General features: G+C 71.5%; 53 protein-coding genes and 1 pseudogene (2 of these 54 cut by a window edge). 21 read left to right on the top strand and 33 right to left on the bottom strand.

All coding sequences use genetic code 11. From position 1 onward, the window contains the following. Nucleotides 1-188 carry the end of a phosphatase PAP2 family protein gene (locus ACFWRV_RS08755; protein WP_384330296.1) on the top strand. It extends 544 nt beyond the left edge of the window, so the window shows 188 of its 732 coding nt (coding positions 545-732); the start codon falls outside the window, past its left edge; the stop codon is at nt 186-188. Nucleotides 189-353: 165 nt separating this feature from the next. On the opposite strand, the gene ACFWRV_RS08750 is transcribed toward ACFWRV_RS08755, so the two are convergent. Beyond that, entirely contained in the window at nt 354-578 is a 225-nt protein-coding gene (locus ACFWRV_RS08750; RefSeq protein WP_384330361.1) for a hypothetical protein, read from the bottom strand. Nucleotides 579-1,007: 429 nt separating this feature from the next. Here ACFWRV_RS08750 and ACFWRV_RS08745 point away from each other — a divergent pair, with 429 nt between their 5' ends. Both ACFWRV_RS08745 and ACFWRV_RS08740 read left to right on the top strand, forming a co-directional pair. Continuing rightward, a complete protein-coding gene (locus tag ACFWRV_RS08745) occupies nt 1,008-1,889 on the top strand; it encodes a hypothetical protein (protein WP_384330293.1) in 882 nt (293 codons plus the stop codon). A gap of 560 nt (nt 1,890-2,449) precedes the next feature. Beyond that, nucleotides 2,450-2,653 carry a hypothetical protein gene (locus ACFWRV_RS08740; protein ID WP_384330290.1) on the top strand — a complete coding sequence of 68 codons (204 nt, stop codon included), beginning with the start codon at nt 2,450-2,452 and terminating at the stop codon, nt 2,651-2,653. Nucleotides 2,654-2,701: 48 nt separating this feature from the next. On the opposite strand, the gene ACFWRV_RS08735 is transcribed toward ACFWRV_RS08740, so the two are convergent. Next, nucleotides 2,702-3,091: a metal-sensitive transcriptional regulator gene (locus ACFWRV_RS08735; RefSeq protein ID WP_384330288.1), complete on the bottom strand. Its 390-nt coding sequence runs from the start codon at nt 3,089-3,091 to the stop codon at nt 2,702-2,704. 224 nt (nt 3,092-3,315) lie between these two features. Here ACFWRV_RS08735 and ACFWRV_RS08730 point away from each other — a divergent pair, with 224 nt between their 5' ends. Together ACFWRV_RS08730 and ACFWRV_RS08725 are read left to right on the top strand one after the other, a co-directional pair. Continuing rightward, on the top strand, nt 3,316-3,936 hold the full coding sequence (locus tag ACFWRV_RS08730) for a DUF47 domain-containing protein (RefSeq protein WP_007449359.1): 621 nt from the start codon (nt 3,316-3,318) through the stop codon (nt 3,934-3,936). Nucleotides 3,937-3,941: 5 nt separating this feature from the next. Continuing rightward, nucleotides 3,942-4,940 carry an anion permease gene (locus tag ACFWRV_RS08725; protein WP_384330284.1) on the top strand — a complete coding sequence of 333 codons (999 nt, stop codon included), beginning with the start codon at nt 3,942-3,944 and terminating at the stop codon, nt 4,938-4,940. 141 nt (nt 4,941-5,081) lie between these two features. Here ACFWRV_RS08725 and pstB read toward each other — a convergent pair whose 3' ends face one another. The 4 genes from pstB to ACFWRV_RS08705 all read right to left on the bottom strand — a co-directional run bounded on the left by pstB (nt 5,082) and on the right by ACFWRV_RS08705 (nt 9,068). Then, the gene (gene pstB, locus ACFWRV_RS08720) at nt 5,082-5,858 is read right to left on the bottom strand and encodes a phosphate ABC transporter ATP-binding protein PstB (protein ID WP_384330281.1); all 777 of its coding nucleotides are present in this window, start codon (nt 5,856-5,858) and stop codon (nt 5,082-5,084) included. A gap of 40 nt (nt 5,859-5,898) precedes the next feature. Next, nucleotides 5,899-6,981 carry a phosphate ABC transporter permease PstA gene (pstA, locus tag ACFWRV_RS08715; RefSeq protein ID WP_384330277.1) on the bottom strand — a complete coding sequence of 361 codons (1,083 nt, stop codon included), beginning with the start codon at nt 6,979-6,981 and terminating at the stop codon, nt 5,899-5,901. Next, nucleotides 6,978-7,970 (bottom strand): phosphate ABC transporter permease subunit PstC, encoded by a 993-nt coding sequence (pstC, locus tag ACFWRV_RS08710; protein ID WP_097967555.1) that lies wholly within the window; start codon nt 7,968-7,970, stop codon nt 6,978-6,980. The genes pstA and pstC overlap by 4 nt, the downstream gene beginning before the upstream one ends. Nucleotides 7,971-8,114: 144 nt before the next feature. After that, entirely contained in the window at nt 8,115-9,068 is a 954-nt protein-coding gene (locus tag ACFWRV_RS08705) for a heme o synthase (protein WP_384330274.1), read from the bottom strand. Nucleotides 9,069-9,354: 286 nt separating this feature from the next. Here ACFWRV_RS08705 and tkt point away from each other — a divergent pair, with 286 nt between their 5' ends. The 6 genes from tkt to ACFWRV_RS08675 all read left to right on the top strand — a co-directional run bounded on the left by tkt (nt 9,355) and on the right by ACFWRV_RS08675 (nt 16,397). After that, a complete protein-coding gene (gene tkt, locus ACFWRV_RS08700; RefSeq protein WP_384330271.1) occupies nt 9,355-11,457 on the top strand; it encodes a transketolase in 2,103 nt (700 codons plus the stop codon). 34 nt (nt 11,458-11,491) lie between these two features. Further along, a complete protein-coding gene (tal, locus tag ACFWRV_RS08695; RefSeq protein WP_384330268.1) occupies nt 11,492-12,610 on the top strand; it encodes a transaldolase in 1,119 nt (372 codons plus the stop codon). Between the two features lie 5 nt (nt 12,611-12,615). After that, nucleotides 12,616-14,148 carry a glucose-6-phosphate dehydrogenase gene (gene zwf / locus ACFWRV_RS08690; RefSeq protein ID WP_384330265.1) on the top strand — a complete coding sequence of 511 codons (1,533 nt, stop codon included), beginning with the start codon at nt 12,616-12,618 and terminating at the stop codon, nt 14,146-14,148. Next, a complete protein-coding gene (gene opcA / locus ACFWRV_RS08685) occupies nt 14,145-15,185 on the top strand; it encodes a glucose-6-phosphate dehydrogenase assembly protein OpcA (RefSeq protein WP_384330263.1) in 1,041 nt (346 codons plus the stop codon). Before zwf ends, opcA begins: the two co-directional genes overlap by 4 nt. Further along, a complete protein-coding gene (gene pgl, locus ACFWRV_RS08680; RefSeq protein WP_384330259.1) occupies nt 15,182-15,964 on the top strand; it encodes a 6-phosphogluconolactonase in 783 nt (260 codons plus the stop codon). The genes opcA and pgl overlap by 4 nt, the downstream gene beginning before the upstream one ends. A 70-nt stretch (nt 15,965-16,034) precedes the next feature. After that, nucleotides 16,035-16,397: a VOC family protein gene (locus ACFWRV_RS08675; RefSeq protein ID WP_384330257.1), complete on the top strand. Its 363-nt coding sequence runs from the start codon at nt 16,035-16,037 to the stop codon at nt 16,395-16,397. Nucleotides 16,398-16,403: 6 nt separating this feature from the next. Here ACFWRV_RS08675 and ACFWRV_RS08670 read toward each other — a convergent pair whose 3' ends face one another. The 14 genes from ACFWRV_RS08670 to ACFWRV_RS08605 form a co-directional block, all read right to left on the bottom strand. After that, on the bottom strand, nt 16,404-17,918 hold the full coding sequence (locus ACFWRV_RS08670) for a PH domain-containing protein (RefSeq protein WP_384330254.1): 1,515 nt from the start codon (nt 17,916-17,918) through the stop codon (nt 16,404-16,406). Further along, complete coding sequence (locus ACFWRV_RS08665) at nt 17,915-18,421, bottom strand: PH domain-containing protein (protein WP_384330251.1); 507 nt, start codon at nt 18,419-18,421, stop codon at nt 17,915-17,917. Before ACFWRV_RS08665 ends, ACFWRV_RS08670 begins: the two co-directional genes overlap by 4 nt. Before the next feature lie 4 nt (nt 18,422-18,425). Further along, on the bottom strand, nt 18,426-20,084 hold the full coding sequence (pgi, locus tag ACFWRV_RS08660) for a glucose-6-phosphate isomerase (RefSeq protein WP_384330248.1): 1,659 nt from the start codon (nt 20,082-20,084) through the stop codon (nt 18,426-18,428). Nucleotides 20,085-20,265: 181 nt separating this feature from the next. Further along, nucleotides 20,266-20,601, bottom strand: coding sequence for an RNA polymerase-binding protein RbpA (locus ACFWRV_RS08655; RefSeq protein WP_006123681.1), 336 nt, complete (start codon nt 20,599-20,601; stop codon nt 20,266-20,268). Between the two features lie 110 nt (nt 20,602-20,711). After that, a complete protein-coding gene (secG, locus tag ACFWRV_RS08650; protein WP_384330243.1) occupies nt 20,712-20,948 on the bottom strand; it encodes a preprotein translocase subunit SecG in 237 nt (78 codons plus the stop codon). A gap of 115 nt (nt 20,949-21,063) precedes the next feature. After that, nucleotides 21,064-21,840: a triose-phosphate isomerase gene (tpiA, locus tag ACFWRV_RS08645; RefSeq protein WP_384330240.1), complete on the bottom strand. Its 777-nt coding sequence runs from the start codon at nt 21,838-21,840 to the stop codon at nt 21,064-21,066. Between the two features lie 6 nt (nt 21,841-21,846). After that, entirely contained in the window at nt 21,847-23,058 is a 1,212-nt protein-coding gene (locus ACFWRV_RS08640; protein WP_384330237.1) for a phosphoglycerate kinase, read from the bottom strand. Nucleotides 23,059-23,171: 113 nt separating this feature from the next. Then, a complete protein-coding gene (gene gap, locus ACFWRV_RS08635) occupies nt 23,172-24,182 on the bottom strand; it encodes a type I glyceraldehyde-3-phosphate dehydrogenase (RefSeq protein ID WP_010061271.1) in 1,011 nt (336 codons plus the stop codon). Nucleotides 24,183-24,465: 283 nt separating this feature from the next. Beyond that, nucleotides 24,466-25,455 carry a DNA-binding protein WhiA gene (whiA, locus tag ACFWRV_RS08630; protein ID WP_384330234.1) on the bottom strand — a complete coding sequence of 330 codons (990 nt, stop codon included), beginning with the start codon at nt 25,453-25,455 and terminating at the stop codon, nt 24,466-24,468. Beyond that, a complete protein-coding gene (gene yvcK / locus ACFWRV_RS08625; RefSeq protein ID WP_384330231.1) occupies nt 25,446-26,480 on the bottom strand; it encodes a uridine diphosphate-N-acetylglucosamine-binding protein YvcK in 1,035 nt (344 codons plus the stop codon). Before yvcK ends, whiA begins: the two co-directional genes overlap by 10 nt. Continuing rightward, on the bottom strand, nt 26,477-27,436 hold the full coding sequence (gene rapZ, locus ACFWRV_RS08620) for an RNase adapter RapZ (protein WP_384330228.1): 960 nt from the start codon (nt 27,434-27,436) through the stop codon (nt 26,477-26,479). The genes yvcK and rapZ overlap by 4 nt, the downstream gene beginning before the upstream one ends. Then, the gene (gene uvrC, locus ACFWRV_RS08615; protein WP_384330225.1) at nt 27,433-29,529 is read right to left on the bottom strand and encodes an excinuclease ABC subunit UvrC; all 2,097 of its coding nucleotides are present in this window, start codon (nt 29,527-29,529) and stop codon (nt 27,433-27,435) included. The genes rapZ and uvrC overlap by 4 nt, the downstream gene beginning before the upstream one ends. Before the next feature lie 133 nt (nt 29,530-29,662). After that, nucleotides 29,663-30,583 (bottom strand): hypothetical protein, encoded by a 921-nt coding sequence (locus ACFWRV_RS08610; protein ID WP_384330222.1) that lies wholly within the window; start codon nt 30,581-30,583, stop codon nt 29,663-29,665. A gap of 4 nt (nt 30,584-30,587) precedes the next feature. Next, on the bottom strand, nt 30,588-31,214 hold the full coding sequence (locus ACFWRV_RS08605; RefSeq protein WP_384330219.1) for a papain-like cysteine protease family protein: 627 nt from the start codon (nt 31,212-31,214) through the stop codon (nt 30,588-30,590). A gap of 228 nt (nt 31,215-31,442) precedes the next feature. On the opposite strand from ACFWRV_RS08605, the gene ACFWRV_RS08600 reads away from it, so the two are divergent. Then, nucleotides 31,443-32,369, top strand: coding sequence for a hypothetical protein (locus ACFWRV_RS08600; protein ID WP_384330216.1), 927 nt, complete (start codon nt 31,443-31,445; stop codon nt 32,367-32,369). 49 nt (nt 32,370-32,418) lie between these two features. On the opposite strand, the gene ACFWRV_RS08595 is transcribed toward ACFWRV_RS08600, so the two are convergent. Continuing rightward, nucleotides 32,419-32,847 carry a Rieske (2Fe-2S) protein gene (locus tag ACFWRV_RS08595; RefSeq protein ID WP_384330213.1) on the bottom strand — a complete coding sequence of 143 codons (429 nt, stop codon included), beginning with the start codon at nt 32,845-32,847 and terminating at the stop codon, nt 32,419-32,421. A 357-nt stretch (nt 32,848-33,204) separates the two neighbouring features. Then, nucleotides 33,205-36,222 carry an excinuclease ABC subunit UvrA gene (gene uvrA / locus ACFWRV_RS08590; RefSeq protein ID WP_384330210.1) on the bottom strand — a complete coding sequence of 1,006 codons (3,018 nt, stop codon included), beginning with the start codon at nt 36,220-36,222 and terminating at the stop codon, nt 33,205-33,207. Between the two features lie 176 nt (nt 36,223-36,398). Between uvrA and ACFWRV_RS08585 the strand changes: the two genes are divergently transcribed. Then, nucleotides 36,399-37,088 carry a maleylpyruvate isomerase family mycothiol-dependent enzyme gene (locus ACFWRV_RS08585; RefSeq protein WP_384330206.1) on the top strand — a complete coding sequence of 230 codons (690 nt, stop codon included), beginning with the start codon at nt 36,399-36,401 and terminating at the stop codon, nt 37,086-37,088. Between the two features lie 10 nt (nt 37,089-37,098). Then, nucleotides 37,099-37,755, top strand: a complete 657-nt coding sequence (locus tag ACFWRV_RS08580; protein ID WP_384330203.1) for an MBL fold metallo-hydrolase — start codon at nt 37,099-37,101, stop codon at nt 37,753-37,755. Nucleotides 37,756-37,870: 115 nt separating this feature from the next. Here the strand turns inward: ACFWRV_RS08580 and ACFWRV_RS08575 are convergent, their stop codons facing one another. From ACFWRV_RS08575 to ACFWRV_RS08555, 5 genes are all read right to left on the bottom strand, one after another. Next, a complete protein-coding gene (locus tag ACFWRV_RS08575; protein ID WP_384330200.1) occupies nt 37,871-38,887 on the bottom strand; it encodes a TerC family protein in 1,017 nt (338 codons plus the stop codon). 242 nt (nt 38,888-39,129) lie between these two features. Beyond that, nucleotides 39,130-41,094, bottom strand: a complete 1,965-nt coding sequence (locus tag ACFWRV_RS08570) for a TerD family protein (protein ID WP_384330197.1) — start codon at nt 41,092-41,094, stop codon at nt 39,130-39,132. A gap of 194 nt (nt 41,095-41,288) precedes the next feature. After that, nucleotides 41,289-41,867 (bottom strand): TerD family protein, encoded by a 579-nt coding sequence (locus ACFWRV_RS08565; protein ID WP_026290465.1) that lies wholly within the window; start codon nt 41,865-41,867, stop codon nt 41,289-41,291. A 202-nt stretch (nt 41,868-42,069) separates the two neighbouring features. Then, complete coding sequence (gene uvrB / locus ACFWRV_RS08560; RefSeq protein ID WP_384330194.1) at nt 42,070-44,199, bottom strand: excinuclease ABC subunit UvrB; 2,130 nt, start codon at nt 44,197-44,199, stop codon at nt 42,070-42,072. Between the two features lie 39 nt (nt 44,200-44,238). Then, the gene (locus ACFWRV_RS08555; RefSeq protein WP_384330192.1) at nt 44,239-45,141 is read right to left on the bottom strand and encodes an MHYT domain-containing protein; all 903 of its coding nucleotides are present in this window, start codon (nt 45,139-45,141) and stop codon (nt 44,239-44,241) included. A gap of 231 nt (nt 45,142-45,372) precedes the next feature. Here ACFWRV_RS08555 and ACFWRV_RS08550 point away from each other — a divergent pair, with 231 nt between their 5' ends. The 3 genes from ACFWRV_RS08550 to ACFWRV_RS08540 all read left to right on the top strand — a co-directional run bounded on the left by ACFWRV_RS08550 (nt 45,373) and on the right by ACFWRV_RS08540 (nt 48,277). Beyond that, nucleotides 45,373-46,260, top strand: a complete 888-nt coding sequence (locus ACFWRV_RS08550) for a glycerophosphodiester phosphodiesterase family protein (RefSeq protein ID WP_384330190.1) — start codon at nt 45,373-45,375, stop codon at nt 46,258-46,260. Between the two features lie 115 nt (nt 46,261-46,375). Further along, nucleotides 46,376-46,933, top strand: coding sequence for a methylated-DNA--[protein]-cysteine S-methyltransferase (locus ACFWRV_RS08545; RefSeq protein ID WP_384330186.1), 558 nt, complete (start codon nt 46,376-46,378; stop codon nt 46,931-46,933). Between the two features lie 69 nt (nt 46,934-47,002). Further along, nucleotides 47,003-48,277, top strand: coding sequence for an MFS transporter (locus tag ACFWRV_RS08540; RefSeq protein ID WP_384330184.1), 1,275 nt, complete (start codon nt 47,003-47,005; stop codon nt 48,275-48,277). Between the two features lie 144 nt (nt 48,278-48,421). Here ACFWRV_RS08540 and ACFWRV_RS08535 read toward each other — a convergent pair whose 3' ends face one another. Then, nucleotides 48,422-48,784 carry a cupin domain-containing protein gene (locus tag ACFWRV_RS08535; protein ID WP_384330181.1) on the bottom strand — a complete coding sequence of 121 codons (363 nt, stop codon included), beginning with the start codon at nt 48,782-48,784 and terminating at the stop codon, nt 48,422-48,424. 105 nt (nt 48,785-48,889) lie between these two features. On the opposite strand from ACFWRV_RS08535, the gene ACFWRV_RS08530 reads away from it, so the two are divergent. Both ACFWRV_RS08530 and ACFWRV_RS08525 read left to right on the top strand, forming a co-directional pair. After that, on the top strand, nt 48,890-49,852 hold the full coding sequence (locus tag ACFWRV_RS08530; RefSeq protein WP_384330178.1) for a pseudouridine-5'-phosphate glycosidase: 963 nt from the start codon (nt 48,890-48,892) through the stop codon (nt 49,850-49,852). Next, entirely contained in the window at nt 49,849-50,763 is a 915-nt protein-coding gene (locus tag ACFWRV_RS08525; protein WP_384330175.1) for a carbohydrate kinase family protein, read from the top strand. Before ACFWRV_RS08530 ends, ACFWRV_RS08525 begins: the two co-directional genes overlap by 4 nt. A gap of 190 nt (nt 50,764-50,953) precedes the next feature. On the opposite strand, the gene ACFWRV_RS08520 is transcribed toward ACFWRV_RS08525, so the two are convergent. Beyond that, nucleotides 50,954-51,601: a uridine kinase gene (locus tag ACFWRV_RS08520; protein ID WP_384330172.1), complete on the bottom strand. Its 648-nt coding sequence runs from the start codon at nt 51,599-51,601 to the stop codon at nt 50,954-50,956. Nucleotides 51,602-51,649: 48 nt separating this feature from the next. Further along, a complete protein-coding gene (locus tag ACFWRV_RS08515; protein WP_384330169.1) occupies nt 51,650-52,342 on the bottom strand; it encodes a winged helix-turn-helix transcriptional regulator in 693 nt (230 codons plus the stop codon). Between the two features lie 85 nt (nt 52,343-52,427). On the opposite strand from ACFWRV_RS08515, the gene ACFWRV_RS08510 reads away from it, so the two are divergent. After that, entirely contained in the window at nt 52,428-53,639 is a 1,212-nt protein-coding gene (locus ACFWRV_RS08510) for a pyridoxal phosphate-dependent aminotransferase (RefSeq protein WP_384330166.1), read from the top strand. Then, the gene (locus ACFWRV_RS08505; protein WP_384330164.1) at nt 53,636-54,244 is read left to right on the top strand and encodes a peptidase; all 609 of its coding nucleotides are present in this window, start codon (nt 53,636-53,638) and stop codon (nt 54,242-54,244) included. The genes ACFWRV_RS08510 and ACFWRV_RS08505 overlap by 4 nt, the downstream gene beginning before the upstream one ends. 362 nt (nt 54,245-54,606) lie before the next feature. Here the strand turns inward: ACFWRV_RS08505 and ACFWRV_RS08500 are convergent. The 3 genes and pseudogenes from ACFWRV_RS08500 to ACFWRV_RS08490 form a co-directional block, all read right to left on the bottom strand. After that, nucleotides 54,607-54,692 (bottom strand): annotated as a pseudogene (locus ACFWRV_RS08500). A gap of 34 nt (nt 54,693-54,726) precedes the next feature. Next, a complete protein-coding gene (locus ACFWRV_RS08495) occupies nt 54,727-55,458 on the bottom strand; it encodes a hypothetical protein (protein ID WP_384330162.1) in 732 nt (243 codons plus the stop codon). Nucleotides 55,459-55,501: 43 nt separating this feature from the next. Next, nucleotides 55,502-56,730: the 3' portion of an SWIM zinc finger family protein gene (locus tag ACFWRV_RS08490; protein ID WP_384330159.1), read on the bottom strand. 127 nt of this gene lie beyond the right edge of the window; 1,229 of the gene's 1,356 nt are visible here — the last part of the coding sequence; its start codon lies off the right edge, out of view — the gene reads right to left on this strand; its stop codon occupies nt 55,502-55,504.

Raw genomic sequence — 56,730 nt, 5'->3', positions numbered from 1 at the left:
CGCTCGCCATGGCGCTGCTGACCCCGCTGATGGCGGCGGTCGCCCGATCGCCGCGCGTCGGCTGGTTCGTCCGGTCGAAGAGCGCGGCCGTCGCGTACGCGGACGAGCACGGTGAGGCGGTCGGTATCCCCGAGCCGCGGCCCGGGGCCGGACGGGGCGACCCGGGGGAGAAGGATCTGGCCGCCTGACGGCCCTCGACTCCTCTTCCCACCTTCCCCTTTCCTCTCCCGATCCCTCTTCTTCTTCCGTTCCCCTCCGGTCCCCCAGGTGCTCGTGGCGCCTGGGGGTTCGTGCTGTACGGGCTCGGGTGCGGTCGGCCGTGCGGTCGGCCGTGCGGTCGGCCGTGCAGCGGATCAGGGAGTGGCGAGGTGTTCCGCGGCGTCGGTACGGGCCCGGTCCCGGGACCTGCGCGCCGGTCCGGCCCAGCCGCAGGTGCAGCGGGCCAGGCAGAACGAGCCGCGTTCGATCGTCGTCGCGCTGTGCCCGGCTGCCGGTGGACCGGGAGGGTGCGCCTGCGACGCCGGTTCCGAGAGGGCGGGAGGGGGGCCCGGGGCGGTGCCGGACGGGGGCGGCGCCACGGCGGGTGCCGCCGAGGGGGCTGGGGAGGTCCGGACGGGGGTGCGCGGGGCGGCGGTGGTGCGGGCCGGGGCGGGGGGATCCTCTTGCACCCGACCACGGTACTGGCCGCAGCCGGCGAACGGAGTGCCGAGCCCGGGGCCCCGGCCCGCGGGAGGACGCCCGCTGCCCGCTGAGCAGGCCCGCGCCCGCGGAACGGGCCCGCTGTTCGCGGAACGGGCCCGCTGTCCGCGAAACGGGCCCCCGCCCGCGGAACGAGCCCGCTGTCCGCTGAGCAGGTCCCCGCCGGTGGAACGAGCCCGCTGTCCGCCGAACGGCCCGTGCTTCCGGGGGCCGGACGCGCCGGGGCGGCGTGACGGGGGGCGGCGGCGGTCGTTATGCGGGGCGGGTGAGGGCTCGGCCGGGCGGTAGTCGTTGGGGGTTGGCAGGCGATGGTGGTGCAGCAGTACAGAGACGGAGGCGGGGCCCTTGCTGCCCGCGCCCTCGCCGTGGCCGGAGTGATCGCTGTCACCGCCGGGTGCTTCGGCGGGGACGAGGGAAGCGGCGCGGGCGACGGCTCCGGGCAGCGCTCCGTGTCCGCCGACCGGCCACTCGATCTGCTCGGTCGGGCGGCCGACGTCCTCGTCCGGGCGGGCGGTGCGGAGACCCGTACGTCGATGGAGACGGCGGCCGGCGGGACCCGGGTGACGATCCGGGGGCAGGGCGCGTATGACTTCCGCAAGCAGTTGGGGCGGCTCAAGGTGGTGCTGCCCCAGGACGCCGCGGGCAAGGACGCGGCGGGTGCGGACGACCACCGGCCGATCACCGAGCTGCTGGCTCCCGGCGCGCTGTACATGAAGAACCGCGGTGCCGGGGTGCCCGACGACAAGTGGGTCAGGATCGACACGACCACGCTCAAGGACGGCAATCTCGTCACCGGTGGGGTCACCGACCCGATGGCGGCCGCCGAACTGCTGCGCGGCGCGGCCGATGTGACGTACGCGGGGAAGTCCGAGCTGGCCGGCGTGACGGTGCATCACTACCGGGGCATCGCGGACCTGGGCCGGGCCGCCCGGGCCGCCTCGCCGCAGTCGCGCGGGGCGCTGAGTGCGGCGGCGAAAGGGTTCAGCAAGGACGCCGTCCCGTTCGACGCGTACCTCGACGAGGACGGCCGGCTGCGGAAGGTCCGGCACCGTTTCACCTTCTCCTCCGACTCCCGGGGCCCGGAGGTTTCGGTGGTCTCGACGCTGCTGCTGTACGGGTTCGGGCTCCCGGTCACGGTGACGCTGCCGGACGAGGACGCCATTTACACCGGTGAGATCCGGCAGGGCTGAGGGTGACGGGCGGCGGGGGCGGACTCACCGGCCGGGCATGCCGGGGAGGCAGGGCCGAGCCGGGACCGGCGGGGTCGGGACAGGCAAAGCCGGGACCCGCAAAGCCGGGCCGACCCGGGATCGGCCGGGGTGGGCCGGGATGGCAGGGCCGGGACCGGCCGGGGAAGCAGGGCCGAGCCGGGACCGGCGGGGCCCGGACCGGCAGGCCGGTCCTGGCCGGCCAGGACCGGCGGGGCCAGGAAAGGCAGAGCCGCGCAGAGCCGGGCCGAGCCGGGATTGGCCGGGAAGGCCGGCCAGGACAGGCAGGACAGGACAGGCCAGGACCGGCAGGCCAGGACCGGCGGGCCCCGGACACGCAGGCCGGGACTGGCCGGATCGGGTCGGTGTCGGCAGGTCGGGTCGGGGCAGGCGGGACCGGCCGGGTCGGGCCGGGGGGTGGGGCCGGTTGGGAGGGGGCTGAAAATGGTCCGTCCGTGCCATGCGCGGTGCGTGTCGCGCTCCCTAGGCTGGGAAGCCGGTGTGCCAGTGGCCGGTGACGGCCCGGGAATCGGCAGAGAGAGGTGACGCAGGTGGTGACGATCAGCGCTCCGAACGCTCAGGACTGTGTGGCCCTCGCCGAGATCGAGCTGTGCGGCGAGCTGATGATCGCCGCGTCGGCGGCGGGCGAGGAACGCCTCAGTCCCGACCGTATCGACGAAGTGCTCGACGTCCGGGGCGCGGAATCCTGGGCGACGGTCCCCCGGCAGGCCGTTCGCCGGGGGTGATGTCCGCGACATCCGCGACCGGTGGGCGCGCCGGGCGGGGGCCGCGCCTCAGGTGCGGAGCAGGCGGGCGATGGCCTTCGTGGCCTCCTCGACCTTCGCGTCGATCTCCTCGCCGCCCTTGACGGCCGCGTCGGCGACGCAGTGGCGCAGGTGCTCCTCCAGCAGCTGGAGGGCGAAGGACTGGAGCGCCTTCGTGGACGCCGAGACCTGGGTGAGTATGTCGATGCAGTAGACGTCCTCGTCGACCATGCGCTGGAGGCCGCGGATCTGGCCCTCGATCCGGCGCAGCCGTTTGAGGTGCTCGTCCTTCTGGTGGTGGTAGCCGTGGATGCCGCGGTCGTGGTCGGTGACGATGTCCACAGGGGCGACCGCCCCCGCCTCCGCGTCCGGGTCCGTCACGCCCGCCGATTCCGCTCCTGTGGTCCCGGTCGTGGTCATCCGCGTCCTCCCGTTGCCCTCGTGTGTCCTGCGGTTTTCCCGCTGACCTCTGGCCGTCTTATACCCCTGCCGGGTATATCGTAACGAATCCTGCCGAAACGTGACCGGGGGTCCGTGTTGATCGCCTTGTTCGATGGGCGACACTGAAGAACGCCGGTTAGCCGTGGCCGGATGATGCGCCTAGCATCAGCCTGACCGAATCCAAAGCATCCCGAGGACCCCACGTGCGCTTTCGTCTGACCCCCAGGGAGACGAGCTTCTACGACATGTTCTCCGCATCCGCGGACAACATTGTCACGGGCTCGAAACTCCTGATGGAACTGCTCGGGGCGGATTCTGCCTCCCGAGTCGAGATCGCGGAGCGTATGCGGGCAGCGGAGCACGCGGGGGACGACGCCACCCACGCGATCTTCCACCAGCTGAACTCCTCCTTCATCACGCCGTTCGACCGCGAGGACATCTACAAGCTGGCGTCCTCGCTCGACGACATCATGGACTTCATGGAGGAGGCCGTCGACCTGGTCGTCCTCTACCAGGTCCAGGAGCTCCCGAAGGGCGTCGAGCAGCAGATCGAGGTGCTGGCCCGGGCGGCGGAACTGACCGCCGAGGCCATGCCGGGGCTGCGGACCATGGACAACCTCACCGAGTACTGGATCGAGGTCAACCGCCTGGAGAACCAGGCCGACCAGATCCACCGCAAGCTGCTGGCCCAGCTCTTCAACGGCAAGTACGACGCCATGGAGGTGCTGAAGCTCAAGCAGATCGTGGACGTGCTGGAAGAGGCGGCTGACGCGTTCGAGCACGTCGCCAACACCGTGGAGACCATCGCGGTCAAGGAGTCCTGAACCTCGTGGACACCTTTGCGCTGATCGTGACCATCGGTGTCGCGCTCGGCTTCACGTATACGAACGGCTTCCACGACTCCGCGAACGCCATCGCCACCTCGGTCTCCACCCGGGCGCTGACCCCGCGTGCGGCTCTGGCGATGGCGGCGGTGATGAACCTCGCCGGCGCCTTCCTGGGCCAGGGGGTCGCCAAGACCGTCAGCGAGGGCCTGATCGCCACGCCCGTCGGGCAGAAGGGGATGGGGATCCTGTTCGCGGCGCTGGTCGGCGCGATCATCTGGAACCTGATCACCTGGTACTTCGGCCTGCCCTCCTCGTCCTCGCACGCGCTGTTCGGCGGCATGGTCGGGGCGGCGCTGGCCGGCGGGACGGACGTCATCTGGTCCGGCGTGCTGGAGAAGGTCGTCATCCCGATGTTCATCTCCCCGTTCGTCGGTCTGATCGCCGGCTATCTGGTGATGGTCGGCATCATGTGGATATTCAGGAACGCCAACCCGCACAAGGCCAAGCGCGGCTTCCGGATAGCGCAGACGGTCTCCGCCGCGGGGATGGCGCTCGGCCACGGCCTCCAGGACGCGCAGAAGACGATGGGCATCGTGGTGATGGCCCTGGTCATCGCCGATGTCGAGGGCCCCAACGACGAGATCCCGGTCTGGGTCAAGATCGCCTGTGCGGTGATGCTCTCGCTGGGTACGTACGCGGGCGGCTGGCGCATCATGCGGACCCTCGGCCGCAAGATCATCGAGCTGGACCCGCCGCAGGGCTTCGCGGCCGAGACGACCGGTGCCTCGATCATGTTCGGTTCGGCGTTCCTGTTCCACGCCCCGATCTCCACGACGCACGTCATCACCTCCGCGATCATGGGCGTCGGCGCCACGAAGCGGGTGAACGCCGTGCGCTGGGGCGTCGCGAAGAACATCATCCTCGGCTGGTTCATCACCATGCCGGCCGCGGCGCTGGTCGCGGCGCTCAGCTACGGCGCCGTGCTGCTGCTCTTCGGCTGAGCCGCCCCCGTACCTCACCTGCCACATGGGTCCGCCCCCGCTCTCCGTACCAGGGAGAGCGGGGGCGGACCCTTTCCGCCTTGCGGTGGCACCGCCATGCAGCACCACAAGGCCGTATCGGGGGAGGCTGCGGCGTACGGCTCAGCCGAAGCGGCCGGAGATGTAGTCCTCGGTGGCCTGGACCGACGGGTTGGAGAAGATCCGCTCCGTCTCGTCTATCTCGATGAGCCGGCCGGGCTTGCCGACGGCCGCGAGGTTGAAGAACGCGGTGCGGTCCGAGACGCGGGCCGCCTGCTGCATGTTGTGCGTCACGATGACGATCGTGAAGCGCTCCTTCAGCTCGCCGATCAGGTCCTCGATGGCGAGGGTCGAGATCGGGTCCAGCGCCGAGCACGGCTCGTCCATCAGCAGGACCTGCGGCTCGACCGCGATGGCGCGGGCGATGCACAGGCGCTGCTGCTGGCCGCCGGAGAGGCCGGAGCCGGGCTTGTTGAGGCGGTCCTTGACCTCGTTCCAGAGGTTCGCGCCGCGCAGGGACTTCTCGACGACGTCGTTCAGCTCGTTCTTGCGGTAGCTGCCGTTCAGCCGCAGGCCCGCCGCCACGTTGTCGAAGATCGACATGGTGGGGAAGGGGTTCGGGCGCTGGAAGACCATGCCGACCGTGCGGCGCACGGTGACCGGGTCGACGTTGGAGGCGTAGAGGTTCTCGTCGTCCAGCAGCACCTTGCCCTCGACGCGGCCGCCGGGGGTGACCTCGTGCATCCGGTTCAGGGTGCGCAGGAAGGTGGACTTGCCGCAGCCGGACGGGCCGATGAAGGCCGTCACGGAGCGGGGCTCCACGGTCATCGAGATGTCCTCGATGGCCTTGTGGTTGCCGTAGAAGGCGCTGAGGCCGCTGATGTCGATGCGCTTGGCCATGGAGATCACTGCTTCTTTCGGGAGGTCGCTGATGGCCGCGTCAGCGACCGGTCTTCGGGGCCTTCCAGCGGGCTATGCCGCGGGCCACGAGGTTGAGGATCATGACGAAGGCGATCAGCACCAGGGCCGCTGCCCAGGCGCGGTCGTACGAGGCGGCCTCGCCGATCTTGTACTGCTCGTAGATGTAGAACGGCAGCGAGGACTGGGCGCCTTCGAAGGGGTTCGTGTTGATCAGCTGGCTGCCGAAGACCAGCAGGATGATCGGGGCCGTCTCACCGGCGATACGGGCGATGGCGAGCATGACGCCCGTGGTGATGCCGCCGATCGCGGTCGGCAGGACCACCTTCAGGATGGTGCGCCACTTCGGGATGCCGAGCGCGAGGGAGGCCTCGCGCAGCTCGTTGGGGACGAGCTTGAGCATCTCCTCGGTGGAGCGGACCACGACGGGGATCATCAGGATCGTCAGGGCGAGCGCGCCCATCAGGCCGGAGGGCTCCAGGTTGGCGATCAGCATGATCGACAGGATGAAGAGACCGGCCACGATGGACGGGATGCCCGTCATCACGTCGACGAAGAAGGTGACGGCCCTGGCCAGCGAGCCCTTGCCGTACTCGACGAGGTAGACGGCGGTCAGCAGGCCGAGCGGGGCGGAGATCACCGTGGCGATGCCGACCTGCTCCAGGGTGCCGATCAGCGCGTGGTAGACGCCGCCGCTGGCCTCGGAGCCGAGCACACCGGCCATCGAGTGGGTGAGGAAGTAGCCGTCGAGGCGCTCCGCGCCGCGGACGATCGTCGTCCAGAGCAGGGAGGCCAGCGGGACGACGGCGATCAGGAAGCAGACCCACATCACGCTGGTGGCGAGGCGGTCCTTGGCCTGGCGCTGGTTCTCCACGACCGTCGTGGCGACGTAGGAGATGGCCAGGAAGAACAGGGCCGAGATCATGCCCCACTGGATGCGGCTCTCCCAGCCGGCGGCCAGCGAGAGGCCGACGCCGAGCGCGACCGAGACGACGGCGAAGCCGAGCGGTGCGAGGCGGGGCAGGGAGCGGCTGCCGAGGCTGCTCTTCGGGGACGGCGATGCGGGCGTCGGGCGTTCCATGACGCCGGTGGGTGCGTGGCTCATGCGTTGGCCCCCGAGTACTCCTTGCGGCGGGCGATGATGAGCCGGGCCGCGCCGTTGACCAGCAGGGTGAGGACGAAGAGGACGAGGCCGGAGGCGATCAGGGCGTCCCGCCCGAACGCGTCGGCCTCGCCGAACTTGGCCGCGATGTTCTGGGCGAACGTGCCGCCGCCCGGGTTGAGCACGTGCAGCGAGATGAGGAAGCTCGGGGAGAGGACCGTGGCGACGGCCATCGTCTCGCCGAGCGCGCGGCCGAGGCCCAGCATCGAGGCGGAGATGATGCCGGAGCGGCCGAAGGGCAGCACCGAGAGGCGGATGACCTCCCAGCGGGTGGCGCCGAGGGCGAGCGCGGCCTCTTCGTTCATCTTCGGGACCTGGAGGAAGACCTCGCGGCTGACGCTGGTCACGATCGGCAGGATCATGATCGCGAGCAGGATGCCGACGGTGAAGAGCGAGCGGGCGACGCCGACCTCGGTCTTCTCGAAGATGTACGTCCAGCCGAAGAACTGGTCGAGCCAGAGGTTCAGGCCCTCCAGATACGGCACCAGGACGAGCGCGCCCCAGATGCCGTAGACGATGCTCGGTACGGCGGCCAGCAGGTCGACCACGTACGCGATCGGGGCGGCCAGCTTGCGCGGCGCGTAGTGCGAGATGAACAGGGCGATGCCGACAGCGATCGGAACCGCGATGACCATCGCGATGATCGAGCTGACGACGGTGCCGAAGAGCAGGACCGCGATCCCGAAGACCGGCGGGTCGCCGGCCGGGTTCCAGTCGAAGGTGGTGAGGAAGTTGCCCTCGTCCTTCGAGATGGCGAGCACCGAGCGGTAGGTGAGGAACACGGCGATCGACGCCATGATCACGAGCAGCAGGATGCCCGAGCCGCGGGAGAGGCCCAGGAAGATCTTGTCGCCCATGCGCCCGGTGGACCGGGGGCTGGGCCGCGGGACCGGCGGCGCCGGTGGCGTGTCTATCGGTGTAGTGGAAGCCATGGTCTTTCCGGTCTGTGTGGGGGAGCGGGAGGCTCCCCTGGCGGCGGTGCACCGGATGGAGGGTGGGGCGGGTCACGTCGGTGGGGCGGGCGGGGCGGGGGGGGGGGGCCCGCCCCCCCCCCCCCCCGCCCGTGGGGCCGAGAGCTAGCGGAGGAAGGGGTCCACCGCGACGGCCAGGAAGAGGAGCGAGACGTAGGTGATCGACCAGTGGAAGAGCCGCATCTCCTTGAGCTTGGCCCCGGTGACCCCGGCCTTGGCCCGGTTCTGCAGACCGTGGGCCTCCCAGAGCCAGGCGCCGCCGGACAGCAGCGCCACCGCCGTGTAGAACCAGCCGGTGTAGCCGAGCGGAGTGAGCAGCAGCGAGACCGCGACCATCACCCAGCTGTAGAGGACGATCTGCCTGGCGACCACCCGGTTGGAGGCGACGACCGGGAGCATCGGGACGCCGACCCGGGCGTAGTCGTCCTTGACCTTCATCGACAGCGGCCAGTAGTGCGGCGGCGTCCAGAAGAAGATGACGGCGAAGAGGATGACGGCGGCCCAGGAGACCGTGTTCGTCACGGCCGACCAGCCGATGAGGACCGGCATGCAGCCCGCGATGCCGCCCCAGACGATGTTCTGGGAGGTGCGGCGCTTCAACAGCATCGTGTAGACGACGACGTAGAAGAGCAGCGCCCCGAGCGCGAGAGCGGCCGAGAGCCAGTTGACGAGCAGTCCGAACCAGAGCGTGGAGAACACCGCGAGGCCGATGCCGAAGGCCAGGCATTCGCGGGGGCTGACCATGCCCGTGACCAGCGGGCGCTGGGACGTACGGTCCATCAGCGCGTCGATGTCCCGGTCGATGTACATGTTGAGCGCGTTGGCGCCGCCGGCCGAGAGATATCCCCCGATGGTGGTCGTGAGAACGAGCCACAGATCGGGTACACCCTGGGCAGCGAGGAACATCACCGGAACGGTGGTGATGAGCAGCAGCTCGATGATCCGTGGCTTGGTAAGCGCCACGAATGCCTTGACGCGGGCCCCGAACGGGCGATGGCCCCCTGGGCTGGGAGTCAAGGCGACCCCTGCGGGTCGGGACTCGACGGCCGTCACGCACACCCCTGACAGAGAAATCCCAGCAAGCTCCGGGCCTGGAGGCCCTGGTGAAGACTTGCGCGAACTCGACCACTCTAGACGTTGGGGATACACCGCCCTTCGCGGGGGTGGGGTCGTGTTGAGGGTGACTGTTCACCGGATGTGCGTTCCGTCGGGAGGCGAACTCCGCGGGGGGCCCACACCCTGGAAAGTGCTCGGAAAGTGTGCCCGGCAACGGGGGTAGGCTCGACAGCGCCCGGTGCGGTAACAGTCACCGGTTTACAACAGTGGAGAGGAGCCCTGACTCAGGGTGAGCATCAAGCCGACCACCACAGACCTCCAGTGGACCGATGTGGACCAGCGGGCCGTGGACACCGCCCGCGTCCTCGCTGCGGACGCCGTACAGAAAGTCGGAAACGGCCACCCGGGCACGGCGATGAGCCTGGCTCCCGCCGCGTACACCCTCTTCCAGAAGGTGATGCGGCACGACCCGGCGGACGCCGAGTGGACCGGCCGCGACCGGTTCGTCCTCTCCGCGGGCCACTCCAGCCTGACGCTCTACATCCAGCTCTACCTGGCCGGCTACGGGCTGGAGCTGGACGACCTGAAGGCCTTCCGCACCTGGGGCTCCAAGACCCCGGGCCACCCGGAGTACGGCCACACCACCGGCGTGGAGACGACGACCGGCCCGCTGGGCCAGGGTGTCGCCAACGCGGTGGGCATGGCGATGGCCGCCCGCTACGAGCGCGGCCTCTTCGACCCCGAGGCGGCCCCCGGCACCTCCCCGTTCGACCACATGGTGTGGGTCGTCGCGGGTGACGGCTGCCTCCAGGAGGGCATCTCGGCCGAGGCGTCCTCGCTGGCCGGGCACCAGAAGCTGGGCAACCTGGTCCTGCTCTGGGACGACAACCACATCTCCATCGAGGGCGACACGGAGACCGCGGTCTCCGAGGACACCATCAAGCGGTACGAGGCGTACGGCTGGCACGTCCAGCGCGTCGAGCAGCTGCCCAGCGGCGACCTGGACCCGGCGGGTCTGTACGCGGCGCTGCAGGCGGCCAAGGCCGAGACCGAGCGCCCCTCGTTCATCGCGGCCCGCTCGATCATCGCCTGGCCCGCCCCGAACGCGCAGAACACCGAGGCCGCGCACGGCTCGGCGCTCGGCGACGACGAGATCGCGGCGACCAAGCGGGTCCTCGGCTTCGACCCGGAGCAGACCTTCGAGGTCTCCGAGGCGGTCATCGGCCACACCCGTCAGGCCCTGGACCGCGGCCGCGAGGCCCGCGCCGAGTGGGACAAGTCGTTCGCCGCGTGGCGCACGGCCAACCCGGAGCGCGCCGCCTCCTTCGACCGGATCGCCGCGGGCGAGCTGCCCGAGGGCTGGGAGGAGAAGCTCCCCGTCTTCGAGCCCGGCAAGGGCCTGGCCACGCGGGCCGCGTCCGGCAAGGTGCTCCAGGCGCTCGGCGAGATCGTGCCCGAGCTGTGGGGCGGCTCCGCCGACCTGGCGGGCTCGAACAACACGACGATCGACAAGACGTCGTCGTTCCTCCCGGCGGGCAACCCGCTGCCGGAGGCCGACCCGTACGGCCGGACGATCCACTTCGGCATCCGCGAGCACGCGATGGCCGCCGCGATGAACGGCATCGCGCTGCACGGCAACACCCGCATCTACGGCGGCACCTTCCTGGTGTTCTCCGACTACATGCGCAACGCGGTGCGGCTGTCCGCGCTGATGCACCTGCCGGTGACGTACGTGTGGACGCACGACTCGATCGGCCTCGGCGAGGACGGTCCGACCCACCAGCCGGTCGAGCACCTGGCCGCGCTGCGCGCCATCCCGGGCCTGAACGTCGTGCGCCCGGCCGACGCCAACGAGACCGCGATCGCCTGGCGCGAGATCCTGCGCCGCTACACCAAGGTGTTCGGCAAGGGCGCCCCGCACGGTCTGGCGCTGACCCGCCAGGGCGTGCCGACGTACGAGGCGAACGAGAACGCGGCCAAGGGCGGTTACGTGCTGTTCGAGGCCGCGGAGGCCTCCGGGCAGAGCGCAGCGCCGCAGGTGCTGCTCATCGCGACCGGTTCCGAGGTCCACGTCGCCGTCGAGGCGCGCGAGCAGCTCCAGGCGGCCGGGGTGCCGACCCGGGTCGTCTCGATGCCGTCCGTCGAGTGGTTCGAGGAGCAGGACCAGGCGTACAAGGACAGCGTGCTGCCGCCGTCGGTGAAGGCGCGCGTCGCCGTCGAGGCGGGCATCGGCCTGACCTGGTACCGGTACGTGGGCGACGCGGGCCGGATCGTCTCGCTGGAGCACTTCGGGGCCTCGGCCGACGCGAAGGTGCTGTTCCGCGAGTTCGGCTTCACTCCCGAGAACGTGGCCTCCGCCGCGCGGGAATCTCTCGCCGCCACCGCACGCTGACGCCGGTAGATACGACTAGTAGGAGATGCAACTCATGACAGACGCACTCAAGCGCCTCTCCGACGAGGGCGTGGCGATCTGGCTCGACGACCTGTCGCGCAAGCGGATCACGTCCGGCAACCTGGCCGAGCTGATCGACCAGAGCCATGTCGTCGGCGTCACCACCAATCCGTCGATCTTCCAGAAGGCGATCTCCTCGGGCGACGGTTACGAGCAGCAGCTCACCGACCTCGCCGCCCGCAAGGTCACCGTCGAGGAAGCCCTCCGCATGATCACGACGGCGGACGTCCGCGACGCCGCCGACATCCTGCGCCCGGTCTTCGACGCCACCGGCGGCCAGGACGGCCGGGTCTCCATCGAGGTGGACCCGCGCCTGGCGCACAACACCACGGCCACCGTCGCCGAGGCCAAGCAGCTGGCCTGGCTGGTGGACCGGCCGAACACGCTCATCAAGATCCCGGCGACCAAGGCCGGCCTGCCGGCGATCACCGAGACGATCGGCCGGGGCATCAGCGTCAACGTGACGCTGATCTTCTCGCTGGAGCGCTACCGCGCGGTCATGGACGCCTACCTGGCGGGCCTGGAGAAGGCGAAGGCCGCGGGCCTGGACCTCTCCAAGATCCACTCGGTTGCCTCGTTCTTCGTGTCCCGCGTGGACACCGAGATCGACAAGCGTCTGGACGCGGTCGGCTCCGACGAGGCGAAGGCCGCCAAGGGCAAGTCCGCCCTGGCCAACGCGCGCCTGGCCTACGAGGCGTACGAGGAGGTCTTCTCCTCCGACCGCTGGGCCCCCCTGGACAAGGCGCAGGCCAACAAGCAGCGTCCGCTGTGGGCCTCGACCGGTGTCAAGGACCCGGCGCTGAAGGACACCCTGTACGTCGACGACCTGGTGGCGCCGAACACGGTGAACACCATGCCGGAGGCGACGCTGGAGGCGGTGGCCGACCACGGCGACATCACCGGCGACACCGTCACCGGCGGCTACGACCAGGCACGCGCCGACCTCGACGCGATCAAGAAGCTCGGCATCTCCTACGACGACGTCGTACAGGTGCTGGAGGACGAGGGCGTCGAGAAGTTCGAGGCGTCCTGGAACGACCTGCTCAAGTCGACCGAGGCGGAGCTTTCGCGCCTCGCTCCCTCGGAGGGCTGACCACTTTGTCTGCTGTTCCCGGAGCCAACCCGCTCCGTGACGCACAGGACCGACGGCTCCCGCGTATCGCGGGGCCGTCGGGCCTGGTCATCTTTGGCGTCACGGGCGATTTGTCCCGTAAAAAGCTGATGCCCGCCGTCTACGACCTGGCCAATCGCGGCCTGCTGCCGCCGGGCTTCTCGCTCATCGGTTTCGCGCGCCGCGACTGGGAGGACGAGGACTTCGCCCAGGTCGTGCACGACGCGGTCAAGGAGCACGCCCGTACGCCGTTCCGCGAGGAGGTCTGGCAGCAGCTCATCCAGGGGATGCGCTTCGTCCAGGGCGACTTCGACGACGACGAGGCGTTCGAGACGCTGAAGTCGACCATCCAGGAGCTCGACAAGGCACAGGGGACGGGCGGCAACTTCGCCTTCTACCTCTCCGTGCCGCCGAAGTTCTTCCCCAAGGTCGTCCAGCAGCTGAAGAAGCACGGCCTGGCCGACCAGAAGGCGGGCTCCTGGCGGCGTGCCGTCATCGAGAAGCCCTTCGGCCACGACCTGGCCAGCGCGCAGGAGCTCAACCAGCTCGTGCACGACGTCTTCCCGCCCAACGAGGTCTTCCGGATCGACCACTACCTGGGGAAGGAGACGGTCCAGAACATCCTGGCGCTGCGGTTCGCCAACACGATGTGGGAGCCGATCTGGAACCGGTCCTACGTCGACCACGTACAGATCACGATGGCCGAGGACATCGGCATCGGCGGCCGGGCCGGCTACTACGACGGCATCGGCGCCGCCCGTGACGTCATCCAGAACCACCTGCTCCAGCTGCTGGCGCTGACCGCGATGGAGGAGCCCGGCTCCTTCCACCCGAAGGCCCTGGTCGCCGAGAAGCTCAAGGTGCTCACCGCCGTCGAGCTGCCCGAGGACCTCGGTCTGCACACCGTGCGCGCGCAGTACGAGCACGCCTGGCAGGGCGGCCAGGAAGCCCTCGGCTACTGCGAGGAGGAGGGCATCGACCCCAAGTCGACGACCGACACCTACGCGGCGATCAAGCTGACGATCAACAACCGCCGCTGGGCGGGCGTGCCGTTCTACCTCCGGACCGGAAAGCGGCTCGGCCGCCGGGTCACGGAGATCGCGGTCGTCTTCAAGCGCGCCCCCTACCTCCCCTTCGAGTCGGGCGCGACCGAGGAGCTGGGCGGCAACGCCCTGGTCATCCGGGTCCAGCCGGACGAGGGCGTCACCGTGCGCTTCGGCTCCAAGGTGCCCGGCACCTCGATGGAGGTCCGGGACGTCACGATGGACTTCGCGTACGGCGAGTCGTTCACGGAGTCCAGCCCGGAGGCCTACGAGCGGCTCCTTCTGGACGTCCTGCTCGGCGACGCCAACCTCTTCCCGCGCCACCAGGAGGTCGAACTCTCCTGGACCATCCTCGACCCGATCGAGGAGTACTGGGACAAGCACGGCAAGCCCGCGAAGTACGCGGCCGGCACCTGGGGTCCGGCCGAGGCCGACGAGATGCTCGCACGTGACGGACGGAGCTGGAGGCGGCCATGAAGATCGATCTCACGGAAACCACGTCCAGCAAGATCAACCAGGCGTTGGTCTCGGCCCGCCGGGCGATCGGCACCCCCGCCATCGGCATGGTGCTCACGCTGGTCATCGTCACCGACGAGGAGAACGCGTACGACGCGCTCAAGTCGGCCGGTGACGCCTCCCGCGAGCACCCCTCGCGGATCATCGCGGTGATCAAGCGGCTCAGCCGCTCGCCGCGCGCCCGCCGGGACGCCCGCCTCGACGCCGAGGTCCGGGTCGGTTCCGACGCGGGCACCGGCGAGACCGTGGTCCTGCGCCTGCACGGCGAGCTGGCCAACCACGCCCAGTCGGTGGTCCTCCCGCTGCTGCTGCCGGACGCCCCGGTCGTGGTGTGGTGGCCCGAGGACGCGCCCGCCGACCCGGCGAAGGACCCGCTCGGGGCGCTGGCCCAGCGCCGGATCACCGACACCTACTCCGCCGAGCGCCCGCTCGACGAGCTGGCGGTGCGGGCCGCGACGTACAGCCCCGGCGACACGGACCTGGCCTGGACCCGGATCACCCCGTGGCGCTCGATGCTGGCCGCCGCGCTGGACCAGCAGCCGGCCGAGGTGATCGGCGCGACCGTCGAGGGCGAGAGCGACAACCCGAGCTGCGAGCTGCTCGCCATGTGGCTCGCGGACCGGCTCGGCGTCCCGGTGGAGCGCACGCTCTCCGAGGGGCCCGGCCTCACCGCGGTCCGGATGGAGACGAAGAACGGCGTCATCGTCCTGGACCGCGCCGACGGCGGCCTGGCCACGCTCTCCATGCAGAACCAGCCGGACCGCGCGGTGGCGCTCAAGCGCCGTGACACCGCCGAGCTGCTGGCGGAGGAGCTGCGCCGGCTCGACCCGGACAACACCTACGCCTCGTCGGTGAAGTTCGGCGTCGACAAGCTGCACGCGGGCGGCGAGGTCACGGCCGCGCCGGTCGCGAGCGCCGCGGAGAAGGCGGAGAAGGCCGCCGAGGCCAAGGCTCCCGCCGCGAAGAAGGCCCCGGCCAAGAAGGCGGCCTCCCAGTGACGCCTCCCCAACTGGTCGTCCACCGCGACAAGGAGCTGATGGCCCAGGCCGCGGCGGCGCGGCTGATCACGAAGATCGTGGACGCCCAGGCCTCCCGGGGCCACGCCTCGGTGGTGCTGACCGGCGGGCGCAACGGCAACGGCCTGCTGGCCGCGCTCGCCGCCGCGCCCGCCCGGGACGCGATCGACTGGGCGCGCCTGGACCTGTGGTGGGGCGACGAGCGGTTCCTGCCCGAGGGCGACCCGGAGCGCAATGTCACCCAGGCCCGTGAGGCGCTGCTCGATTCGGTGCCGCTGGACCCGGCCCGGGTGCACGCGATGCCCGCGTCCGACGGCCCCTACGGCGAGGACGCCGACTCGGCGGCAGCGGCCTACGCCGAGGAACTGGCCGCCGCCGCGGGCCCCGAGGACCACGGCCCGGTGCCCACGTTCGACGTGCTGATGCTGGGCGTCGGCCCGGACACGCATGTGGCCTCGCTCTTCCCGGAGCTGCCCGCGGTGCGGGAGACCGAGCGCACCGTCGTCGGTGTGCACGGGGCTCCCAAGCCGCCGCCGGTCCGCGTCTCGCTCACGCTGCCCGCGATCCGGGCGGCGCGCGAGGTATGGCTGCTGGCGGCGGGCGAGGACAAGGCGGAAGCGGCGGCCATCGCGCTGTCCGGGGCCGGGGAGATCCAGGCCCCGGCGGCGGGCGCGTACGGCCGCAGCCGCACGCTGTGGCTGCTGGACGCGGCGGCGGCCTCGCAACTGCCGCGCGCGCTCTACCCTCCGGCCTCCGCCTGAGCGTTGACGCCCCGAAGGCCCGGCCCGCTTCTCCGAGCGGTCCGGGTCTTCGGCGTGAAAGGCTCGCCCCATGGTGCATATCGGAACCGTGGTGATGGGCGCGACCGACGTGAGCAGGGCGGCCGCTTTCTGGAAGGCCGCGCTCACCTACACCGAGCGCGAGGCGGGGACGGACGACTGGGTGGTGCTGGTCCCGGTCGAAGGGCCCGGCGTCGGCGTGGCGCTGGGGCGCTCGACCTCCCCCGTGCAGGAGGTCCCCCGGGTCCACCTCGACCTCTACTCCGACACCCAGGAGGCCGAGGTGGAGCGGCTGATCGCGCTCGGGGCCGAGAGGGTCGCGTGGGACCTCTATCCGCCGGACCCGGACTTCGTGGTGCTCGCCGACCCCGAGGGCAACCGCTTCTGCGTCATCGATACGACGTACGGAGGCTGAGGGGCCTCAGGCGTCCTTCGGGGAACGCTCCAGGAAGGGCTCCAGCAGCCCCGGTACGGCCTCGGCGGCGAAGGTGAGGCCCTCGGTGGCGTCGGCGTCGTACACCGCGTACGCGCCGCCTCCGGCGGCGGTGGTGGCCGTGATGCTCAGCAGTCCGGCCCGGCGCTGGAAGGCCGACTGCTTGACCGTCCAGCCGATCACCCCGGCCCGCTCCAGCGCGGCCGTGGACCGGCGGACCGTGCCCGAGCGGGTGACCAGATAGCGGCCGGAGAGCGCGTGCCCGAGTCCCCGGTACGCGTCGAGGGCGAGCACCACCGCCACGGGAACGGACACCACCGCGCAGCCGAGCGCGATCCACAGCAGCACGGGCGTGAGCAGCGCCCCGAGGAGGGTCAGGATCAGGACCGGGCCGAGGACGGCGGCGAGCGACCAGCGCAGTCGGCGGCCCCGGGCGGCGCGCGGGTGCGGGGTGAGCGCGGCGCCGGTCGGGGTGGCCGCCTCGCGCAGGACGTCGGCGGCGACGGAGTCGGCCCGGGCCCGGGGCACGGCGGGGAGGAGGGTGTTGTGGTCGGCGCTCTTGGCCTCGTGGTCCTTGGCCAGGCCGGTGGTGATGGCGTCGAGGCGGGCCGCGCCGAGCAGCCGGACGCCCAGTGGCTCGACCAGGTCGACGCCGCGCAGCCGGGCCTCCTCGACGGAGATGGACCGGGAGGTGAAGAGCCCTCGCCGCACCCGCAGTGTGCCGCCCGCCTCGCGCTCCAGGCGGTAGTTCCACCACATCTCGATCCAGAGGCCGAGCGCCCCGACGACTCCCGCGACCAGGGCGGCCAGGACCAGGGCGATGATCATCCAGAGCAGCGGGGTGTCCCGGAAACGGTCGCCGACCCAGTCGATGACCTCGCCCTGGGCCCCGACCCACTCGCTGACCTGCATCACGGCCCCGGCGGCCGCCCCGCCGAGCATGGGGGCGACGAAGGAGACCGGGGCGTAACGGATCCAGCGGGGGTCCAGGACGGCCAGTTCGCCCTCGCGGTGAACGCCGGGCGGTGCGGTGGCGGCGCGCTCCAACAGGAGGCGGCGCAGCCGTTCGCCCTCGGCGCGGGTGACCGGGTCCAGTTCGAGGGTGGAGTCGGCGCCCTGTTCGCCGGTGCCGATCCTGACGGTGACCAGGCCGAGGAGGCGGAGCATCAGGTTGGCGGTGAGGTCGACCGTGCGGATGCGGCTGCGGGCCAGGGAGCGGCGCTTGACGAGGAGCAGGCCGGTGTGGAGGTCGACGTGCTCCTGGCCGATCCGGTAGTGGGTGCGGTGCCAGCGGACCCGGTCGGCGCCCGCCGCGACCCCGATGACCAGGACGGCTCCGCCGAGCACCTGGAGCACGGCGACCGGGAGGCTGAACCATCGGGTGAGCCCGAGCGTGACGGGGATGGCGGCGCCCGCGACGACCCCCGCCACGACGAGCGCGGTGACCAGGACCGTACGGGGGTCGAGCCGGCGCCAGTCGCCCGGCGGGGCGGCGGTGCTCATGTGGCGTCGCCGGGGGTGTCGCGGGTGATGCGGGTGAGCTGCCGGGCCAGGTCGGCGGCGACCTCGTGGTCCAGGCCCTCGATCCGTACCGCGCCCTTGGCGGAGGCGGTGGTGACCGTGACGGTGGCCAGCCGGAAGAGCTGCTCCAGCGGGCCCCGCACGGTGTCCACGGTCTGGATCCGGGACATGGGGGCGATCCGCCACTCCTGCCAGAAGAACCCGGTGCGGACGTACACGGCGTCCTCGGTGACCTCCCAGCGGTGCGTACGGAACCACCACAGGGGGAAGAGGACGGCGGTCGCCGTGCCCGCCGCGGCGAGGACCGCGGCGGGCAGCAGCAGCCAGAAGCGGGCCGGCTCGATCAGCGCGCCCAGCACCGCGAGCGGCACGACGGGCACGGCGGTCAGCAGCAGCCACTGGACCCGCCACCAGCCGACGACGCGTTCGTTCAGCGTGTTGCGCGGCGGCCGCAGCCGTACCGCCGTCCCCTCCCCCGGTGGCATCGGCTCAGCGCCCGCGCAGGGTGCGGTAGGCGTCGACCAGGGCGGCGGTGGAGCTGTCCAGCTGCCCGGCGTCCGCTCCCCCGCTCTCCGTCAGCAGCGGTTCGATCTTCTTGGCGAGGACCTTGCCGAGCTCGACGCCCCACTGGTCGAAGGAGTCGATGTTCCAGATGGCGCCCTGGACGAAGACCTTGTGCTCGTAGAGCGCGATGAGCTGGCCGAGGACCGAGGGGGTCAGCTTGTCGGCGAGGATCGTCGTCGTGGGGTGGTTGCCCCGGAACGTCTTGTGCGGGACCAGCTCCTCGGGCACGCCTTCGGCCCGGACCTCCTCGGGCGTCTTGCCGAAGGCCAGGGCCTGGGTCTGGGCGAAGAAGTTGGCCATCAGCAGGTCGTGCTGGGCGATCAGCCCGGGCAGCAGATCGTGGACGGGCGCGGCGAAGCCGATGAAGTCCGCCGGGATCAGCTTGGTGCCCTGGTGGATCAACTGGTAGTACGCGTGCTGGCCGTTGGTGCCGGGCGTGCCCCAGACGACCGGGCCGGTCTGCCACTCCACCCGGTCGCCGTCGCGGTCGACGGACTTGCCGTTGGACTCCATGTCGAGCTGCTGGAGATACGCGGTGAACTTGGACAGGTAGTGGCTGTAGGGCAGCACCGCGTGCGACTGGGCGTCGAAGAAGTTGCCGTACCAGACGCCGAGGAGGCCCAGCAGGAGCGGGGCGTTCTGCTCGGCGGGGGCGGTGCGGAAGTGCTCGTCGACGAGGTGGAAGCCGTCGAGCATCTCGCGGAAGCGGTCCGGGCCGATGGCGACCATCAGTGAGAGGCCGATCGCCGAGTCGTAGCTGTAGCGGCCGCCGACCCAGTCCCAGAACTCGAACATGTTGGCCGGGTCGATGCCGAACTCCTCGACCTTCTCGGCATTGGTCGACAGGGCCACGAAGTGCTTCGCGACGGCGTCCTGACCGGCCCTCAGCTCGGTCAGCAGCCAGTCCCGGGCGGAGGTGGCGTTGGTGATGGTCTCGATCGTCGTGAACGTCTTCGAGGCGATGACGAACAGCGTCTCGGCCGGGTCGAGATCGCGGACGGCCTCGTGGAGGTCGGCGCCGTCGACGTTGGAGACGAAGCGGAGGGTGAGGTCGCGGTCCGTGAAGGAGCGCAGCACCTCGTAGGCCATGGCGGGGCCGAGGTCGGAGCCGCCGATGCCGATGTTGACGATGTTCTTGATCGGCTTGCCGGTGTGGCCGGTCCACTGCCCGGACCGGACCTTGTCGGCGAAGCCGGCCATCTTGTCCAGGACGGCGTGCACGGCCGGTACGACATTCTCGCCGTCGACCTCGATCACCGCGTCGCGCGGGGCGCGGAGCGCGGTGTGCAGGACCGCCCGGTCCTCGGTGGTGTTGATCTTCTCGCCGCGGAACATCGCGTCCCGCAGCTCCGCGACCCCGGTGGCGGCGGCGAGCTCGCGCAGCAGGCGCAGCGTCTCGTCGGCGACCAGGTGCTTGGAGTAGTCGAGGTGGAGGTCGCCGACCCGCAGGGTGTAGGCGGTGCCCCGGTCCGGCTGCCGCGCGAACAGCTCGCGCAGCTGGGGTGCGCCGAGCTCCTCACGGTGCTTGGCGAGAGCCGTCCACTCGGGCGTCTGGTTGAGCTTGGTTCGGCTTGCTGCGTTCATCCGGGATATCAGCCCACTTCTCACTCGTCATCAGCATCCCCGCTGCCCCTCCAACCTAATTGATCGAGGAGGCCGACGGCGTGGAGGAGGGCGGTGGCGCGGGAACGCGAGACGGCCGGACACCCGTGGGGTGTCCGGCCGGTGAAGACGGGGGGTTCCGTGGAGCCGGGCGGGGAGGACGTCAGATCTCGCCGCGGAGTTTGGCCAGTGCCTCGGCGAGGATCGCCTCGCCGTCCTCGTCGCTGCGCCGCTCGCGTACGTACGCCAGATGCGTCTTGTACGGCTCGGTGCGGGGCGGGTCGGGCGGGCTGTCCTTGTCCTGGCCGGCCGGGAAGCCGCAGCGCGGGCAGTCCCAGGTGTCCGGCACCTGCGCGTCATGGGCGAAGCTCGGCTGCGTCTCGTGCCCGTTCGAGCACCAGAAGGAGATGCGGGCGCGCGGCGCGGACTCGCCCCGCTCCGCCTCCCCCATCGGCCCCGCTCCGACCCGGCTTCCCCGGATCGCGTTGCCACTTGCCACGGTCGTAACTCCCTGCGTGATGGTGCTCGAAGGATGCCCCAGTCTACGTAAGGCCCAACGCGCGTCCAGTGGAAGGAGTTACACCCTTACCGGGAATCGCGGATGACGGGTCAGCCGTCCAGCTTGATGAGCAGACCGAGGACGACAATGCACGCGAACCAGACCAGACCGACCACCACGGTGATCCGGTCGAGGTTACGCTCGGCGACCGAGGAGCCACCGACGGAGGACTGCATTCCGCCACCGAACATGTCGGAGAGGCCGCCGCCCTTGCCCTTGTGCATGAGCACCAGCAGCATCAGCAGCAGGCTGAAGACGATCAGGGCGATCTGGAACGCCAGAATCACGGCTGGTCCCTACTTTCCGGATTTCTCGAATACTGCCTGTACGTACAGCGGGGGCCGGAGGGTGACAACCCCCTCGGCCCCCGCAAGGGTACGACGGATCGGCGCTACCGCATACTCACTGGTCGCGGAAGCGGACGATCTTGACGAACTCGTCGGCGTCCAGTGCGGCGCCGCCGATCAGGGCGCCGTCCACGTCGGGCTGCGCCATGATGGCCGCGACGTTGCCGGACTTCACGGAGCCGCCGTACTGGATGCGGACGGCGTCGGCCAGCTCCTGCGAGTACAGCTCGGCCAGCCGGCGACGGATCGCGCCGCAGACCTCCTGGGCGTCCTCGGGGGTGGCGACCTCGCCGGTCCCGATGGCCCAGACCGGCTCGTAGGCGATGACGATGGTCTCGGCCTGCTCGGCCGGGATGTCCTTCAGTGCGCCGTCGAGCTGCGCGAGCGTGTAGGAGACCTGGTCACCGGCCTTGCGGATGTCCAGGCCCTCGCCGACGCAGAGGATCGGGGTCAGGCCGTGCTTGTAGGCGGCCTTCACCTTGGCGTTGCAGATCTCGTCGCTCTCGCCGTGGTACTGGCGGCGCTCGCTGTGGCCGACGGCCACATACGTGCAGCGCAGCTTGGCGAGCATCGAGCCGGAGATCTCACCGGTGTACGCGCCCGAGTCGTGCGCCGAGATGTCCTGGGCGCCGTACTTGATCTTCAGCTTGTCGCCGTCGACCAGGGTCTGCACGGAGCGCAGGTCGGTGAAGGGCGGGAGGACGGCGACCTCGACGTCCTCGTAGTCCTTGTCGGCCAGCGCGAAGGAGAGCTTCTGGACGTGGGCGATGGCCTCGAGGTGGTTGAGGTTCATCTTCCAGTTGCCCGCCATCAGCGGGGTGCGGGTGGTCATGAAAGGTCAGTCCTCCAGTGCGGCGAGCCCGGGAAGCGTCTTGCCCTCGAGGTATTCGAGGCTCGCGCCGCCACCGGTCGAAATATGTCCGAAAGCATTCTCGTCGAAGCCCAGGATGCGCACGGCCGCGGCGGAGTCGCCCCCGCCGACGACGCTGAAGGCCGGGGAGTCGACGAGCGCCTGGGCGACCGCGCGGGTGCCGTCGGCGAAGTCCGGGTGCTCGAAGACGCCCATCGGGCCGTTCCAGAAGACGGTGGCCGCGTCGGCGAGCTTCGATGCGTAGAGCTTGTTGGTCTCGGGTCCGTTGTCCAGCCCCATCTGGCCGGCCGGCATGGCGTCGGCGGCGACGGTGGTGGGGTGGGCCGGGGCCTTGGTCTTCAGGTCGGGGAAGGCGGGGGCCACCACGACGTCGACGGGGAGGACGAACTCCACGCCCTTCTCCTCGGCGCGCCGCAGGTACTCCTGCACGGCCGGGATCTGGTCCTCCTGGAGCAGCGAGCTGCCGACCTCGTGGCCCTGGGCCTTGAGGAAGGTGTACGCCATGCCGCCGCCGATCAGGATGCGGTCGGCCCGCTCCAGCAGGTGGTCGATCACGCCGAGCTTGTCGGAGACCTTGGCGCCGCCGAGGACGACCGCGTACGGGCGCTTGACGTCGGTGGTGAGCTTCTTCAGGACGCCGACCTCGGTGGCGATGAGGTAGCCCGCGCAGTGCGGCAGCCGGGCCGGGAGGTCGAAGACCGAGGCGTGCTTGCGGTGCACGGCACCGAAGCCGTCGCCCACGTAGGAGTCGGCGAGCTCGGCGAGCTGGTCGGCGAAGGCGCCGCGCTCGGCGTCGTCCTTGGACGTCTCGCCGGCGTTGAAGCGGAGGTTCTCGATGACCGCGACCTGGCCGTCGGCGAGGCCGGCGACCGCGGCGCGGGCGGAGTCGCCGACCGTGTCGGTGGCGAAGGCGACATCGGCGCCGAGGAGTTCACCCAGGCGGGCGGCGGCGGGCGCCAGCGAGAACGCCGGGTCCGGGGCGCCCTTGGGGCGGCCGAGGTGCGAGGCGACGACGACCCGCGCGCCGGCCTCGGCGAGCTTGGCGATCGTCGGGACGACGGCGCGGATACGGCCGTCGTCGGTGATCGTGGTGCCGTCCAGCGGCACGTTGAGGTCGGCGCGGACGAATACCCGCTTGCCCGCGACCCCTTCGGCGAGAAGTTCGTCGATCGTCTTCATCTGTTCCGTTTACTCCTTGGAAGGACCGATGAGCATGCTAAGGGGCTCGACCCGCGCTCCGTTGCGCCGGTCGAGCCCCTCAGTTCACATCGATGTGCCGGCCGACCCGAGGATCAGAGCTGCTCGCCGACGAAGACCGTGAGGTCGACGAGGCGGTTGGAGTAGCCCCACTCGTTGTCGTACCAGCCGAGGATCTTCACCGAGTTCCCCTCCTGGACCATGGTCAGGGAGGAGTCGAAGGTGCAGGACGACGGGTCGCCGACGATGTCCGAGGAGACGATCGGGTCCTCGGTGTACGTCAGGAAGCCCTTGAGGGCGCCGTCGTCGGAGGCCTTCTTGAACGCGGCGTTGACCTCGTCCTTGGTGACCTCGCGCTGGAGGGTGACGACCAGGTCGGTGGCGGAGCCGGTCGGGACCGGGACGCGCATCGCGATGCCGTCGAGCTTGCCCTTGAGCTGCGGCAGGACCAGGGCGGTGGCCTTGGCGGCACCGGTGGTGGTCGGGATGATGTTCTCGGCGGCGGCGCGGGCGCGGCGCAGATCCGAGTGCGGGAAGTCCAGGATCCGCTGGTCGTTCGTGTACGCGTGGACCGTCGTCATCAGGCCCTTGACGATGCCGAAGTTCTCGTCGAGAACCTTGGCCATCGGCGCCACACAGTTGGTGGTGCAGGAGGCGTTGGAGATGACGTTGTGCTGGGCCGCGTCGTACTGGTCCTGGTTGACGCCCATCACGATGGTGATGTCCTCGTCCTTGGCCGGAGCCGAGATGAGGACCTTCTTGGCGCCGCCCGCGATGTGCTTCTCGGCGTCGGCCTTCTTGGTGAAGATGCCGGTCGACTCGATGACGATGTCGACGCCCAGCTCACCCCAGGGGATGTCGGCCGGGTTGCGCTCGGAGAGCACCTTGATGGTGTGGCCATCGACGGTGATGGTGTCGGCGGTGTGGCTGACCTCTGCCTTGAGCCGACCCAGGATGGTGTCGTACTTCAGCAGGTGGGCCGTGGTCGCAGTGTCACCCAGGTCGTTGACAGCCACGATCTCGATGTCCGCACCCTGCTCGAGCAGGGCGCGGAAGTAGTTGCGACCGATGCGGCCGAAGCCGTTGATGCCTACGCGGATCGTCACGAACCGATCTCCTCGTTAGGTACGCCGGTTTTCGACGCCGGCGAGTTGTATAGGGATGTCCCCGACCGCTTCCGACCCTACCTCTCCAAGGGCCCGGGAGTGACATCGAGAGGGCCCCTACGCGCCACCGGATACGGCCGGAGGCCCGTACTCGCCAGTAGGAGTACGGGCCTCCGGTTCGCCGGCCGGGACGTGTGTCCCGGCGGTGCGGGACCTCGGTCCCGGTGGCGGGGGACGTGGGTCCCGGTGGGCTCGGGACCAACGTCCCCCGGCCGCCGCCGAGTCAGCCGACCAAGCCGTCGGCGAGCTCCTCGCTGAGGGTCGCCTCGGTCCCCGGGATGCCCAGGTCCTGGGCCCGCTTGTCGGCCATCGCGAGCAGCCGGCGGATCCGTCCGGCGACCGCGTCCTTGGTCAGCGGCGGGTCGGCGAGCGCGCCCAGCTCCTCCAGCGATGCCTGCTTGTGCTCCATCCGCAGCCGTCCGGCGGCGGCGAGGTGCTCGGGGACCTCCTCGGCGAGGATCTCCAGCGCGCGCCCCACCCGGGCCCCGGCGGCGACCGCCGCACGGGCCGAGCGGCGCAGGTTCGCGTCGTCGAAGTTGGCGAGCCGGTTGGCCGTGGCGCGGACCTCGCGCCGCATCCGCCGCTCCTCCCAGGCGAGCACCGCGTCGTGGGCGCCGAGCCGGGTCAGCAGGGCGCCGATCGCGTCGCCGTCGCGGACCACCACCCGGTCCACGCCGCGCACCTCGCGGGCCTTGGCGGCGATGGAGAGCCGGCGGGCCGCGCCGACCAGGGCGAGGGCCGCCTCGGGTCCCGGGCAGGTGACCTCCAGCGAGGAGGAGCGGCCGGGCTCGGTGAGCGAGCCGTGGGCGAGGAAGGCTCCGCGCCAGGCCGCCTCGGCGTCGCAGGTGGCCCCCGAGACCACCTGCGGGGGCAGCCCGCGGATCGGCCGGCCGCGGCCGTCCACCAGACCGGTCTGGCGGGCCAGCTGGTCGCCGCCCGCCACCACGCGTACGACATAGCGCGAGCCGCGCCGCAGTCCGCCGGGGGCCATCACGATCAGCTCCGAGCTGTGCCCGAAGATCTCCAGGATGTCGCGCTTGAGGCGGCGGGCGGCGTTGCCGGTGTCCAGCTCCGCCTCGATCACAATCCGGCCGCTCACCAGGTGCAGCCCACCCGCGAACCGAAGAATCGCCGAGACCTCTGCTTTCCTGCAGCAGGTCCGGGTGACGGGAAGATGAGAGATTTCGTTCTTCACCGCTGGCGTCATCGCCATGGGCCGATCCTTCCATGCATCCGAAAAATACGGTCGTACGCGGTGGCCAACAGCTCCTGATCATGGACCGGAACGCCGTCGGGCGATGCCACCGGCGCCAGCTCGACCGCGGCTCCGAGCCGTTGTGCGGCATCGGCGAGGGACTCACGGTCGGGCACGGCTGCCTCGTCGGCCAGCACCACGTCCAAGGCGAGTTTAGGGGCGTGTCGCCCCAAAACCTCCAAATGACGCTGCGGTGAGAAGCCTTCTGTTTCACCGGGCTGGGGGGCGAGGTTCAGCGAGAGGACCTTGCGGGCCTTGGTGGTGACCAGGGCGTCGAGCAGTTCCGGCACGAGCAGGTGCGGGATCACCGAGGAGAACCAGGAGCCCGGGCCGAGGACCACCCAATCGGCGTCCCGGACCGCCTCCACGGCTTCCGGGACGGCCGGCGGGTCGGGCGGGACCACGTGCACGGACTGCACCTCGCCGGGCGTGAGCGCCACCGTGGCCTGGCCGCGCACGGTGACGATCGCGTCGGGCAGATCGGGGTCGTGGCCCTTGACCAGTGCCTGGAGCTCCAGCGGGACGGCCGACATCGGCAGCACCCGGCCGTGCGCGCCGAGCAGCTTGCCGACCAGGTCGAGCGCCTGGACGTGATCGCCGAGCTGCTCCCACAGGGCCACGATCAGCAGATTGCCGACCGCGTGCTCGTGGAGGTCGCCCTTGGACTCGAACCGGTGCTGGATGACCCGGGACCAGGTGCGGCCCCAGTCGTCGTCGCCGCACAGTGCGGCGAGCGCCTTGCGCAGGTCGCCGGGGGGCAGCACGCCCAGCTCCTCGCGCAGCCGGCCGCTGGAGCCGCCGTCGTCGGCGACGGTGACCACGGCCGTGAGATCGCCGGTGATCCGGCGCAGCGCCGTCAGGGACGCCGAGAGACCCATGCCGCCGCCGAGCGCGACGACCTTGGGCTGAGCACCGCGCTTACGGCCGGAGAGCGCCGAGGTGGCGCGGCTCAGGCGCCGCATCCGCAGATTGCGTCCGGTCACTCTCGCCCCATGTCGCGGTGGACGAGGACGGTCTCGACGCCCTCGGCGGCGAGGCGGGCGGAGAGCTTCTCGGACATGGCGACGGAGCGGTGTTTGCCGCCGGTGCAGCCCACGGCGATGGTCACGTACCGCTTGCCCTCGCGGCGGTAGCCGGCGGCGATCAGCTGGAGGAGCTCGGTGTACTGGTTGAGGAACTCCTTGGCGCCCGGCTGGTCGAAGACGTAGTCGGACACCTCCTCGTTGACGCCGGTGAAGGGGCGCAGCTCGGGGACCCAGTGCGGGTTGGGCAGGAAGCGGCAGTCGACGACCAGGTCGGCGTCGACGGGCAGGCCGTACTTGTAGCCGAAGGACATCACCGTGGCCCGCAGCTCCGGCTCCGACTCGCCCGCGAACTGGGCGTCCATCTTGGCCCGCAGCTCGTGCACGTTGAGGCTGGAGGTGTCGATGACCAGGTCGGCGTCGCCGCGCAGCTCGCGCAGCAGGTCGCGCTCGGCCGCGATGCCGTCGACGATGCGCCCGTCGCCCTGGAGGGGGTGCGGTCGGCGGACGGACTCGAAGCGGCGCACGAGGGCGTCGTCGGAGGACTCCAGGAAGACGATCCGCCGGGTGACGTGCTTGGCCTCCAGGTCGGCGAGGGACTCGCGGAGGTTGTCGAAGAAGCGCCGGCCGCGCACGTCGACGACGACGGCGATCCGGGCCACGTTGCCCTGGGAGCGGGCGCCGAGCTCGACCATGGTGGGGATCAGCGCGGGCGGGAGGTTGTCGACGACGAACCAGCCGAGGTCCTCCAGACACTTGGCTGCGGTGCTGCGGCCGGCGCCCGACATCCCGGAGATGATCACCAGCTCCGGGATGGCCGCGTCACCCGTCTCGTTCGGGGTGTTCGTACTCACGTCAGCTGCTCCGTCTGCTTGTTCTGCGGCGTTCTGTGCGGTCGTGTGGCTATTCTCGGTCATGAGCTGCCCCCGTCGTCCTCTTCAATGATCTCTCCTGTGGCCGTGTTCACGGCAGGCACCGCGGGAGCGGTCGAGGCGAGGGCGGCGGCCACCGATTCCGCCGTCCTTCGCCCTATCCCGGGGACCTCGCAGATCTCGTCGATTGTCGCCTGCCGGAGCTTCTTCACCGAGCCGAAATGCTTGATCAGTGCCTGCTTGCGGGTCTCGCCGAGGCCGGACACGTCGTCGAGGGGGCTGGAGCGGATGCGTTTGGCCCGCTTGGCCCGCTGATAGGCGATGGCGAAGCGGTGCGCCTCGTCCCGGACGCGCTGGAGGAGGTAGAGGCCCTCGCTGGAGCGGGGCAGGACCACGGGATCGTCGTCGTCGGGGAGCCAGACCTCTTCGAGGCGCTTGGCGAGGCCGCAGACGGCGATGTCGTCGATTCCCAGCTCGTCCAGGGCGCGCTGGGCGGCGGCGACCTGCGGCTGCCCGCCGTCGACGACGACGAGCTGCGGCGGGTAGGCGAACCGCTTGGGGCGGCCGTCGTCCTCCCGGGGCTCGGTCTCGTCGTCCGGGGAGGCGGCGGTGAGCGCCGGTGCGGGGACGGGACCGGTGGCGGCGGGGCCGGGGCCGGTGGGGGCGGGAACGGGGCCGGTGGCCGCGGGGCCGACGGCCGCGGCGGCCTCCGGCTGCTCCTCCCACTCCCCCGTGCGCTCCTTGTCCTGGAGGTAGCGCTTGAAACGGCGGCCGATCACCTCGTGCATCGAGCGGACGTCGTCCTGGCCCTCGAAGCCCTTGATCTGGAAGCGGCGGTACTCGCTCTTGCGGGCGAGGCCGTCCTCGAAGACCACCATGGAGGCCACCACGTCGTCGCCCTGGAGGTGGGAGATGTCGTAGCACTCGATGCGCAGCGGGGCCGTGTCGAGACCCAGCGCCTCGGCGATCTCCTCCAGGGCGCGGGAGCGGGTGGTCAGATCGGAGGCGCGCTTGGTCTTGTGCAGCCCGAGCGCCTGCTGGGCGTTGCGCTGCACGGTGGCCATCAGATCCTTCTTGTCCCCGCGCTGCGGGATACGCAGGCTGACCTGGGAGCCCCGGCGCTCGGCGAGCCACTGGGAGACCGCTTCGGTGTCCTCGGGCAGGGCGGGGACCAGGACCTCCTTGGGGACGGCGTCGCCGCGCTCCTCCCCGTACAGCTGCTGGAGGGCGTGCTCGACGAGGCCGGAGGTGTCGACCGCCTCGACCTTGTCGGTGACCCAGCCGCGCTGGCCGCGCACCCGGCCGCCGCGCACGTGGAAGATCTGGAGGGCGGCCTCCAGCTCGTCCTCCGCGACGGCGATCAGGTCGGCGTCGGTGGCGTCGGCGAGGACGACGGCGCTCTTCTCCATGGCCCGCTTGAGGGCCTCGGCGTCGTCGCGGAGGCGGGCGGCCCGCTCGTACTCCATCTCCTCGGCCGCCTGCATCATGTCCTTCTCCAGGCGGCGGATGTAGGCGCCGGTGCGGCCGGCCATGAAGTCGCAGAAGTCCTCGGCCAGCTCGCGGTGTTCCTCGGGGGTGACCCGGCCCACGCAGGGGGCCGAGCACTTGCCGATGTAGCCCAGCAGGCAGGGGCGGCCGGTGCGCGCGGCGTTCTTGAAGACTCCGGCGGAGCAGGTGCGGACGGGGAAGACGCGCAGCATCAGGTCGACGGTCTCGCGGATCGCCCAGGCGTGGCCGTACGGACCGAAGTAGCGCACGCCCTTCTTCTTCGCGCCGCGCATGACCTGGACGCGGGGGAACTCCTCGTTGAGCGTCACCGCGAGGTAGGGATAGCTCTTGTCGTCGCGGTACTTGACGTTGAACCGGGGGTCGAACTCCTTGATCCAGGAGTACTCCAGCTGGAGCGCCTCGACCTCGGTGGAGACGACCGTCCACTCGACGGAGGCGGCGGTGGTGACCATCGTGCGCGTACGCGGATGGAGGTTCGCCAGGTCCTGGAAGTAGTTGGCCACGCGCTGGCGCAGGTTCTTGGCCTTCCCGACGTAGATCACCCGGCGGTGCTCGTCGCGGAATTTGTAGACCCCCGGGGAGTCGGGGATCTGTCCCGGCTTGGGGCGGTAGCTGGAGGGGTCTGCCATGTCTCACACCCTACTTGCGGGCGGTGACAGCGCGTCGTCCTCACGTGGTGCCGGGGGCGGTGCCGCGCTCCGGAGTGCCGTGGGGTGTTCCGCACCCCGGAGCGCGGGCCTGTGAGGCTCCTGGAGCCGCTGCTCAGGCGTCCGTGGCCGGGGATCGCCCGGTACGGCTCCGGCGGCGCAGCGCGGCGACCCCGCACAGGACCAGGGCGAGCAGCGCCCCGGCCCCGGCGGTGGTGGAGACGGCGGTCAGGGCCGTGTCCGGGGTCGCGGACGCCGTGCCGGCGAGCGCGGGGCTTCCGGCGGCGTCCGGGGCGGCCCGGTCCGCCGCCGGGCCCGGGACCGGGCCGGAGGCGGGCGCGGGTCCGGTGGCCGCGTCGGGGCCGTAGCCGCCCGCCTTGCCGGAGCGGGCGTAGCCGGAGCCGGGCAGCTTGTCGCCGTACGCCTCCTTCACCCGGGTCCGGTAGGCGTCGAGGGTGGTGCCCTCCGCTCCGACGGCGGTCTTCGCGTCCTGGTCGAGCGGGAGCACCCGGGAGCCGTCGTGGACGTACCAGGCGTCGATCTGCGGTTCGCGGAAGACGGTGCCGCCGGGGAGCGCACGGGCGCCTCGGGCGACGTAACGGGCCTCGTCGTCGCCGGTGGCGATGTTCACCACCTGCCAGTCGCCGCTGCCGCCCGTCCCGGGAAGGGTCCACAAGGAGGCCTTCTGGCCGTCGGAGGAGACGGCGGTGCTGGCGAGGTAGTCCAGGGTGCTCGGGGCGGCCCCGGGCTTCCCGGCGACGAAGGCGGCCGAGAGCGTGCGCACGGGCACGGCCTGCCCCTCGATCCTCGGTGCGCTCGCCTTCCCGCTCACCGCACCCTCCCGGGCGAAGAACCGGGAGAGGGTGTCCAGGGTCGCGGGCTCCGTGGCGGCTTCGCGGGCCGCTTCGAGGGTCGCGGCGGTCAGCTTCGGCGGCGCCGTCCGGCCGTCGTCGGCGAAGACGGGGGCGGCGGCGGTGAACAGGGCCGCGCCGGTGAGGGCGGTGGCCACGGCGATGCGCCGGGTGGTCGCGGTCATGTCCTCACGCCCCGATCCGGTAGAGCGAGTGCGTCCAGGAGAACTCGTTGTTGTTCACGTACCAGGCGTGCGAGGCCCAGTTGTAGCGGTCGCTGGAGGGCCAGGGGTCGCCCCAGTAGACCCAGCTGTTGGCGTCGTCGTACCCGTAGATGACATGCATGTGGCCGCCGCCGGACGACCACTGGATCCGGGTCTCGATGGGGCGCTGGGCGGATATCTCGGCCTGCACGGTCGGGTAGCGCAGCCAGCCGGTGACGTAACTGCCGGGCCTGACCCCGGCCCAGGACAGGCCGGTCTGGACATTGCCGAGGGTGGCCTGCGAGTTGGGGCACTGGGTGTTCTGGTTGCGGTTGAAGGCGGCGTTGCAGAACTGGTTCTGGGAGTAACCGCGGCCGAACCAGGCGGCGATGGTGTTGCCGCCGGCCGCCCAGCACCAGTTGCTCTGCTGCTGCGCCTGCATGGTGATGTCGAGCCGCTGGGCGGCGGCGACGGTGGAGCCGGCGGGCGCGGAGCCGGCCGGGGACTGGGCGGCGGTGGCGGTGCCCGCGGGGACGGCGAGCAGGACGGCGGCCAGGAGGGCGGTGAACGAGAACCTTCCGGGCCTTCGGGGGCTGACTCTTCGGTTGCGCATGGCGTTCCTCCCGAAGCGGGGGTGGGGATCGGAGGAGCGCGTCCGGACGCTGACGATGAGCATCCGGCGTTGTCCGGAGCAGGTCAACACGCTTCAATGCGAGGTGACATCACGGTGTGAACGGCACGGCGTCCGTGTGAACGGCTCCGCCCCGGTCACCTGCTCCCCCGCATCCCCCCGGGGGCGGTGTCGCCACTCCCCACGTGAACGTTCACCGGAGGCCCGCCGATGCGGCAGACCGAGACCGAACTGGCGCAGGTGCTGCGGACCGGACCGTTCCATCTGGCGTTGCGCACCGCTCTGTCGGTCCGCGGACTGCCGCTCCAGCGGGTGCAGCACCATCTGGCGCACCGGGGCGTCAAGCTCGGGGTGACCAGCCTCAGTTACTGGCAGCAGGGCGTGCGCCGCCCCCGGCGGGCCGAGTCGCTGCGGGCCGTGCGGGCCCTGGAGGAGGTGCTCGCGCTGCCGGACGACTCGCTGCTGCGGCTGCTGCGCGACGGCGACGCCCCGGCGGAGGGGGACCGTCCGGCGGGGCGTTCCTACCGCTCGCTGATGGAGGCGTCGGGCTCGGTGGAGCGGCTCCTCGCGGCGATGGAGTCACCCGTGGACGGCGGGCTGCACACCGTGGGGCATCAGGAGCGGGTCCGGATCGGGTCGCGGCGGGAGCTGGCGGGCCGCGCCTCCCGCCACGTGGTGCGCGCGCACCGGGACGGCGTGGACCGCTATCTCGCGGTGCACCGGGGCGACCCCGGCTGCGACCCGTCGCGGATCGCGGTGCGGGCGCTGGAGAACTGCCGCACGGGCCGGATCCGCTGGGACGGGGACGCGGGGGTGCTGGTGGCGGAGCTGCTGTTCGACACCCGGCTGCGGTCCGGTGAGACGTACCTCTTCGGTTACGGCTTCGAGGACGGTACGGGCGGGGCGAGCGACGAGTACGTGCGCGGCTTCACCTTCGGGGGCGGCCAGTACGTGCTCCAGGTCGGCTTCGACGAGGCCGCGCTCCCGGTGCGGTGCCGCCGGTTCACCCAGGCGTCGGCGGGGGCGGCGCGCGGGGCCCGCGGGGACCTCACGCTGACCGGCCGGCACCGGACCGTACACCTGGTGGAGGAGGGCGTACGGCCGGGCCTGGTCGGGATCGACTGGGACTGGGAGTGAGGGGCCCGGGTGCGGCTTTCCGGGGCCTCGCGCCCTGGGCCGGGGAGCCTCAGGCGTCGGGGCCCGCGACGAGCTTTCCGCCCTCGGCGGTGACCGGTACGGCGGGGAGCGGCACGGTGGCCGGGCCCTTCACCGGCTGCCCGGTGGTCATGTCGAAGCGGCTGCCGTGGCAGGGGCAGTGGCCCTCGGTGCCCTCGACCTTGTCCAGGACACAGCCGCCGTGGGTGCACTGGGCGCTGAACGCCTTGTACTCGCCCTTCGCCGGGCAGACCACGACCACGCGCTGCTCGCGGTAGAGCTTGGCTCCGCCGACGGGCACCTCGGAGGCGGCCCCGAGGTCGACGGGCGCGGTGGGGGTGGGGTTCTTGGCGTGGCCGAGCTTGGAGTCGGTGGAGCAGGCGGCAGCTCCCAGCCCGGCGGCACCGGCGAGCGCGGCGCCCTTCAGCACGGTTCGGCGGGCGGCGGGCAGGCCGGGCATGCGGACTCCACGGGGTGTCGTTCGAGACGGATCACGGGGGGGGGCGGGGTCGCCGGGCAGGCACGACGGCGGCCGCGTGTGCCGGTGACAGAACCGACGATACCGGTGAGGAACGGGAGCCTTGCGGGCGGGCCGGTCGAGACGGGACGGCCGTGAGCGGGCCGGCCGCCGGGGCCGGGGCGGTCCCGGTTCCGCCGGGGCCCGGGGCCGCGCTCGGTCCCGGCGTTGTCCGGACGGGGGCCAGTCCGGTCCGGTCGGCCCGGACGGAGCGTCGGCGGACAGGCGGCGGGCCGCCTGCTCCGACGGCTGCGGCCCCCGTCGCTCCACGGGGGCCGCAGCCATAGGTGAGCCCGGGGCTCAGGCCTTGCGGGCCCGGGCCGTCTTCTTGGCGGGAGCGGCCTTGGTGGCGGTGGCCTTCTTGGCGGCTGCCGTCTTCTTCGTGGCCGCCGCCTTCTTCGCCGGGGCGGCCTTGCGGGCGGCCGTCCTGCGGGCCGTCCCCCGCCCGGAGGGCACCGCGGCCTCGCTGATGCGGTCCGCGTCCAGGATTCCCTGGAGGAACTTCCCGGTGTGGCTGGCGGGCACCGAGGCGACCTGCTCCGGTGTTCCCTCGGCGACGACCAGTCCGCCGCCGTTGCCGCCCTCGGGGCCCATGTCGACGACCCAGTCGGCGGTCTTGATGACGTCGAGGTTGTGCTCGATGACGATCACCGAGTTGCCCTTGTCCACCAGGCCGGAGAGCACCGTGATCAGCTTGCTGATGTCCTCGAAGTGCAGACCGGTGGTCGGCTCGTCCAGGACGTAGACCGTGCGGCCGGTGGAGCGCTTCTGGAGCTCGCTCGCCAGCTTGACGCGCTGCGCCTCACCGCCGGAGAGGGTCGGCGCGGACTGGCCGAGCCGGACATAGCCGAGGCCGACGTCGTTGAGCGTCCGGAGGTGGCGGGCGATCGCCGGGACGGCCTCGAAGAAGTCCAGGCCCTCCTCGATCGGCATGTCCAGCACCTCGGCGATGGACTTGCCCTTGTAGTGGACCTCCAGGGTCTCCCGGTTGTAGCGCGCTCCGTGGCAGACCTCGCACGGGACGTACACGTCGGGCAGGAAGTTCATCTCGATCTTGATGGTGCCGTCGCCGGAGCAGTTCTCGCAGCGGCCGCCCTTGACGTTGAAGGAGAAGCGGCCCGGCAGATAGCCGCGCACCTTCGCCTCCATCGTCTCGGCGAACAGCCTGCGGACGTGGTCGAAGACTCCGGTGTACGTCGCCGGGTTGGACCGGGGGGTCCGGCCGATCGGCGACTGGTCGACGTGCACCACCTTGTCGACGAGGTCGTCGCCGTCGACCCGGGTGTGCCGGCCGGGGACCGACTTGGCGCCGTTCAGCTCGCGGGCCAGGTGGGTGTAGAGGATGTCGTTGACCAGGGTCGACTTCCCGGACCCGGAGACGCCCGTGACGGCGGTGAGGACGCCGAGCGGGAAGGAGACGTCGATGTCCTGGAGGTTGTTCTCCCGGGCGCCGTGGACGGTGAGGCTGCGGGCCGGGTCGACCGGGCGGCGGACGTCCGGGGTCGGGATCGACCGCTTGCCGGACAGATACTGGCCGGTGATCGAGGCCTTGTTGCCCAGCAGGTCCTTGAGCGAGCCGGAGTGGACGACCTTGCCGCCGTGCTCACCGGCGCCGGGGCCGATGTCGACGACCCAGTCGGCGACCTTGATGGTGTCCTCGTCGTGCTCGACGACGATGAGCGTGTTGCCCATGTCGCGGAGCCGGACCAGGGTTTCGATGAGCCGGTGGTTGTCGCGCTGGTGCAGGCCGATGGACGGCTCGTCCAGGACGTACAGCACGCCGACCAGGCCGGAGCCGATCTGGGTGGCCAGCCGGATGCGTTGGGCCTCGCCGCCGGACAGGGTGCCGGCAGCGCGGTTCAGCGACAGATAGTCCAGGCCGACGTCGACGAGGAACTTCAGCCGCTCGTTGACCTCCTTGAGCACCCGCTCGGCGATCTTCTTGTCGCGGGCGTTCAGCTTGAGGCGGCCGAGGAACTCGGCGCACTCGCTGATCGACATCGCGGCGACCTCGGCGATGGACTTCTCCATCACCGTCACCGCGAGCACGATCGGCTTGAGGCGGGTGCCTTCACAGGTGGGGCAGGGCACCTCGCGCATGTAGCCCTCGAAGCGCTCCCGGCTGGAGTCGCTCTCGGCCTCGGTGTGCCGCCGCTTGACGAACTGCACCGCGCCCTCGAAGGCGGGGGTGGTGTAGGCGCGCTCGCGCCCGTACCGGTTGCGGTAGCGGACCTCGGTCTGGATCTTGTGGCCGAAGAGCAGGGCCTTCTTGGCCCGCTGCGGCAGTCCGGCCCAGGGGATGTCCGTACGGAAGCCGAGGGCTTCGGAGAGCGCGCCGATCAGGCGGCCGAAGTACTCCTTGGTGTGGCCGTGGGACCAGGGGTGGATGGCGCCCTCGTCGAGGGACTTCTCCTCGTCCGGGACGATCAGCTCCGGGTCGACCTCCATGCGGGTGCCGATGCCGGTGCAGTCGGGGCAGGCGCCGAAGGGCGAGTTGAAGGAGAAGGAGCGCGGCTCCAGCTCCTCGAAGGAGAGGTCGTCGTACGGGCAGTAGAGGTGCTCGGAATACATCCGCTCGCGCTCGGGGTCGTCCTCGGGGAGGTCGACGAAGTCGAGCACGACCATGCCGCCGGAGAGGCCGAGCGCGGTCTCGACCGAGTCGGTCAGCCGGCGCTTGGCGCTGTCCTTGACGGTGAGGCGGTCGACGACCACCTCGATGGTGTGCTTTTCCTGCTTCTTGAGCGCGGGCGGCTCGGCGAGCTGGATGGTGGCGCCGTCGACCCTGGCCCGGCTGTAGCCCTTGGTCTGGAGGTCGGCGAAGAGGTCGACGAACTCCCCCTTGCGCTCACGCACCAGCGGCGAGAGGACCTGGAAGCGGCTCCCCTCGGGCAGACCGAGGACCTTGTCCACGATGGCCTGCGGCGACTGGCGGGAGATGGGGCGGTGGCACTCCGGGCAGTGCGGCTTGCCGATCCGGGCGAACAGGAGCCGGAGGTAGTCGTAGACCTCCGTGATGGTGCCGACCGTCGAGCGCGGGTTGCGCGAGGTCGACTTCTGGTCGATGGAGACGGCCGGGGACAGACCTTCGATGAAGTCCACGTCCGGCTTGTCCATCTGGCCGAGGAACTGCCGGGCGTACGAGGAGAGCGACTCGACGTAGCGGCGCTGCCCCTCGGCGAAGATCGTGTCGAACGCGAGGGACGACTTGCCCGACCCGGAGAGCCCGGTGAAGACGATGAGGGAGTCGCGGGGCAGGTCGAGCGAGACGTTCTTCAGGTTGTGCTCGCGCGCGCCACGGACGATGAGACGGTCGGCCACGCCGGTCCGCACCTTTCTAGAGAGAAGCGGGGGGAACTGAGCCCCTCTCCCAGGGTATGGGGGGCGCCACAGCGGTGTCAGAGGCTTTCGACCCCGAGCGTATAGCACGCACATTCGATTTACGGCCGCCCTCTGACTCCTTCACCCGAATGAGTGGCGGAGCTAGGCTCGGCCGCATGATGGATCATGCGCACGACCTGGGAGCAGTACGCGAAGCGACCGAACGGCTGCTCGGCGCAGTCGGCAAACTGGACAACGCCGCTGTCGCCGAGCCGTCACGGTTGCCCGGCTGGAGTCGGGGCCATGTCCTGACCCACCTGTCACGTAACGCCGACGCGATCGGAAATGTTCTCCGCGGACTCCCGATGTACGCGAGCAGCGAAACCCGCGACGCCGACATCGCCGCCGGGGCCCCCCGCCCGGCGGCCGAGCAGCTGAGGGACCTGCGGGAGACCGCCGAGGGCTTCCTGGCCGTCGCCGCCGAGCCCGCCGACTGGTCGCGTACGGTCACCCTGCGCAACGGGGTGACGGACTCGGCGGCCCGGGTGCCCTTCCGGCGCCGGGTCGAGGTGGAGCTGCACCACGTCGACCTCGATATCGGCTACGAGCTGGAGGACCTGCCCGCCGAATTCGTGGAGCGGGAGATCGCCTTCCTCGCCGATCGCTTCCTGGGCAACGAGGGCGTGCCCGCCACCGGGCTGACCGACCTCGACGGCCGCACCTGGAGCACGGGCGGCGGTCCGCCGGGCGACCTGGTGACGGTGCAGGGGTCCGCCGTCGAGCTGCTGGGCTGGCTCTGCGGCCGACGTGACGGCTCCGCCCTGACCGTGGCCGGCGGCCCGCTGCCCGCGCTGCCCCCGCTATAGGCTGAGCCGCATGACGTACAGCGGAGCGGTGAAGGTCGGCGGACCGGCAAGCGTGCACGAACTGACGGATCTGATGATCTCCAAGGTCGCCGTCGGCGCGATGAACAACAACGCCTATCTGCTGCGCTGCCGGGCCACCGGCGAGCAGCTGCTGATCGACGCGGCCGCCGAGCCGGAGACCCTGCTCGCGCTGATCGGTGACGACTCGATCGCCTCCGTCGTCACCACGCACCAGCACGGGGACCACTGGCAGGCGCTGGCCCAGGTGGTCGGGGCGACCGGGGCCCGGACGTACGCGGGCCGCTACGACGCCGAGGGCATCCCCGTGCCGACCGACGTCCTGGTCGAGGACGGGGAAACGATCGTCGTCGGCCGGGTCGAGCTGACCGCCCGCCATCTGGTCGGCCACACCCCGGGCTCCATCGCCCTGGTCTACGACGACCCGCACGGCGCCCCGCATCTGTTCACCGGGGACTGCCTCTTCCCCGGCGGGGTCGGGAACACGCATCAGGACCCCGAGGCGTTCGCGAGCCTTCTGCACGACGTCGAGACGAAGCTGTTCGACCGGCTTCCCGACGAGACGTGGGTCTACCCGGGCCACGGGCACGACACGACGCTCGGCGCCGAGCGGCCCCAGCTGCCCGAGTGGCGCGCCCGCGGCTGGTAGCCCGCGCAGAAACACAGCTCCTGGATCACGCGAAAGCGGCCGGGGTGGACGGCGTTCGCCGTTGCCACCCCGGCCGCTGCCGGTGTGTCCCTGTGCCGCTCGGGGCGGCCCGGGGTCAGCTGAGAGTCTTGCTCTCCTCGTCGGCCGGGCCTGCGGTCTCGGCCTTCGCGGCCTCCTCCGCCTCGGCCGCCGCCATCTTCTTGCTGGCGACGAGGCTGGTGATCGTGGTGATCACCAGGACGCCGCCGATGACGGCGAGGGAGAACGGGATGGACACGACGGGCACGTGCACGCCGTTCTCGTGCAGGGCGTGCAGCACCAGCTTGACGCCGATGAAGCCGAGGATCACCGACAGGCCGTAGCTGAGGTGGACCAGCTTCTTCAGCAGACCGCCGATGAGGAAGTACAGCTGGCGCAGACCCATCAGCGCGAACGCGTTGGCCGTGAAGACGATGTACGGGTCCTGGGTCAGGCCGAAGATCGCCGGGATCGAGTCCACCGCGAACAGCACGTCGGTCATACCGATGGCGAGCATGACCACCATCAGCGGGGTCATGACGCGCTTGCCGTTGTTGCGGATGAAGAGCTTGGTGCCGTGGTACTTGTCGGCGACACCGAAGCGGTGCTCGATCGACTTCAGGAGGCGGTTCTCCTCCCAGTCCTCGTCGTCCTCGTCGGCCCGCGCCTCCTGGATGAGCTTCCAGGCGGTGTAGATCAGGAACGCGCCGAAGATGTAGAACACCCACGAGAAGTTCGCGATCACGGCGGCGCCGGCGGCGATGAAGATCGCCCGGAGCACCAGGGCGATCAGCACACCGATGAGCAGCACGCGCTGCTGGAGCTGCGAAGGCACCGCGAACTTCGCCATGATCAGGACGAAGACGAAGAGGTTGTCGACGCTCAGCGACTTCTCGGTGATGAAACCGGCGAAGAACTCGCCGGAGGCCTGGCTCTCGCCGACGGCCATGAGACCGAATCCGAAGATGACGGCCAGTGCGATCCAGACGATCGTCCAGATTCCGGCTTCCTTGGTCGACACGTCATGGGGCTTGCGCCCGATGAAGAAGTCGACGGCGATGAGGGCTGACAGACCAAAGATGGTCAGGGCCCAAACGGTCCATGAAACGTCCACTGCGCCTCCGGCAGTTCGCTACGGCTACTAGATCAGCGTCGTCGCTGCCGGAGGTCTCTTCCATCCCTGCGCGCCGTGCGCGCCTGGACCGGCGCCCCGGGACCGAAAACGGTCCGTATTGACGGGACGTCGCGTAAGGAGTACTCCCCTCCGTTCCCCGAACAGTACAGGTATGACCAAGGAAAGGTAAAGGAAAGGGTAAAGAGATCGTCAAAAACACAGGTCAGGGTTGACTCGCTCGGTCAGCGGCCGGCCGCTCCGCGAGCAGCCGCCACCGCCGCGAGGACCTGCTCCAGGACGCGGCTGCCGGGCGGGATCGTCAACGGCTCGTACGTCCAGGCGTGCCCCACCCACGGGTCGGCGAGGTGGCTGTCGGCGACCGGAGTGATCCGCAGCAGCGAACGCCACAGGGGGTCGAGGATCGGCCCGTACGCACTCGCCTCCGCCCGGTCCGCGACCATCAGGAGGTGCACCCCGACCGCGGGGCCCTCGTCGGCGAGGTAGCGGAGCTGGGTGACGGCCCGGTCGTCGAAGCCGTGCGGGAAGTCGTTGACCACCAGGAGCTGCTCGCCGGTGTCCAGGTCGGGCGGGAGCGAGTCGGCCGCCCCGGCCCGCACCGCCATCTGCACCAGGTCCACCCGCCGGGTGAGGTGGGCCAGGACCGAGGCGACTCCCCCGGGTCCGGCAGCGGGCGGTCCGGCCAGAACGCCCGCCCCGACCAGCGGTGCGAGCGGACCGGCCGCGGCGCCCGCCGGGTCGATGACGTGCACCGCGAACTCACCGGGCGGGTACACCGCGAGCAGCCGGGCCGCGTGGGCGACCGCGGTCTCCATGGCCAGCCTGCGCAGTTGGTCCGTGTCCATCAGGGCGGCCGCCTCGGACGCCGTCCGGCCACTGTCCACCCAGATCCCGCGCTCCAGCGGCAGCCGGACAAGGAGCGGGATGCGCAGGTCGGTGCGCTCGGGCAGATGGAGGTCGCCGATGCGCAGGGCCATCGGCATCTCCATGGGGACCCGGTGGGCGTGCCAGACGGGGTTGCCCCAGCCGGCGTACGCGGCCGGGAGCGCGGGCTCGACGACGGCCGTCTCGGCGGCCAGCTGGGCCAGGTCGCGGTCGAGGGCCTCCCGGGCCCGGGAGGTCAGCTCGTCGCGCTTGGCACGGGCCTGGTCGCGGGCGCGGTCGCCCGCACCGCCGATCCGGTTGCGCGGGTCGGACAGGGCCCGGTCGAGCTCCTGGTCCATCCGGGACTCGGCGAAGTCCGCGGCGCTGCGGTAGGCGGCGACAGCGCGGGCCAGGTCCTCGAACATGCCCCAGATCTGGTTGTAGAGGCGCTCGTCCATCGACCAGCCGGTGGCGTCGCCCGCGACGGGCTGAGCGGCCTGTCCGGGCTGGGCCGGGGGCGCGGTGGGCGGGGGCGAGGGAGGTGCGGCGTGCTGCCGTCGCGGGTGCGCGTAGTTGATGGGGCCGTCGGCGGGGGTCCCGGGGGGCTGCCCCTGGGCGGTGTGCGCCGGGCCGGTGGTGGCCGGGTCGGTCAGCGGCTCGGGGGGCTCCGGGGCCGGGGCCGGCGCGGTCGGGCGGTGGTCCGCGGAGCCGGTCGTCTGCCGTACGCGGTCGCCTCCGGAGGTCCGGGGCGGCGGTGGGGCCACCGCGCGGGCCAGGCCCCGGGTGACGGCCTCCTGGATGGACCCGGCCAGTGCGGCGGCCTCGGTCACGCCCTGGTCGGCGAGCAGCTCGGCGAGCCCGCCCGCGTACCCCTGGCCGACGGCGCGGACCTTCCAGGCGTCCTGCCGGCGGTAGAGCTCCAGGGCGCTGACCGCGGACTCGGCGTCCAGGCCGGTGAGCGTGAAGGTGGCGATCTCGGCGCCGTCGAGCCCGGTGACGGCGACGAAGGGGGCGGGGACGGCGCCGAACCGCGTCGGGCCGCCGGCCTCGACGGGCAGCGCGAGCAGCACGGTGACCCGGTGGGCGCCGGTGGGCAGGGCCTCCAGGTCGACGGCGAGGCGGTGGTCGGCCGCCGCCTGCTGGGAGACTTCCAGCCCGGGGAGCTGGGGCGAGCCGGGGTGGGCGATCCAGTCGACGCCGCGCACCGTGCCCCGTTCGCCGCCGAGGGTGGCCCCGGCCACGACGGGCGTGCCCGCCGACACCCGGATCTCCAGACGGGTCTGGGGCAAGGTGTGGTTCTGCCCCCGGACCAGTTCGGCCGTCATTGCCCTGTCCCCCTCGACGAAGGCCCGTGCGCCGGTGGGCGCGGTGCCGTGTGATGCCGTTCGCGGTGTCGCGCGACGCCGGTGACGCCGGGTCGCTGCCGTGCCGTGCGTGGGGCAGCTCCCGGCGGCCGGTGCCGCCGGGAGCTGCTCCTGCCCGTTTCGGTGCCGGACCTGCCGGACTGCCGGTCCGGGTCCTACAGGTGCGGGAGGATCGACGGCATCAGGTCCTGGAAAGTGCGGCCGTTGGCCGGGTTCCCGAGGGCCGTCATCTGCCATCCGCTGCCCGCGCGGTGCACCTTCGCCATGATCTGGGCGGTGTACTGGCCGCCGCCGTCGAGCGTGTACCGGGCGAGCTCCTGGCCGTTGGTCTCGTCGACGATGCGGCAGAAGGCGTGTCGGACCTCCTGGAACGTCTGCCCGGTGAAGGAGTTCACCGTGAAGACGATCTGGTCGATGTGGACCGGCACACGCTGGAGGTCGACGAGGATCGCCTCGTCGTCGCCGCCGGAGCCCGCGCCGCCGACCAGGTTGTCACCGGTGTGCTTGACCGAGCCGTCATCGCTGACGAGGTGGCGGAAGAAGACGACGTCGACCGGCTGCTTGTCGGCGAAGAGCACCGCCGAGGCGTCCAGGTCGACCTCGCGGGTGCGCGAACCGAACAGGCCGCGGCGCGGAGCCGCCTGCCAGCCGAGCCCCATCCGTACCGCGGTCAGGGTCCCCCCGTCGCTCTTCTGCAGGCTGATGGCCTGACCCTTGGTCATGTTGACCGTCACGCGCTGTCCCCTCTCGGCATTGCCCCGCAACCATCCGTGTGCGGTTTCCCCGCACCCTACGCATTCCACCCCGGGCGGCAGCAGGTTCCGTCCGTTTTCGTGTCGGTCTTGCAACACACCCGGCGCGGCCCGCCCGGTGCGGTGGAAACGGCACCGATCGCCCGCGCCGGGACCGGCCCGGCACCAGCGATCGGTGCCGGGATCAGGCGAGGCCCGCTTCCTTCATCTGACGCAGTTCCTTCTTCAGTTCGCCGACCTCGTCGCGCAGCCGGGCGGCCACCTCGAACTGCAGATCCGCGGCCGCGGCCCGCATCCGCTCGGTCATCTCCTCGATGATCCCGGCCAGTTCGGTCGCGGGCCGGTCGCTGAGCACCGCGCCGGGCTTGGCGGCCTTGCCCTTCGCGGCCCCCTTCGCGGCCTTGCCGCCGAGCGCCGGGACCGGGGCCTTGGTCTCCTTGCCCTGCCGGTAGCCGGTGCCGAGGAGCTGTTCGGTGTCGATCTCCTCGCGGGCGATGGTCGCGACGATGTCGTTGATCTTCTTGCGCAGCGGCTGCGGGTCGATGCCCCGCTCGGTGTTGTAGGCGATCTGCTTCTCGCGGCGGCGGTTCGTCTCGTCGATCGCCTGCGCCATGGCCGGGGTGACCTTGTCGGCGTACATGTGGACCTGGCCGGAGACGTTACGGGCGGCGCGGCCGATGGTCTGGATGAGCGAGGTGCCGGAACGAAGGAAGCCCTGCTTGTCGGCGTCGAGGATGGCGACGAGGGACACCTCGGGGAGGTCGAGGCCCTCGCGCAGGAGGTTGATGCCGACGAGCACGTCGTACTCGCCGGAGCGCAGCTCGCGGAGCAGCTCGATGCGGCGCAGGGTGTCGACGTCGCTGTGCAGATAGCGGACCTGGATGCCGAGTTCCAGGAAGTAGTCGGTGAGGTCCTCCGACATCTTCTTGGTGAGCGTGGTGACCAGGACCCGCTCGTCGCGTTCGGTGCGCTTGCGGATCTCGTGGACCAGGTCGTCGATCTGGCCCTCGGTGGGCTTGACCACGACCTCGGGGTCGACGAGACCGGTGGGGCGGATGATCTGCTCGACGAACCCGTCGCCGCGCGAGAGCTCGTACTTCCCCGGGGTGGCGGAGAGGTACACCGTCTGGTCGGTCCGCTTCAGGAACTCCTCCCACTTCAGCGGCCGGTTGTCCATGGCGGACGGCAGCCGGAAGCCGTGGTCGACGAGGGTCCGCTTCCGGGAGGCGTCGCCCTCGTACATCGCGCCGATCTGCGGGACCGTGACGTGGGACTCGTCCAGCACGAGCAGGAAGTCGTCCGGGAAGTAGTCGAGGAGGGTGTTGGGGGCGGTGCCGGGGGCGCGGTCGTCGAAGTGCATCGAGTAGTTCTCGACGCCGGAGCAGGTGCCGATCTGGCGGAGCATCTCGATGTCGTACGTGGTGCGCATGCGCAGCCGCTGGGCCTCCAGCATCTTGCCCTGCTTGTCCAGCTCGGCCAGCCGCTGCTCCAGCTCCCGCTCGATGCCGCCGACGGCCTTCTCCATGCGCTCGGGCCCGGCGACATAGTGGCTGGCGGGGAAGACGTGGACCGTGGGGTCCTCGCTGATGATCTCGCCGGTCAGCGGGTGGAGCGTGGACAGGGCCTCGATCTCGTCGCCGAACATCTCGATGCGGACGGCGAGCTCCTCGTAGACCGGGAAGATCTCGATGGTGTCGCCCCGGACCCGGAAGGTGCCGCGGGTGAAGGCCAGGTCGTTGCGGCTGTACTGCATCTCGACGAAGCGGCGCAGCAGCTGGTCGCGGTCGATCTCCTCGCCGACCTTGAGCTGGACCATGCGGTCCACGTACTCCTGGGGCGTGCCGAGGCCGTAGATGCAGGAGACGGAGGCGACCACGACGACGTCACGCCGGGTGAGCAGCGAATTCGTCGCCGAGTGGCGCAGCCGCTCGACCTCCTCGTTGATGGAGGAGTCCTTCTCGATGTAGGTGTCCGACTGCGGGACGTACGCCTCGGGCTGGTAGTAGTCGTAGTACGAGACGAAATACTCCACCGCGTTGTTCGGGAGGAGCTCACGGAACTCGTTGGCCAGCTGGGCGGCGAGCGTCTTGTTGGGCGCCATCACCAGGGTGGGGCGCTGCAGCTTCTCGATCATCCAGGCGGTGGTCGCCGACTTGCCGGTGCCGGTCGCGCCGAGCAGGACGACGTCCTTCTCGTCGGCGCGGATACGCCGCTCCAGCTCGGCGATGGCCGCCGGCTGGTCGCCGCTGGGCTGGTAGGGACTGACGACCTCGAAAGGCCGCACCGAACGTTCGATCTTGGAAACGGGCCGCATGCAACCACCGTACGGCGCGCCACTGACAACGGCCTCGGATCAGCGGTACCGGTCCCTGCCCGCGCCCTCGCGGGCGGTGCTCCGCAGGCGCCGTCCGGAGGGCGGGAGCGGGGCGTTCGGCGGGCGACGCGGCGCCCCCGGGATCGGGAGGTCACCCGGTCGGCGCCCGACGCGTGGGTCCGGGTCGGGTTCGCCCGTCATGGCCCTGGGGTCGAACATGAGCACCACGGCGGCGAGGAGCAGGAAGCAGCCGGGGCCCACCAGCATCGGGCCGATCATCTCGGCGGGCCGGTCGCCGGGCAGTACGGCGGACAGGTCGGACGGCAGAGCGGTGGGCAGATGCAGGTGCACGTCGAGCGCCGCCATGCCGGTGTAGTGCATCCCGGTCACCGCGACGGCCATCAGGATGCTCGCGCCCAGGCCGGACAGGGCCCCCCGGAGGGTGACGGCCGCCCACAGCGCGCCCGTGGCGGCGGCCCCGGCGATCAGCACCGAGAGGACGACGAGGGGCGTGTCGTACGCGAACCGCGCGTCCATGCGCATGCCCGCCATGCCGAGATAGTGCATCGAGGCGATGCCGAGGCCGGTGATGGTGCCGCCCGTGATCAACGCCATGCGGGTCGCGCCCCGGTACCCGACAATGAAGATGCCGATGCCGATCATCACGACGGCCACGGCCAGGCCGGCGAAGGTCAGGGGCCTGTCGTAGGAGATCGGCGTCTCCTGGACCGTGAAGCCCGTCATCGCGACGAAGTGCATGGTCCACACCCCGGAGCCGATCGACAGCGAGCCGAGCGCCAGCCAGCCGGCCCGGCAGGAGCGTGCGGCGTGAAGGGACCGGGTGGTGCAGCGGAGCCCGAGCGCGGCTCCCAGGGCGGCCATGAGGAACGCCGCGACCGGAGTCACCAGGCCGTAGGTGAATCCGTCGACTGTTCCTTGCATGTGCGTACGCCCTTCGAGAGTGCCCGGGTTCGAGGAGGGTCCCCAAGGGGCAAGTCCCGGCAGACAGACAAAAGAAGACGCATTTTATCGGCACGGCCGTGCGCCGTGCCGAAGCGGTGGTCCCCGGGACCGAAGGTTCCGTTCATGTCGCGGCCATCGCTGCCCCGCCGGGTGTTGGCGGGCCGCTGTCACTCTCTGCGTGTCCGCACACTCCCGACGTGAGGAGTCCCCGTGTTCGTCCGCACCGCAACCGCTTCCACCACGGCCGCCGCCCTGCTGAGCGCCGGCGCCCTGCTGCTGCCCGCCGACCGGCCCGAGGCTCCGGACCAGGTCTCCGCGGAGCGGGCGAACCCGGTCGTCGTGGCCCACCGGGGGGCGTCGGGCTACGCGCCGGAGAACACCCTCGCCGCCGTCGACGCCGCGGACGCGCTCGGCATCGACTGGGTCGAGAACGACGTCCACCGCAGCCGGGACGGTGTGCTCGTCGTGCTGCACGACACCGACCTGAAGCGCACGACGGACGTCGAGGAGGTCTTCCCCGACCGGGCGCCCTGGGCGGTCAAGGACTTCACCGCGGCGGAGCTGGCGAAGCTCGACGCGGGCAGTTGGTTCGGCAGCCGGTTCACCGGGGCCCGGATCCCGACGCTCACCCAGTTCCTGCACCGCATGGAGCGCAACCGGCAGAAGCTGCTCCTGGAGATCAAGAGCCCGGCGACCTACCCGGGCATCGAGCGGGACATCATCCGGACGCTGGGCCGGTCGGGGTGGCTGGACCGCTCCCACGTACGGAACCGCCTGGTCATCCAGAGCTTCGGCGCCGACAGCGTGAAGAAGGTGCACACCCTGCGCCCCGACATCACGACCGGCTTCCTGGGCACCCCGGCGGTGGCGGACCTGCCCTCGTACGCGGCGTTCACGGATCAGATCAACCCCTCGTTCGCGACGATCGGCGCCGACTACGTGGCGGCCGTCCAGCGGCTCAAGGGCCCGCACGGCAAGCGTCTGCGGGTGAACACGTGGACGGTCAACAAGGCGGCGGACGCGGTGAAGGCCCGGGACTACGGTGTCGACGGCATCATCACCAACTTCCCCGACGTGGTGCGCGACGCGACGAGCTGAGGCGGCAGGGGGCGGGCCCGCCGGTTTCGCGACAGGCCCGCCTTCCCGCCCCCGCCTTCCGGCCCTTTTGCCGACGGACCCGCCGCTGTCAGTGGCGGGTCGTACGGTGGTCGGCATGAACAGTGACCGGGTCGGTGGCGAGCCGACCGTCGAGTGGGCCGTCGTGGACAGCGGCATCGGCCCGCTGCTGCTCGCGGCGACCGGCACCGGCCTGGTGAACGTGGCCTTCCACGCCGCCCCCGCCGTGCGGGACGCGGCCCTCGACCGGTTGCGGACCCGGTTCGGCACGGAGCCGGTGGCGGCGCCCGGCTCCGCACGGCTCGCCGAGCCCATACGTGAGCTCGCGGCGTACTTCGCGGGCGAGCGGCAGGATTTCACCCTCGATCTGGACTGGTCGCTGACCTCCGGCTTCCACCGTGAGGTGCTCCGCGAGCTGGCGTCCGGGGTGCCCTACGGGACGGTCGTCGGATACGGGGAGCTGGCCGCGCGGGTCGGCCGGCCGGAGGGGGCGCAGGCGGTGGGCGCGGCCATGGGGGCCAATCCGCTGCCGGTGGTGGTGCCGTGTCACCGGGTGGTGGAGAGCGACGGGGGCCTGGGAGGGTTCGGCGGCGGACGGGAGACCAAGCGGCAACTGCTGGCGCTGGAGGGGGTGCTGCCGCAGCCGCTGTTCTAGGGATCGCCGCACGGGGCTGTTCACCCGTTCGGGTGCACGGCGGCGGCCGAGCGGTGGCAGACTGCGCCGGTGACGCGACCCCTCTCCCTTCCCCAGACATCGGCCGCCGGCCTGCCCGCTCTCCAGCGCCGGACGTCGGCCGTGCTCGTCGTCAGCCAGATACTCGGCGGCCTGGGCGTGGCCATCGGCATCGCCCTGGCCCCGATGCTGGCCGCCGAGGTGAGCGGGTCGGAGGCGCTGTCCGGACTGGCGCCGACCGCGTCCGTCGTCGGCACGGCCCTGCTGTCGCTGCCGCTGGCCGCTCTGATGACCGCCCGGGGCCGCCGGTCCGGCCTGATGCTGGCCTATCTGATCGGTGCGCTGGGCGGTGGCCTGGTGGTCCTGGCCACGATGCTGCCGAGCTTCCCGCTGCTGCTGCTCGGCATGGCCGGGTTCGGCGCGGGATCGCTGGCCGGTCTCCAGGCGCGGTTCGCCGCGGCCGACCTGGTGGGGCCGGAGCGGCGGGGGCGGGCGATCTCCACCGTCGTCTGGGCCACCACGATCGGCTCGGTCCTGGGCCCCAACATCTCGGCCCCGGCGAGCCGGGCATTCCGCGGTACACCGGTGCCCGAGGCGGCCGGACCCTTTCTGTGGTCGGCCGTCGTGTTCCTGCTCGCCGGGCTCGTCGTGGCGCTCGCGCTGCGCCCGGATCCGCTCCTCACCGCCCGTGCCCTGGCCCCGGAAAGCCCGGCGGGGCCGCCGAAGCGCTCCCTGCGCGCCGGGATCGAGGTCGTCCGCGCCTCGCCGATGGCGCGGCTGGCCCTGGTGACGGTCACCGTGTCGCACACCGCGATGGTGTCGATCATGGTCATGACCCCGGTCGACCTGAGCCGGCACGGCGCCGATCTCCAGTTGATCGGGCTCGTCATCAGCGGGCACATCGCGGGCATGTACGCGTTCTCGCCGGTGATGGGGTGGCTGGCCGACCGGTTCGGGCGACTGGCGGTGATCGGGCTGGCCGTCGGACTGCTGAGCTTCGCCGCGCTGCTCGCGGGCACCGCCGGGCCCCGGCACGGGCAGACCGCCGCGGGCCTCTTCGTGCTGGGGCTCGGCTGGTCGGCGGGGATGATCGCCGGTTCGGCGCTGCTCACCGACGCGGTGCCGCAGTCCGCCCAGGCGGCGGTGCAGGGGCTGTCGGACCTGACCATGAGCGCGGCGGCGGGCATCGGCGGGGCGGCGGCCGGGGTGATCGTCGCCCAGTGGGGGTACGGCCCCCTCAACGCGGTCGGCGCCGCGCTGCTGCTGCCGGTCGCCGCGCTCGCCCTGCGCCGGAGCCTGCGGCGGCCGGGGGCGGTCGGCGGCTGAGACGTCGCCGGACTCCAGCCGCCCCGACCATTCCGGCCGCCCCGTCCGCTCCGGCAACCGCCGCAGCGCCCAGCACCACAGCCACAGCCACAGCCACAGCCACAGCCGTAGCCACAGCCACAGCCACAGCCACAGCCACAGCCATCAGAGGCTGATGTGGTACGCCTTGCGGAGCGTCTCGTGAACGGTCCAGGTCGTCCGGTCGCCCTCGCGCAGGACGCAGGCGTCCCCCGGGCCGATCTCCAGCGTCGCCCCGCCCTCGACCGCGACCGTCGCCCGGCCGCTGACCACGACGAACAGCTCGTTCGCCTCGGTGTCGGTCACTACGCCGGGCGTGATCTGCCAGATGCCCCGGATCTGCTTTCCGTCGGCCGATTCCCCCAGCACCTTGCCCGTCACCACGGGGTCGCCCGAGACGATCTGCGCCGGATCGAGGGGTTCCGGGACAAGCTCGGCGTCCGGGATGTGCACGGCGAAGGAGGCGGGGACCTGGTCATGTGTCGTCATGGCCGGTCACCTTAGCGACCGCTTCCGGCCACCCGACGACCAGGACCCTCCGCAGGCCGTCCGTCCGTGGTTTGCGCCCCTCCCGCCCGCGACAGGGATGGGGGCATGCCTCAGAACTCACCAGGATCCTACGAGCCGGCGCTCTCGGCGGAGGTGCGCGCGGCTCTGAGCGACGGTCTGCCCGTCGTGGCGCTGGAGTCGACGATCATCGCGCACGGGCTGCCGCGCCCCCGCAATCTGTCCGTGGCCCGGGAGCTGGAGGGGCTCGTCAGGTCGGCCGGGGCGGTCCCGGCCACCGTCGCCGTCCTGGACGGCCGGGCTCATGTGGGTCTCGGCGAGGACCAGTTGGAGCGGGTCGCCGACGACCCGGCGGTACGCAAGCTGGGGCACCGCGACCTCGCCCCGGCGCTCGCCTCCGGGGCGAGCGGGGCGACGACGGTGTCCGCGACGGCGTTCCTGGCGGCGCGGGCGGGCGTCGACGTCTTCGCGACCGGCGGGCTCGGCGGCGTACACCGGGAATGGGCCGACGACCAGGACGAGTCGGCCGATCTGCGGTTGCTCGCCCGCACCGGGATCACCGTGGTCTGCGCGGGGGTGAAGTCGATCCTCGACGTTCCGGCGACCCTCCAGCGGCTGGAGACGCTCGGCGTCTCCGTCGTCGGCTACGGCACCGGGCACTTCCCCGGCTTCTATCTGAGCAGCTCCGGCGAACCCGTCGACTGGACGGTGCACAGCCCCGAGGAGGTGGTGGAGGTGATCCGGGCGAAGGAGGCGCTGGGCGGCCCGGCGGCCGCGCTGATCGTCGCCAACCCCGTACCGGAACGCGACCAGTTGGATCCGGCTCTGCACGACCGGGTGCTGGCGGAGGCGCTGGACGCGTGCCGGGAGCGGGGGATCTCGGGGCAGGGCGTCACGCCGTTCCTGCTGGACCAGCTGATGCGGCGAACCGGGGGCGCGTCGCTGGAGGCGAACCTCGCGGCCGTCCGCGGAAACGTGGCGCTCGCGGCGCGGATCGCCGTCGCGGCGGCGGACGTCCGGCGAGGCGCCGCGGCGGCGGACTCCCCGTGAGCCGTCCGGCGTCGGGCGGTGGGCTGCTGGTGGTGGGGGAGGTGGTCACGGATGTGGTGGCGCGGCATGGGTCGGCGCTCGCGCACGGTACGGACACGAAGGCCCGGATCCGTACCCTGCCGGGCGGTGCGGGAGCCAACGTCGCTTGCTGGGCACGGCGTTCGGGGTGTGCGGACGTACGGCTGCTGGCCCGGGCAGGGGCGGAGTCGGCCGGGTGGCACCGGGAGGCGCTGGAGCGGGCGGGGGTGCGGGCGTTCCTGGCGGTGGACGACGAGGTGGCGACGGCGACCGTCATCGCCCTGGTCGACGCTGCGGCGGAGCGTACGTTCCTGACCGACGGCGGGGCCGTACTGCGGCTCGCCGTCGAGGACTTCGCGCCCACGATGCTCGACGGCGTCGGGCGGCTGCACCTCTCGGGCTACCTCCTGTTCGCGCCGGTGAGCCGAGCCGCCGCCCTTCTCGCCCTGCGCACCGCCGTGGAGCGGGGAATTCCGGTGAGCGTGGACCCGGCGTCGGCCGGGTTCCTCGGGGAGCTGGGGCCGAAGCGGTTCCTGGAGTTCGCGGAGGGGGCGGAGCTGCTGCTGCCGAACGCGGACGAGGCCCGGCTGCTCACCGGACTGCCCGAACCCGATTCCGCGGCGGCCGAGTTGAGCCGGTGGTTCCCGCGCGTCGTCGTCACCCTGGGCGCGCGGGGAGCCGTGGTGGCGTCCGGGGGCGAGGTCGTAGGCCGCGCCACCGCCCCGCTGGTGCGGGAGCCGGTCGACTCGACGGGGGCGGGCGACGCGTTCACCGGCGGGTTCCTGGCGGCCCTGCTGGCCGGGGCGGACGACGTGGGCGCGGCGGCCGAGGGCTGCCGGGCGGGGGCGGCTGCCGTGGCCACGGTGGGCGGCCGGCCGCCGCCGGTCCGCTGACGTCCGGGCACCACCGGTCCGCTGACGTCCGGCCACCGCCGGTCCGCTGACGTCCGGGCACCGCCGACCGCTTGACGAGCGCGCCCCGCAGCCGCACGGCCGCCACCGTACGCACGGCCGCCCGCCGCACAGCACGGCGTACGGCAAGGACCGCCACCGGGCCTCTGACAGCCGACGCCGCGCCGCGCGCTCACCCGCTCCCGGGCAGCCCCGACCAGGCCGGGTGCGCCGGATCGTCCGCCCGGACCACCACGTCCGCCCGCTCCGTGGGCGACACCTCGTCCTCGTACCGGGCGAAGGCGGGCAGGGTCCCGCGTTCCGCGTCCGGCGTGCGCCGCCGCAACGCCCCCGGCGACAGCCGCAGATGGGCGGTGAGCGCGAACGGGAACCAGTGCCCCAGCAGGAACGGGCCGTGCAGGACGACCACCCCGCCCTCGGGCAGCGCGTGGTACGGGGTGCGGGTGGCCCGGTCCGTCACCGGGTCCCACAGGTCGGGCAGCACCCGGCCGGAACCACCGGCCTCCAGCGGCCCGAACACCTCGCGCCACAGCGCCCCGGTGTCGAACCAGCTGTCGAGATACGCGTCCGGGTCCTGCTTCCCGTACTCGAAGCGCAGACTCGCCGGGCGCAGGAACCCCTCGGTGGAGACCACGAGGACCGAGCGGCCGAGCAGCCGCAGCTCCTCGGCGAGGCGCTCGGCCTGCTCGCCGGTGCGGGCGGCCGGGGCGCCGTCGATACCGAGGGTGAGCCAGGGTCCGCCGTCGGCGGCGGAGAGCCCGTCGCCGTACCGGGCCAGTTCGCGGGCCAGCCGCTCCCAGGTGATCGCTTCGAGTCGCACGGTCCCATCATCGCCGCCCCGGCGGGAGGACGCTTCCGTGCGGGAGGTTCACTCCCCCCGCAGCTCCGCGGCGAGCGGGCCTTCGCCGAGCACCTCGACGCGGCCGTCCTTCACCGCCGCCGCGAGCGTCGCCCCGCCCTGTGCCAGCTCCAGGCAGACCTCGGAGTCAAGGACGACGCACGCGTCGGGGCGGTCGGCGGGACCGTAGCCGTACACCGCTCCGTACGCCTCGGCACCCGGCAGCACAGCCCCCGCTCCCCCACCGACATGGAGGTGGAACTCGCCCTCGTCGATCCGGACTTCGAGAACGCCCTCCCGGGTGAGCCCGGTGAGGGCGCCGAGCAGGGGCAGGGCGAACCAGTGGGCCCGCACCGCGTCGGTCGGGCGGCGCTCGGCGAGGGCGGGCGCGCCCCACTCGGCGAGGGCCGCGAGCACCGGCAGCAGGCCGTGGCCGCGCTCGGTCAGCTCGTAGACGGACGCGGCCGACGGGGGCGGCAGCTTGCGGCGCAGGGCCAGCCCGCTCTGCTCCATGTCCTTCAGGCGGGAGGCCAGCACGTCCGTGCTGACGCCGGGCAGGTCGGCGTGCAGGTCCGTGTACCGGCGCGGCCCGCCCAGCAGTTCACGGACGATCAGCAGCGTCCACCGATCGCCGACGGAGTCGAGGGCGCGGGCGGTGGCGTCGAACTGGTCGTAGCTCCGGCGACGGACGGGGCGTGCTGCTGGCTGCTGCTGACGTGGCATGCGACGCAGTCTAGACATGTTGTTGGACTTTCCAAGCTCAAGCTTGGTAAAACCAAGTATCGCAATTCGGCTCGGGAGGCAGCGCATGGAGTTCCGGCAGTCCAGCAAGCTCAACGAGGTCTGCTACGAGATCCGGGGCCCGGTCATCGAGCACGCCAACGCCCTGGAGGAGGCGGGCCACAGCGTGCTCCGGCTGAACACGGGCAACCCCGCGCTCTTCGGGTTCGAGGCTCCCGAGGAGATCGTCCAGGACATGATCCGGATGCTGCCGCAGGCGCACGGCTACACCGATTCGCGCGGCGTCCTCTCGGCCCGGCGGGCGGTGGTCCAGCGCTACCAGGCCATGGGGCTGACCGAGGTCGGTGTGGACGACGTGTTCCTCGGAAACGGGGTCTCGGAGCTGATCTCCATGGCCGTGCAGGCGCTGCTGGAGGACGGCGACGAAGTGCTGATCCCGGCTCCGGACTTCCCCCTGTGGACGGCGGTGACCACGCTCGCGGGCGGCAAGGCCGTGCACTACGTCTGCGACGAGGAGTCCGACTGGAACCCGGATCTCGCCGACATGGCGGCCAAGATCACCGACCGGACCAAGGCCCTCGTGATCATCAACCCGAACAACCCCACCGGCGCGGTCTATCCGCGCGAGATCCTCGAAGGGATGCTCGACCTGGCCCGGCGGCACGGGCTGATGGTGTTCGCCGACGAGATCTACGACCAGATCCTGTACGACGGGGCCGAGCACCACAGCGCCGCCGTCCTCGCCCCGGACCTGGTCTGCCTGACCTTCAGCGGTCTGTCGAAGACGTACCGGGTGGCCGGCTTCCGGTCCGGCTGGATGGTGGTGTCGGGGCCCCGGCAGCACGCCCGCAACTACCTGGAGGGCCTGACCATGCTGGCCTCCATGCGGCTGTGCCCCAACGCCCCGGCGCAGTACGCCATTCAGGCCGCGCTCGGGGGCCGGCAGTCCATCCGGGAGCTGGTCGCGCCGGGCGGCAGGCTGCACGAGCAGCGCGACCGTGCCTGGGAGCGGCTGAACGAGATCCCCGGCGTCTCGTGCGTGAAGCCGAAAGGCGCGCTGTACGCCTTCCCGCGCATCGATCCGAAGGTGCATCGCATCCTCGACGACGAGAAGTTCGTGCTGGACCTGCTGCTGCGGGAGAAGATCCAGGTGGTCCAGGGCACCGGCTTCAGCTGGCCGCGCCCGGACCACTTCCGCATCCTGACCCTTCCCCACGCTGATGATCTCGACGCGGCGATCAGCCGCATCGGCCGCTTCCTGAACGGATACCGCCAGTGACCTGTGCCCTCTGCTCCGTCCCCCTCCACACCCAGTTCGCCACGCCGGAGCTGGTGGGGGCGATCGTGGAGGGCGGGCTCGACCCGGCCGAGGACCCGGGCTGGGCGGAGTCGGGGGCCGGCTCTCCCGCCGAGTACGCGCGCTGGGCAGGCCATCTGTGCGGTATGACCTGTCTGCGCATGGCGCTCGGCGCCGACGCCCCCTCGCTGTTCGCGCTGCGCGACGGGGCGTTGAAGTACGGGGCGTACACGGAGGACGTGGACGGGACGATCCGGGGCATGGTCTACGCCCCCTTCGCCGCGTACGTCGGCGAGGTGTACGGGCGTGGGGCCACGGTCCACCGGCATCTGGACCTGGCGGAGATCCCCGGTCTGCTGGACGCGGGCCGGACCGTGCTGGCCTCCGTCCACTACGGCATCCGGCACCCGGAGCGGCCGGCTCCGGGGCGGGGCGGGCATCTGGTGCTGGTGACCGCGCGGACGGCCGACGGGTCCGGCGTCCACTTCCACAATCCGTCGGGGACGGATGCCGGGACACGGGCGGCCGCGCTGCCGCTGACGGAGTTCGAGCGGTTCTTCGCGGGGCGGGGCGTCTCGCTGACGTGACGCGCCCGTGTTCAGGGGGCCCGAAGACGGGGGCGGGCGGCGAAGACGGGAGCGGGTCCGAAGACGGGGGGCGGGCCTGGAAACGGGAGCGGGCCCGGAGGCGTAGCCGGCCTCCGGGCCCTGTGAATGCCGCCCATCTGGCACGCCGGCACGTTTAAGGATCCGGGTCAGTCATGATGTCGTCGCGTCCTGCCTTTGGACCACCGCAGATCGGAGCTCTGCGGGCCGGACTTGAACCGGCATCTCGACGCGCGCGGGCCCGGGCCCGTTCGATCCGGCGATCGGCGGCGAATGCTGAGTCTGGAGCAAGAGTCTGAGATTGACGGCGGTCTGCCTCTGCCTGCTTGGGCTACTCCGGCCCGTGCCGGAGGGAGGAGTCGAACCTCCACTGGAACCGCGCCTTCACGACAAGCTTCAGTTTCAGCTTGCGCTCCTCGCGCACCCCGGCCGCCAAAGACGGCGGCCGGGGAATCCATGGTCGGTCACCCGAAGAGGTAACCGAATACCGCATCACCCACCCGCTGGTCGGTGACCTCCGCGCCGTTGGCCTCCTCGCGGGCGAACTTGACGGCCTGCTGGAGCTTCTCGATCCGGTCCAGCAGTTCGTTGACGCGCCGTGCGGGCAGCGCCCCGGAGAACTTGACGGTCGTCCAGTACCCGACCGGGATGTCCTCGTAGTACACCTCGACCTGCGCCGGGTGCTTCTCGGTGGCCTCCGCCTTCACGTGGTTGCGGGGCACCTTCCTGGTGCGGAGCGTACGGACAGGCTCCGTCTTCCAGGAGTCGGTCGACGGGTCCTGCACCCAGGCCTCGGCCGCGTCCAGCACCGGCAGCTTGCGGACGAAGGTGTTGAGGTCGGTCAACTGCTTCTCCAGGAAGAGCAGATACGACACCGGCACCTCGCTCACCAGGGCCCGGCCGTCCACCGTCACATCGGCCCGGGCCGAGCAGTTCGCCCAGTCCTTCGTGGCGGTCACATCGAAGAGGCGGGTCAGCGTGGCCGCGGTGTCCCGCAGCACGTCCTCGGCCTTGACCTGGACCAGCGTCGACTCGGGCGGAAGCTGTTCGCCCTCCTCGTCCTTGGGCTGGTAGGTACGGGAGATCCCGGCCAGCAACGCGGCCTTCTGGAGGCCGTGATGGGCCGCCGTCAGGTCCTGGTGCGCCTTGGACTTGACGCCCTTCTCCACTGCGATGATCTGATTGAGTTTCGCCACGTCGAGGACGCTAACAGGGTCAACGCCCCGGTGGCCAAGGCTTTTACCGTACGTAGTGGGGGTCGTCGTCCCCGCTGGCGTCGGGGACGGAGTCGCCGGCCAGCAGGGCTTCGAGGGCGGAGACGGGGTCGGGGTCCGGGGCGGCGCGCGGCCACCAGTCCTCGGTGCCGGGGTCGGACTCGTAGCCGTACCAGCGCATGTCCTGGCCGAAGCGGAGCTGGAGCGAACCGGCCGGGTGGGTGAGGTGGTTGCGCCAGGGCGTGAAGCGCGGGAAGCCGGCGGCGGCGAGCGCGGGCCTGGCCCGGTCGAAGGGGCCGGCCGGCGGGTCCCAGGGTGCTTCCAGGACCGCCAGACCCTCGGCCTCGCCCTGACGCCAGGCGGCGACGGCGCGGGCGAGGTCGGTGGTGGTACGGCCGGTGGCGTACGCCAGCTCCCGGTAGAGCGCGCGGGTGGTGGCGGTGAGCCCGGCGGTCGGGCGCGCGGCGGCGAGGCGGACGGCGTCCTGCCACTCGGTGAGCCCGGCCAGCGGATCGCGGCCCGTGCTCAGCAGGGCGTGGGCGCGGGCGGCGGCGTCGGTGGCGAGGTGGTCCAGGCCCAGCGGGTCGCGGGCGCCGGGCAGGTCCGGGTACGACGGTGGCTGGCCGGGGTGCGGCGGGACCGGGAGGGGCGCCGGGAGCGGGGGAAGGAAGCGGCGGGCGAGGACCTCGCCCGCCGCGACCGAGGGGACGGCCGGGGCGGCGGGGCGCTCGCGGGCGGAGTGTTCGGCGTTGCGCCGGGCGAGCGCGTCGAGGAGCTCGCGCTCGCCCCGGCCCCGCATCAGCAGCAGGACGAACGGGTCGCTGTCGAGCAGCAGGGCCGTCTGGAAGCAGAGGGCGGCGACGTGCTTGCAGGGCCGCCCGTGGTCGGGGCAGGTGCAGCTGGGGTCGAGGTCGTCGGCGGCGGGCAGCAGCCGGACCCCGGCCTCCTCGGCCGTACGGGCCAGGGAGTGCGGCATCTCCTTGGCCAGCAGCGCGGACAGATGGCCGGGCCGGGCGGCGACCGCGTCGAGCAGGGCCTCCCAGCCGGGGTCGGCGAAGGTGCGCAGGCGCAGCTCGGCGCGGTAGGGACGGGCCCGGCTGCCGTGCACATAGGCGACGACGCGGCCGGGGGTGACGGTGATCGCGGCGACCTGTCCGTCGTCGGCGTAGTCACGGCCGCGGGCCAGGCGGGCCTCGTCCATCGACAGCGACTCCAGCGCGTCCACCCAGGCCCGGCCCCACCAGCTGGCGGCGA

Source organism: Streptomyces sp. NPDC058576 (genome assembly GCF_042718715.1).
Classification (GTDB): Bacteria; Actinomycetota; Actinomycetes; order Streptomycetales; family Streptomycetaceae; genus Streptomyces.
The sequence above is the reverse complement of the archived record's forward strand: the minus strand, read 5'-3'. Positions and strand labels throughout refer to the sequence as shown.

Bases quoted from the DNA above. Each gene is read 5' to 3' on its own strand.
- ACFWRV_RS08600 (WP_384330216.1), top strand. From the start codon at position 31,443: ATGCGGCAGACCGAGACCGAACTGGCGCAGGTGCTGCGGACCGGACCG.
- pgi (WP_384330248.1), bottom strand. From the start codon at position 20,084: ATGAACGCAGCAAGCCGAACCAAGCTCAACCAGACGCCCGAGTGGACG.
- ACFWRV_RS08570 (WP_384330197.1), bottom strand. From the start codon at position 41,094: ATGACGGCCGAACTGGTCCGGGGGCAGAACCACACCTTGCCCCAGACC.
- ACFWRV_RS08545 (WP_384330186.1), top strand. From the start codon at position 46,376: ATGAACAGTGACCGGGTCGGTGGCGAGCCGACCGTCGAGTGGGCCGTC.
- ACFWRV_RS08675 (WP_384330257.1), top strand. From the start codon at position 16,035: ATGGTGCATATCGGAACCGTGGTGATGGGCGCGACCGACGTGAGCAGG.
- ACFWRV_RS08510 (WP_384330166.1), top strand. From the start codon at position 52,428: ATGGAGTTCCGGCAGTCCAGCAAGCTCAACGAGGTCTGCTACGAGATC.
- ACFWRV_RS08665 (WP_384330251.1), bottom strand. From the start codon at position 18,421: ATGCCACCGGGGGAGGGGACGGCGGTACGGCTGCGGCCGCCGCGCAAC.
- uvrC (WP_384330225.1), bottom strand. From the start codon at position 29,529: ATGGCAGACCCCTCCAGCTACCGCCCCAAGCCGGGACAGATCCCCGAC.
- opcA (WP_384330263.1), top strand. From the start codon at position 14,145: ATGAAGATCGATCTCACGGAAACCACGTCCAGCAAGATCAACCAGGCG.
- tpiA (WP_384330240.1), bottom strand. From the start codon at position 21,840: ATGACCACCCGCACCCCGCTGATGGCGGGCAACTGGAAGATGAACCTC.
- rapZ (WP_384330228.1), bottom strand. From the start codon at position 27,436: ATGACCGAGAATAGCCACACGACCGCACAGAACGCCGCAGAACAAGCA.
- ACFWRV_RS08535 (WP_384330181.1), bottom strand. From the start codon at position 48,784: ATGACGACACATGACCAGGTCCCCGCCTCCTTCGCCGTGCACATCCCG.
- ACFWRV_RS08745 (WP_384330293.1), top strand. From the start codon at position 1,008: ATGGTGGTGCAGCAGTACAGAGACGGAGGCGGGGCCCTTGCTGCCCGC.
- ACFWRV_RS08595 (WP_384330213.1), bottom strand. From the start codon at position 32,847: ATGCCCGGCCTGCCCGCCGCCCGCCGAACCGTGCTGAAGGGCGCCGCG.
- ACFWRV_RS08640 (WP_384330237.1), bottom strand. From the start codon at position 23,058: ATGAAGACGATCGACGAACTTCTCGCCGAAGGGGTCGCGGGCAAGCGG.
- uvrB (WP_384330194.1), bottom strand. From the start codon at position 44,199: ATGCGGCCCGTTTCCAAGATCGAACGTTCGGTGCGGCCTTTCGAGGTC.
- ACFWRV_RS08555 (WP_384330192.1), bottom strand. From the start codon at position 45,141: ATGCAAGGAACAGTCGACGGATTCACCTACGGCCTGGTGACTCCGGTC.
- ACFWRV_RS08610 (WP_384330222.1), bottom strand. From the start codon at position 30,583: ATGACCGCGACCACCCGGCGCATCGCCGTGGCCACCGCCCTCACCGGC.
- ACFWRV_RS08530 (WP_384330178.1), top strand. From the start codon at position 48,890: ATGCCTCAGAACTCACCAGGATCCTACGAGCCGGCGCTCTCGGCGGAG.
- ACFWRV_RS08670 (WP_384330254.1), bottom strand. From the start codon at position 17,918: ATGAGCACCGCCGCCCCGCCGGGCGACTGGCGCCGGCTCGACCCCCGT.
- tal (WP_384330268.1), top strand. From the start codon at position 11,492: ATGACAGACGCACTCAAGCGCCTCTCCGACGAGGGCGTGGCGATCTGG.
- pstC (WP_097967555.1), bottom strand. From the start codon at position 7,970: ATGGCTTCCACTACACCGATAGACACGCCACCGGCGCCGCCGGTCCCG.
- pstA (WP_384330277.1), bottom strand. From the start codon at position 6,981: ATGAGCCACGCACCCACCGGCGTCATGGAACGCCCGACGCCCGCATCG.
- ACFWRV_RS08515 (WP_384330169.1), bottom strand. From the start codon at position 52,342: ATGCCACGTCAGCAGCAGCCAGCAGCACGCCCCGTCCGTCGCCGGAGC.
- ACFWRV_RS08605 (WP_384330219.1), bottom strand. From the start codon at position 31,214: ATGCGCAACCGAAGAGTCAGCCCCCGAAGGCCCGGAAGGTTCTCGTTC.
- whiA (WP_384330234.1), bottom strand. From the start codon at position 25,455: ATGGCGATGACGCCAGCGGTGAAGAACGAAATCTCTCATCTTCCCGTC.
- ACFWRV_RS08580 (WP_384330203.1), top strand. From the start codon at position 37,099: ATGACGTACAGCGGAGCGGTGAAGGTCGGCGGACCGGCAAGCGTGCAC.
- ACFWRV_RS08735 (WP_384330288.1), bottom strand. From the start codon at position 3,091: ATGACCACGACCGGGACCACAGGAGCGGAATCGGCGGGCGTGACGGAC.
- ACFWRV_RS08585 (WP_384330206.1), top strand. From the start codon at position 36,399: ATGATGGATCATGCGCACGACCTGGGAGCAGTACGCGAAGCGACCGAA.
- pstB (WP_384330281.1), bottom strand. From the start codon at position 5,858: ATGGCCAAGCGCATCGACATCAGCGGCCTCAGCGCCTTCTACGGCAAC.